The organism is Planctomycetaceae bacterium (genome assembly GCA_039680605.1).
In the GTDB taxonomy this organism is placed as follows: Bacteria; Planctomycetota; Phycisphaerae; order SM23-33; family SM23-33; genus JAJFUU01.
In genome coordinates, this window is the sequence record JBDKTA010000048.1 from 56,176 (window position 1) to 113,846 (window position 57,671).

51 protein-coding genes and 1 pseudogene (2 of these 52 only partly in view) are annotated in these 57,671 nt (G+C 65.3%); 39 read left to right on the plus strand and 13 right to left on the minus strand.

Annotated elements, in window-relative coordinates; translation table 11 throughout:
• The 29 genes and pseudogenes from atpE to ABFD92_14735 form a co-directional block, all read left to right on the plus strand.
• On the plus strand, positions 1-196 hold the 3' portion of the coding sequence (gene atpE / locus ABFD92_14595) for an ATP synthase F0 subunit C (GenBank protein ID MEN6505766.1). The gene continues 11 nt to the left of window position 1, outside the view; only the last 196 of its 207 coding nucleotides appear in the window; its start codon lies off the left edge, out of view; it ends in the stop codon at positions 194-196.
• A 14-nt stretch (positions 197-210) separates the two neighbouring features.
• Positions 211-852 (plus strand): F0F1 ATP synthase subunit B, encoded by a 642-nt coding sequence (atpF, locus tag ABFD92_14600; GenBank protein ID MEN6505767.1) that lies wholly within the window; start codon positions 211-213, stop codon positions 850-852.
• Positions 852-1,442, plus strand: a complete 591-nt coding sequence (gene atpH, locus ABFD92_14605) for an ATP synthase F1 subunit delta (GenBank protein ID MEN6505768.1) — start codon at positions 852-854, stop codon at positions 1,440-1,442. Before atpF ends, atpH begins: the two co-directional genes overlap by 1 nt.
• A gap of 9 nt (positions 1,443-1,451) precedes the next feature.
• A pseudogene (atpA, locus tag ABFD92_14610) lies at positions 1,452-3,098 on the plus strand (F0F1 ATP synthase subunit alpha).
• A 56-nt stretch (positions 3,099-3,154) separates the two neighbouring features.
• Entirely contained in the window at positions 3,155-4,042 is an 888-nt protein-coding gene (gene atpG / locus ABFD92_14615) for an ATP synthase F1 subunit gamma (GenBank protein MEN6505769.1), read from the plus strand.
• 2 nt (positions 4,043-4,044) lie between these two features.
• Positions 4,045-5,475, plus strand: coding sequence for a F0F1 ATP synthase subunit beta (gene atpD, locus ABFD92_14620; GenBank protein ID MEN6505770.1), 1,431 nt, complete (start codon positions 4,045-4,047; stop codon positions 5,473-5,475).
• A gap of 63 nt (positions 5,476-5,538) precedes the next feature.
• Positions 5,539-6,048: a nitroreductase family protein gene (locus tag ABFD92_14625; protein ID MEN6505771.1), complete on the plus strand. Its 510-nt coding sequence runs from the start codon at positions 5,539-5,541 to the stop codon at positions 6,046-6,048.
• Positions 6,032-6,484, plus strand: a complete 453-nt coding sequence (locus tag ABFD92_14630; GenBank protein MEN6505772.1) for a F0F1 ATP synthase subunit epsilon — start codon at positions 6,032-6,034, stop codon at positions 6,482-6,484. Before ABFD92_14625 ends, ABFD92_14630 begins: the two co-directional genes overlap by 17 nt.
• 5 nt (positions 6,485-6,489) lie before the next feature.
• Positions 6,490-7,413: a hydroxymethylbilane synthase gene (gene hemC / locus ABFD92_14635; protein MEN6505773.1), complete on the plus strand. Its 924-nt coding sequence runs from the start codon at positions 6,490-6,492 to the stop codon at positions 7,411-7,413.
• A 547-nt stretch (positions 7,414-7,960) separates the two neighbouring features.
• Positions 7,961-8,392, plus strand: a complete 432-nt coding sequence (locus ABFD92_14640) for a prepilin-type N-terminal cleavage/methylation domain-containing protein (protein ID MEN6505774.1) — start codon at positions 7,961-7,963, stop codon at positions 8,390-8,392.
• 120 nt (positions 8,393-8,512) lie between these two features.
• Positions 8,513-8,986 (plus strand): hypothetical protein, encoded by a 474-nt coding sequence (locus tag ABFD92_14645; GenBank protein ID MEN6505775.1) that lies wholly within the window; start codon positions 8,513-8,515, stop codon positions 8,984-8,986.
• Between the two features lies 1 nt (position 8,987).
• On the plus strand, positions 8,988-9,668 hold the full coding sequence (locus tag ABFD92_14650; protein ID MEN6505776.1) for a prepilin-type N-terminal cleavage/methylation domain-containing protein: 681 nt from the start codon (positions 8,988-8,990) through the stop codon (positions 9,666-9,668).
• Positions 9,665-10,768 carry a LamG-like jellyroll fold domain-containing protein gene (locus ABFD92_14655; GenBank protein MEN6505777.1) on the plus strand — a complete coding sequence of 368 codons (1,104 nt, stop codon included), beginning with the start codon at positions 9,665-9,667 and terminating at the stop codon, positions 10,766-10,768. The genes ABFD92_14650 and ABFD92_14655 overlap by 4 nt, the downstream gene beginning before the upstream one ends.
• 21 nt (positions 10,769-10,789) lie before the next feature.
• Positions 10,790-11,080 carry a hypothetical protein gene (locus ABFD92_14660; GenBank protein MEN6505778.1) on the plus strand — a complete coding sequence of 97 codons (291 nt, stop codon included), beginning with the start codon at positions 10,790-10,792 and terminating at the stop codon, positions 11,078-11,080.
• Positions 11,081-11,157: 77 nt separating this feature from the next.
• Positions 11,158-11,673, plus strand: a complete 516-nt coding sequence (locus ABFD92_14665) for a GspH/FimT family protein (protein MEN6505779.1) — start codon at positions 11,158-11,160, stop codon at positions 11,671-11,673.
• Between the two features lie 79 nt (positions 11,674-11,752).
• Positions 11,753-12,889, plus strand: coding sequence for a pilus assembly protein PilM (gene pilM, locus ABFD92_14670; protein ID MEN6505780.1), 1,137 nt, complete (start codon positions 11,753-11,755; stop codon positions 12,887-12,889).
• Entirely contained in the window at positions 12,864-13,529 is a 666-nt protein-coding gene (locus ABFD92_14675) for a PilN domain-containing protein (GenBank protein ID MEN6505781.1), read from the plus strand. The genes pilM and ABFD92_14675 overlap by 26 nt, the downstream gene beginning before the upstream one ends.
• A gap of 21 nt (positions 13,530-13,550) precedes the next feature.
• A complete protein-coding gene (pilO, locus tag ABFD92_14680; protein MEN6505782.1) occupies positions 13,551-14,132 on the plus strand; it encodes a type 4a pilus biogenesis protein PilO in 582 nt (193 codons plus the stop codon).
• The gene (locus tag ABFD92_14685; protein MEN6505783.1) at positions 14,129-14,779 is read left to right on the plus strand and encodes a hypothetical protein; all 651 of its coding nucleotides are present in this window, start codon (positions 14,129-14,131) and stop codon (positions 14,777-14,779) included. The genes pilO and ABFD92_14685 overlap by 4 nt, the downstream gene beginning before the upstream one ends.
• Positions 14,780-14,854: 75 nt before the next feature.
• The gene (locus tag ABFD92_14690) at positions 14,855-16,897 is read left to right on the plus strand and encodes a secretin and TonB N-terminal domain-containing protein (GenBank protein ID MEN6505784.1); all 2,043 of its coding nucleotides are present in this window, start codon (positions 14,855-14,857) and stop codon (positions 16,895-16,897) included.
• Positions 16,898-16,972: 75 nt separating this feature from the next.
• Positions 16,973-18,211: a tetratricopeptide repeat protein gene (locus ABFD92_14695; GenBank protein ID MEN6505785.1), complete on the plus strand. Its 1,239-nt coding sequence runs from the start codon at positions 16,973-16,975 to the stop codon at positions 18,209-18,211.
• Between the two features lie 86 nt (positions 18,212-18,297).
• Positions 18,298-19,740: an ATP-binding protein gene (locus tag ABFD92_14700; GenBank protein MEN6505786.1), complete on the plus strand. Its 1,443-nt coding sequence runs from the start codon at positions 18,298-18,300 to the stop codon at positions 19,738-19,740.
• 20 nt (positions 19,741-19,760) lie between these two features.
• Positions 19,761-20,150: a response regulator gene (locus ABFD92_14705; GenBank protein MEN6505787.1), complete on the plus strand. Its 390-nt coding sequence runs from the start codon at positions 19,761-19,763 to the stop codon at positions 20,148-20,150.
• Complete coding sequence (locus tag ABFD92_14710; protein MEN6505788.1) at positions 20,150-21,820, plus strand: HD domain-containing phosphohydrolase; 1,671 nt, start codon at positions 20,150-20,152, stop codon at positions 21,818-21,820. The genes ABFD92_14705 and ABFD92_14710 overlap by 1 nt, the downstream gene beginning before the upstream one ends.
• Complete coding sequence (locus ABFD92_14715) at positions 21,810-22,151, plus strand: STAS domain-containing protein (protein MEN6505789.1); 342 nt, start codon at positions 21,810-21,812, stop codon at positions 22,149-22,151. The genes ABFD92_14710 and ABFD92_14715 overlap by 11 nt, the downstream gene beginning before the upstream one ends.
• A 14-nt stretch (positions 22,152-22,165) precedes the next feature.
• A complete protein-coding gene (locus ABFD92_14720; protein MEN6505790.1) occupies positions 22,166-23,884 on the plus strand; it encodes a GspE/PulE family protein in 1,719 nt (572 codons plus the stop codon).
• 353 nt (positions 23,885-24,237) lie between these two features.
• Positions 24,238-25,431: a type II secretion system F family protein gene (locus tag ABFD92_14725; protein ID MEN6505791.1), complete on the plus strand. Its 1,194-nt coding sequence runs from the start codon at positions 24,238-24,240 to the stop codon at positions 25,429-25,431.
• A 135-nt stretch (positions 25,432-25,566) separates the two neighbouring features.
• Positions 25,567-26,550 carry a DnaJ C-terminal domain-containing protein gene (locus tag ABFD92_14730; protein ID MEN6505792.1) on the plus strand — a complete coding sequence of 328 codons (984 nt, stop codon included), beginning with the start codon at positions 25,567-25,569 and terminating at the stop codon, positions 26,548-26,550.
• Positions 26,541-26,897, plus strand: coding sequence for a hypothetical protein (locus ABFD92_14735; GenBank protein ID MEN6505793.1), 357 nt, complete (start codon positions 26,541-26,543; stop codon positions 26,895-26,897). The genes ABFD92_14730 and ABFD92_14735 overlap by 10 nt, the downstream gene beginning before the upstream one ends.
• Before the next feature lie 136 nt (positions 26,898-27,033).
• Here the strand turns inward: ABFD92_14735 and ABFD92_14740 are convergent, their stop codons facing one another.
• From ABFD92_14740 to ABFD92_14750, 3 genes are read right to left on the minus strand one after another with little or no spacing between them, the layout of a single operon-like run.
• On the minus strand, positions 27,034-27,828 hold the full coding sequence (locus ABFD92_14740; protein ID MEN6505794.1) for a hypothetical protein: 795 nt from the start codon (positions 27,826-27,828) through the stop codon (positions 27,034-27,036).
• The gene (locus ABFD92_14745; protein ID MEN6505795.1) at positions 27,825-29,948 is read right to left on the minus strand and encodes an amylo-alpha-1,6-glucosidase; all 2,124 of its coding nucleotides are present in this window, start codon (positions 29,946-29,948) and stop codon (positions 27,825-27,827) included. The genes ABFD92_14740 and ABFD92_14745 overlap by 4 nt, the downstream gene beginning before the upstream one ends.
• The gene (locus ABFD92_14750) at positions 29,945-31,924 is read right to left on the minus strand and encodes a gamma-glutamylcyclotransferase family protein (protein MEN6505796.1); all 1,980 of its coding nucleotides are present in this window, start codon (positions 31,922-31,924) and stop codon (positions 29,945-29,947) included. Before ABFD92_14750 ends, ABFD92_14745 begins: the two co-directional genes overlap by 4 nt.
• A 103-nt stretch (positions 31,925-32,027) precedes the next feature.
• Here ABFD92_14750 and ABFD92_14755 point away from each other — a divergent pair, with 103 nt between their 5' ends.
• From ABFD92_14755 to ABFD92_14770, 4 genes are all read left to right on the plus strand, one after another.
• On the plus strand, positions 32,028-33,029 hold the full coding sequence (locus tag ABFD92_14755) for a radical SAM protein (GenBank protein ID MEN6505797.1): 1,002 nt from the start codon (positions 32,028-32,030) through the stop codon (positions 33,027-33,029).
• A gap of 174 nt (positions 33,030-33,203) precedes the next feature.
• Positions 33,204-34,391 (plus strand): serine/threonine-protein kinase, encoded by a 1,188-nt coding sequence (locus ABFD92_14760; protein ID MEN6505798.1) that lies wholly within the window; start codon positions 33,204-33,206, stop codon positions 34,389-34,391.
• A gap of 66 nt (positions 34,392-34,457) precedes the next feature.
• Positions 34,458-34,817, plus strand: coding sequence for an STAS domain-containing protein (locus ABFD92_14765; GenBank protein MEN6505799.1), 360 nt, complete (start codon positions 34,458-34,460; stop codon positions 34,815-34,817).
• Between the two features lie 58 nt (positions 34,818-34,875).
• On the plus strand, positions 34,876-35,301 hold the full coding sequence (locus tag ABFD92_14770; protein MEN6505800.1) for an ATP-binding protein: 426 nt from the start codon (positions 34,876-34,878) through the stop codon (positions 35,299-35,301).
• Positions 35,302-35,366: 65 nt separating this feature from the next.
• On the opposite strand, the gene rpmB is transcribed toward ABFD92_14770, so the two are convergent.
• Positions 35,367-35,621 (minus strand): 50S ribosomal protein L28, encoded by a 255-nt coding sequence (gene rpmB / locus ABFD92_14775; protein ID MEN6505801.1) that lies wholly within the window; start codon positions 35,619-35,621, stop codon positions 35,367-35,369.
• 151 nt (positions 35,622-35,772) lie between these two features.
• Positions 35,773-37,821: an elongation factor G gene (gene fusA / locus ABFD92_14780; protein MEN6505802.1), complete on the minus strand. Its 2,049-nt coding sequence runs from the start codon at positions 37,819-37,821 to the stop codon at positions 35,773-35,775.
• Between the two features lie 380 nt (positions 37,822-38,201).
• On the opposite strand from fusA, the gene ABFD92_14785 reads away from it, so the two are divergent.
• From ABFD92_14785 to ABFD92_14800, 4 genes are all read left to right on the plus strand, one after another.
• The gene (locus ABFD92_14785) at positions 38,202-38,846 is read left to right on the plus strand and encodes a DUF502 domain-containing protein (GenBank protein ID MEN6505803.1); all 645 of its coding nucleotides are present in this window, start codon (positions 38,202-38,204) and stop codon (positions 38,844-38,846) included.
• On the plus strand, positions 38,843-39,820 hold the full coding sequence (gene galE / locus ABFD92_14790; GenBank protein MEN6505804.1) for a UDP-glucose 4-epimerase GalE: 978 nt from the start codon (positions 38,843-38,845) through the stop codon (positions 39,818-39,820). Before ABFD92_14785 ends, galE begins: the two co-directional genes overlap by 4 nt.
• Before the next feature lie 203 nt (positions 39,821-40,023).
• Positions 40,024-43,560: a transcription-repair coupling factor gene (gene mfd / locus ABFD92_14795; GenBank protein MEN6505805.1), complete on the plus strand. Its 3,537-nt coding sequence runs from the start codon at positions 40,024-40,026 to the stop codon at positions 43,558-43,560.
• 157 nt (positions 43,561-43,717) lie between these two features.
• A complete protein-coding gene (locus tag ABFD92_14800; protein MEN6505806.1) occupies positions 43,718-45,166 on the plus strand; it encodes a peptidyl-prolyl cis-trans isomerase in 1,449 nt (482 codons plus the stop codon).
• A gap of 22 nt (positions 45,167-45,188) precedes the next feature.
• Here the strand turns inward: ABFD92_14800 and ABFD92_14805 are convergent, their stop codons facing one another.
• The 8 genes from ABFD92_14805 to ABFD92_14840 all read right to left on the minus strand — a co-directional run bounded on the left by ABFD92_14805 (position 45,189) and on the right by ABFD92_14840 (position 54,987).
• On the minus strand, positions 45,189-46,241 hold the full coding sequence (locus ABFD92_14805; protein ID MEN6505807.1) for a Gfo/Idh/MocA family oxidoreductase: 1,053 nt from the start codon (positions 46,239-46,241) through the stop codon (positions 45,189-45,191).
• The gene (locus tag ABFD92_14810) at positions 46,238-47,122 is read right to left on the minus strand and encodes a hypothetical protein (GenBank protein MEN6505808.1); all 885 of its coding nucleotides are present in this window, start codon (positions 47,120-47,122) and stop codon (positions 46,238-46,240) included. The genes ABFD92_14805 and ABFD92_14810 overlap by 4 nt, the downstream gene beginning before the upstream one ends.
• Positions 47,115-47,885 carry a hypothetical protein gene (locus tag ABFD92_14815; protein MEN6505809.1) on the minus strand — a complete coding sequence of 257 codons (771 nt, stop codon included), beginning with the start codon at positions 47,883-47,885 and terminating at the stop codon, positions 47,115-47,117. The genes ABFD92_14810 and ABFD92_14815 overlap by 8 nt, the downstream gene beginning before the upstream one ends.
• Positions 47,886-48,029: 144 nt before the next feature.
• Positions 48,030-49,343, minus strand: a complete 1,314-nt coding sequence (gene lpxC, locus ABFD92_14820; protein ID MEN6505810.1) for a UDP-3-O-acyl-N-acetylglucosamine deacetylase — start codon at positions 49,341-49,343, stop codon at positions 48,030-48,032.
• Positions 49,321-50,364 (minus strand): UDP-3-O-(3-hydroxymyristoyl)glucosamine N-acyltransferase, encoded by a 1,044-nt coding sequence (gene lpxD / locus ABFD92_14825; GenBank protein ID MEN6505811.1) that lies wholly within the window; start codon positions 50,362-50,364, stop codon positions 49,321-49,323. Before lpxD ends, lpxC begins: the two co-directional genes overlap by 23 nt.
• 10 nt (positions 50,365-50,374) lie before the next feature.
• The gene (locus ABFD92_14830; protein MEN6505812.1) at positions 50,375-50,983 is read right to left on the minus strand and encodes an OmpH family outer membrane protein; all 609 of its coding nucleotides are present in this window, start codon (positions 50,981-50,983) and stop codon (positions 50,375-50,377) included.
• Positions 50,984-51,022: 39 nt separating this feature from the next.
• Positions 51,023-53,317: an outer membrane protein assembly factor BamA gene (bamA, locus tag ABFD92_14835; protein MEN6505813.1), complete on the minus strand. Its 2,295-nt coding sequence runs from the start codon at positions 53,315-53,317 to the stop codon at positions 51,023-51,025.
• A gap of 335 nt (positions 53,318-53,652) precedes the next feature.
• A complete protein-coding gene (locus ABFD92_14840) occupies positions 53,653-54,987 on the minus strand; it encodes a replication-associated recombination protein A (protein ID MEN6505814.1) in 1,335 nt (444 codons plus the stop codon).
• 304 nt (positions 54,988-55,291) lie between these two features.
• Here ABFD92_14840 and ABFD92_14845 point away from each other — a divergent pair, with 304 nt between their 5' ends.
• Both ABFD92_14845 and ABFD92_14850 read left to right on the plus strand, forming a co-directional pair.
• A complete protein-coding gene (locus ABFD92_14845) occupies positions 55,292-56,167 on the plus strand; it encodes a LamG-like jellyroll fold domain-containing protein (protein MEN6505815.1) in 876 nt (291 codons plus the stop codon).
• A 226-nt stretch (positions 56,168-56,393) separates the two neighbouring features.
• A protein-coding gene (locus ABFD92_14850) for a LamG-like jellyroll fold domain-containing protein (GenBank protein ID MEN6505816.1) crosses the window boundary here: on the plus strand, positions 56,394-57,671 show its 5' portion. The gene runs 759 nt beyond the window's last position; 1,278 of the gene's 2,037 nt are visible here — the first part of the coding sequence; it begins with the start codon at positions 56,394-56,396; its stop codon lies off the right edge, out of view.

Consider the following 57,671-nt stretch of genomic DNA (forward strand, 5'->3'; position numbering starts at 1 on the left):
CCTGGGTGCTGCGCTGGCTGCCGTCGGCGCGGGGTTGGGCATTGGAAAGATTGGGGCCTCCTGCATGGATGCCATCGCCCGCCAGCCCGAGGCGGGCAGTTCGCTGTTCGCTCCGATGGTGGTGGCGGCGGCGATGGTCGAGGGCCTGGGGCTCTTTGCCATCGTGGTGTGCCTGATCGCACTGGTGACCAAGTAAACCGGCGCGGCGACATGGCTTCGACGTGCAGGATGATGACGTTTGTCGCGGCCCTGCTGTGGGCGGGTGCATGCTGCGCCGACGGGCCGCCTTTGCCGACGGCGCAGGCGCCCGGAGCGGGCGCCGGCGGCGCGCCGGCGGAACGTGGCCCCACGCAGTTCACCCCCGGCGACCTGGGGCAATCGATCGCTTCGCTGCTGATCTTCGCCGGGCTGATGGCGATTCTGGGCAAATATGCCTGGAAGCCCATCGTCAAGCAACTTCAGACGCGCGAGGAACTCATCGCCCAGCGCGTGCGCCGGGCCGAGGAAGCCAAGACCAACGCCGAGGCGTTCCTGGAAACCAGCCGCGCCGGCGTCGAAAAGGCCCGTAGCGAGGCCCATGCCCTGGTGGCCCAGGCCCGCAAGGAATCCGAAGACCTGCGCGACTGCATCCTCCACCAGGCGCGCGACGAAGCCGACACCGTCGCTGAAAATGCCCGCCGCGACGTCGAGACCGCCCGCCGAGACGCCATGGCCCAACTGCAGGTGACCACCGCGGAATTGGCCGGCGAAATTGCCGCCGAGGCCCTCAAACGGCAGATCGATCCTCAGCAGCAGCAGCGGCTGGTTGAGGAATCGCTCAAGATCATTCGCACTGCCGCCGGAGAACAGTGATGTCCGCCGCCTCGCGTGATATGTCCGCCGACGCCCAGACCCGGACCCGCCGCTGCGCCGATGCGCTGCTGGATATTCTCGGCGCCGACGGCCCCGCCGACCGCCTGCTCCAGGAACTCCAGTCGCTCGATGCCCTCCAGGAGGAAGTGGCGGCCATGGAGGAACTCCTGATCGGCCAGAACCTCACCGAGCAGCGGCGCCAGGAGTTGATCGCCGCGATGTTCGCCAGCCGCAAGCAGCGGTTCGAGTCGCCTCGAGGCAGTCTGACGATGCTGCGGAGCCTCGGTCAGGAACTTGCCCAGGCGGTCGAGTGGCGGCGTCACAAGCTTCCGGTGACGCTGATCACGGCCGTGCCACTGACCGACGAGCAGGTCGAGGACGTCTCCACTCAGCTTCAAACCGCCTTGGGCGCGGAGCTCAGGCTTACCGCGTCCGTCGACGCCTCGATCGTCGGCGGGGCGGTGGTAAAAGTGGGCCAGAGCGTCTACGACGCGTCGGTGGCAGGGCGCCTGCGCCGCGTGCGGGACGAATTGAAGGCCCGGCTTTCGAACCGGCGAGGGGGCGAGCAAACCAAAGAGGGTGGGCAGTGAGAGGCCGACATGAAGTTTGACATCAGTGAAATCGCCGGGATGATTCGCCAGGAGATCGCCGCCTCGCGCGACGCGCTGGACGTCTCGCGCATCGGGCGGGTAGTCGAAGTGGGCGACGGGATCGCCCGCATCGTCGGTCTGCCCGACGCCATGGCCGGCGAGATGCTCGAGTTCGAGAACGGCCGCATGGGGCAGGTCTTCAACCTCGAAGACCGCATCGTCGGCGGCGTGGTGTACGGCTCCAGCGAAGATATCCGCTCGGGCATGTCGGTGCGAACGACGGGGCGCCTGCTCCAACTGCCCGCCGGACCGGAAATGCTCGGGCGCGTCATCAGCCCGTTGGGCGAGCCCATCGACGGGAAAGGACCCATCAAGACCAGCCAGACCCGCCCGCTGGAAGTCATCGCCCCCGGCATCGCCGAGCGCCAGAGCGTCACCGAGCCGCTGTCGACGGGGATCAAGGCCGTCGACGCGATGATCCCCATCGGGCGCGGTCAGCGCGAGCTGATCATCGGCGACCGCAAGACCGGCAAGACGGCCATCGCCGTCGACACGATCATCAACCAGAAAGACACCGGCGTCATCTGCGTCTACGTGGCGGTGGGGCAGAAGGAATCGACCGTCGCCGGCGTGGTGGAAGTGCTCCGCCGGGCCGGGGCGATGGAGCATACCGTCGTCGTCATCGCCTCCAGCAGCGAGGCGGCGCCGCTGCAATATATCGCTCCCTACGCCGGGTGCGCCATCGCCGAGTATTTCATGTACGCCCACGGCGCCGCCACGCTGGTCGTCTACGACGACCTGTCCAAGCAGGCCGCCGCCTACCGCCAGATCTCCCTGCTCCTGCGACGCCCGCCCGGACGCGAGGCCTACCCCGGAGATGTGTTCTATCTCCACAGCCGCCTGCTCGAACGAGCCTGCAAACTCGCCGAGCATTATGTGATTGTTCCCAAAGACGCCGACGAGCAGGCCCTGGCCGAGGCGGGCAAGGCCGCGCCCGATCAATACGTCGGCGTGCTGGGAATGACCAAGGCCAAGGAAGACCTCGCCGCCGCGGGGCACAACGAGACGCACGATATCCGCATGATTCCCGGCACGGGCGGGTCGATGACGGCCTTGCCTATCTGCGAAACCCAGGAAGGCGAAGTTTCCGCCTACATCCCGACGAACCTGATCTCGATCACTGACGGGCAGATCTACCTCGAACCGGCGCTGTTCTTCTCGGGCATCCGCCCGGCGATCAACGTGGGCATCTCGGTTAGCCGCGTGGGGTTCAAAGCCGCCTGGCCGGCGATGAAGCGCGTGGCCGCCAGCCTGCGCCTGGACCTGGCGGCGTATCGCGAGCTGGCGACGTTCGCCCAGCTCGGGATGGACCTGGATGCGGCCAGTCAGTCCAGCCTCGACCGCGGGCAGCGCCTGATCCGCCTGCTGACGCAGCCGCAATATCAGCCGATGCCGCCGACGGACCAGGTGATCTCGATCTTCGCCGGGACGCGCGGGCACCTGGACAGCCTGACGCCCGAGGAAGTGCCCGATTTCGAGCGCGGGCTGCTGCAGTACATCCCCGCCCAGGACAGCGACCTCTACGAGCAGATCCGGTGCGAGCACACGCTGGACAAGACCGCCGAGAAGCGACTGGCCCGCCTGATCGAGGAATATAAACAGACGCAGTACCGCAGCGCCGGTCCCGATGGCGGGAAGGAAGCATAACCGCCGTGGCCAAGTCCCGCGAAATCCTGAAGCGGCGCCGCGCGGTAGGGAACATCCGCACCGTGACGCGGGCGATGGAGATGGTCGCCTCGTCGCGCTATTCCAAAGCCCACGCGCGGGCGCTGGCGTCGCAGCCGCACACCGCCGCCCTGGTGCAACTGGTCAGCGACGTCGCCGACAGCGGCGGTTTCGAGGGCGAGCAGCACCCGCTGCTGACCCATAACAAGGGCGTCTCGCTGCGGGCGCTGCTGGTGATCGCTTCCAGCCGGGGGCTGTGCGGCCCGTACAACAACCTGGTGCTGCGCGAAGCCATGCGGTGCTATCGCCGCATGCAGGAGCAAGGGCAGGTCGAACTGCACGTGGTGGGGCGGCGGGGCGTCAACCATTTCCGGGCCGTCGGCATCACGATCGATCGCGTGCATCCGGACCTGGGCGACTTTCCCGAATACGCCCAGGTCGGGCGGCTGGCCGAGCAGTTCATGAACCAGTATCGCCAGGGCCGCATCGCGGGGTTGGAAGTGGCCTTCATGCAATATCACTCTGCCGCGCGGCAGCGCGCGATGTGTATCCAGCTTCTGCCCATGACGGAGCATCCCCAGGGCGCTGCCTCGCCCAAGAAGCACGACGCCTACGAGTTCACGCCCTCGCGCGAGGAAGTCGTGCGACACCTGCTGCCGGCGACGCTGCGCATGCAGATGTACCAGTGCTTTCTCGACGCGGCCGTCAGCGAGCAGATCTCCCGCATGCGGGCGATGCGCAACGCCGTCGAGAACGCCGACGAGATGCTTCACCAACTGACCGTGCGATACAACCGCGCCCGCCAGCAGCAGATCACGACCGAACTGGCCGAGATCATCGGCGGACGCATGGGGCTGGAGAATGCCGAGGTTTGACGATGGGCAACAACGGACGAATCGTTCAGATAATCGGGTCCACTTTTGACGCCCTGTTCGAGCAGGACCAGGTGCCCGCGATCTACAACGCGCTGGTCGTCGAACACGGCGACGGCGCCACGCCGGTCCACCTGACCGGCGAAGTGCAGCAGCATCTCGGCGGCGGACGCGTGCGGTGCGTGGCCCTGGGCAGCACCGACGGGCTCGTGCGGGGCATGCCCGTCCGCGACACCGGAAAGCCCGTCGAAGTGCCCGTCGGCAAGCCCGTGCTGGGGCGCGTGTTCAACCTGCTGGGCGAACCGATCGACGGCAAGGGCCCGGTCAAGGCCGACCAGTACCGCTCGATCCACGCCCCGCCGCCGGATTTCGAGTCGCTGACGCCCAAGAGCGAGCTGTTCGAGACGGGCATCAAGGTCATCGATCTGCTGGCCCCGTTCGTGCGCGGCGGCAAGACGGGCCTCTTCGGCGGGGCCGGGCTGGGCAAGACCGTCATCATCCAGGAGCTCATCACGCGCATCGCTACGCGCCACGGCGGCTACAGCGTCTTCGCCGGCGTCGGCGAGCGAACGCGCGAAGGCAACGACATGTGGGTCGAGATGCAGGAAACGGCCCTGGGCAACACCGGTCAGAAACTCATCGACCGCACGGCCATGGTCTTCGGTCAGATGAACGAACCGCCCGGGGCTCGCCTCCGCGTGGCGCTGTCGGCGCTGACGATCGCCGAATACTTCCGCGACAGCGGCGCCGAGACGCTGTTGTTCATCGACAACGTGTTCCGATTCAGCCAGGCCGGAAGCGAAGTCTCGGCCCTGCTGGGACGCATGCCCTCTGCCGTGGGGTATCAGCCCACGCTGGCCACCGAAATGGGCGAACTGCAGGAGCGTATCACCTCGACCAAGCGCGGGGCTATCACGTCAGTGCAGGCGGTGTACGTGCCCGCCGACGACATGACCGACCCGGCGGCCGCCACGGCCGTCACGCACCTGGACGCCTTCATCGTGCTGGAGCGGTCGATCGTCGAGAAGGGCATCTATCCCGCGGTGGACCCGCTGGCGAGCTCCTCGCGCATCCTCGACGCGAACATCGTCGGCGAGGAGCACTACCGCACAGCCCGGCGGGTGCAGGAGATCCTCCAGCGCTATCGCGATCTGCAGGACCTCATCGCCATCCTGGGCGTAGACGAACTGAGCGAGGAAGACAAGAGCACCGTCGCCCGAGCCCGACGCATCGAGCGGTTCCTCTCCCAGCCGTTCCTGGTCAGCGAAGTCTTCACCGGAAAGCCCGGAAACGTCACGCCGCTGGCCGACACCGTCCGATCCTTCAAGGAAATCTGCGACGGAAAGTGGGACCACCTGCCCGAACAGGCTTTCATGTACGTCGGCGCCGTCGAAGAAGCCGCCGAGCAGGCGGAGAAACTGAAGAAACAAGAGTAATCAGTAATCAGTAATCGGTAATCAGTAATCAGTAATCGGTAATCACGACGAGGCATCCGGATTATGGACTTCTACGACGTCATCCAGCGGCGCTGCAGCGTGCGGAAGTACCAGAACCGCCCGGTCGAGGACGACAAGCTCACGCGCATCCTCAATGCCGGGCGACTGGCGCCCTCGGGACGCAACCGCCAGGAATGGAAATTCGTCGTCGTGCGTGAGGAGGACACGCGGGCGGCGCTGGCCGCGGCCAGCGAACAGCCCTGGTTGGCGCGGGCGCCGGTCATCATCGCCGTGGCGGGGCTCAACCCCGACCGCGTCATGTCCTGCGGCATCGCGGCAGACCCCGTCGACTGCGCCATCGCCATCGATCACATGGTGCTGGCCGCCACGGCAGAGGGGCTCGGCGCGTGCTGGGTCGGGCATTTTTCGCAGGAAGCCTGCTGCCAGATCCTGGACGTGCCTGCCACCGCCAAGATCATCGAGATGCTGGCGATGGGCTATTCTGACCAGGCCTGTGCGCCCAAGACCCGCAAAGGACTCGACGAGGTAGTCTCCTATGAGCGATTCACATGAGATGAAAATCGAGCACCCCGAGCGGCTCAAACCGTTCCACTGCGAACTGCTCGTGCCCGACGCCAAGATCTGCGACGTGCAGGCGGTCTACGCGGTCTTCCCGCTCATCGACGGGCTCATGGGCGTCCTGCACGGTCACGCCCCGATGATCGGACGCATCGGCGGCGGGGCCATGACCCTGACCGGACCTAACGGGCGGCTGTGCCAGTTCTACGTCGCCGGCGGATTCGTCCAGATCACCCGCGAGAAGGTGACACTGTTGGCCGAAGAGTGCATCCCCGCCGACAAACTCGACCGCGAGGTCGTCTGGCAGGAACTCGAGGCCGTGCGCAAACGTCCCGTCACCACGGACGAAGAAGAGCAGGAACGCCTCCAGGCGATGGCCGCCGTGCGCGTCAAATTCCGCCTCGCCCAGCGAACCGCCAAGGGCAAGTAGCATCTATGGGCGAACAACCACAACACCTCCGCATCGCCACGCGCGGCAGCGAATTGGCGTTGGCCCAGGCCGCCGCCGTGGGCGAGGCCCTGCGGCAGTGCCATCCGGAACTCTCCACCGAACTGGTTGTGATGACCACCCGCGGCGACCGGGAAAAGGGACCCTTGGCCGACGTCGGCGGCAAGGGGCTGTTCACGGCCGAACTCGAAGCGGCTTTGCGCGGCGGCAGAGCACATCTGGCGGTTCACTCGGCCAAGGATCTGCCCGCGGCGATGGATGAGGATCTGGTCATCGTCGCGGTTCCGCCGCGCGAGGACGCCCGCGACGCCCTGGTCAGCCCCGGCGGTTGTGCCGCGGCTGAGCTTCCCGCCGGGGCGCGGGTGGGCACCAGCAGCCTTCGCCGCAGTGCGCAGGTGCTGGCGATGCGCCCCGACCTGACGATCGTGCCCCTGCGCGGCAACGTGCCCACGCGCGTGCGGAAGGTGCTCGACCTGCGCCAACTCGATGCCGCCGTGCTGGCCATGGCCGGGCTCATCCGCCTGGGCGCCCATAATGCCCACCGCGCCAACATCCATCCACTGACGCTCCAGGAATGTACCCCGGCGGCGGGGCAGGGGGCCCTGGCCTTGCAGTGCCTGGCCGCCTCGGAGGCGGCAGAGATTGTTCGCGCCATCGACGACGCCCCCAGCCGCGCCGCCCTGGAGGCCGAACGCGCCGTCCTGCGGGCACTTGGCGCCCAGTGCAATAGCTGCCTGGGCGTTCATGTTGCCCCCGGGCAGGGGCGATGGATGGCGATGGGAATGGCCGCCCGGGCCGACGGCAGCGGGATGATCCGTCTTCGCGAAGAAGCCCCGAGCGCCGCCGCCGCCGGCGATGCGCTGCTCAAGGCCCTGCTATCAAACGGCGCCCAGGAATTGCTCGCCTCGTAACCCTCCACAGGTGCCGGGTGCCATGGCGGCTATCCATCCATCCACCCATCCATCCATCCATCCATCTCTGCATCGGGCGGAATTTTCGTCCTGAGGATTTGCCCCGCCGCCAAAGCAATCGTACGTTCCCGGCAGTGATTCGTTGCGCCCCATGTGAAGGTGATTGCGCCACGTTAAAACTGAAAAAGTTTCCCCGCCCTTAATCAAGCCGCTCCCCTGCCGAACCGATGACCTGTGTGGGTCAGTTTTGCATAAGGAAGCGGTTGTTGTTGGCGGATGGGAAAGACGGCCTGACGGAGGAACACGCGACGCTGGACTATGCCCTGAAAGGAGGTGGTCGGGTAAGGGCAGCAGGCAAAGCGCCGCTCCAGCAGTGTCCCCCTGTGGTCGTCATGCCAGACAAGAACAACAGCCATCGGTATGGCTGTCTATACCGGGCCGGTGGGTCCGGACAATGACAACCCGAGCAAAACGTATTGACAGAGCCGAGGCTATGTAGAGCCCGGCACCACCCTTAGAAAACACTGGATTATCGGAGGTCATTGTAATGAACCGCAAGCAATCGGCATTCACCCTGGTTGAAATCCTGATCGTGGTCGTGATCCTGGGCATTTTGGCCGCGATCGTCATCCCGCAGTTTACCGACGCCGGCAACGACGCCCGCGCATCGGCCCTCAAGAGCGACCTGCAGACCGTTCGCAGCCAGCTCGCCCTGTACAAGGTGCAGCACCTGGACTCGTATCCCGCCGCTGCAACCTTCGTCACGCAGATGACGACCAAGACCGACTCCTCCGGCGCCGCCGGCGGCACGCTGGGCGCCTATCTGCAGACCTTCCCCGCCAATCCCTACAACAACCTCAGCACGGTTGAAGTCGAGAGCGGCACGGCGGGACTGGGCAACGGCAGTCACGGCTGGCACTTTGACACCGCCACCGGAATGTTCGCTGCCGACGACAGCGCCGAGCACGGCGCCTGGTAAGTCCTGACAGGCAGTAACGCACACGTGAGGCCGGCCGGGACCGCCGTCAGGGCGCGTTCCGGCCGGCTTTCATGAGGGTCCTGAACTATGCGGCGGCGCGGACGACATCGAGCGAGGGGCATGACGCTGCTGGAGGCGCTGCTGGCCAGCACGATTCTGGCCGCCTGCGCCTTTGCCGTCACCACGCCCTTCGCCGCCAGCGCTCAGAACGACCAGACGCAGCAGCGCTGGACCCTGGCGACCTGCCTGGCGCAGGAAATGATGGAAGAAATTCTCAGCAAACCTTTCAAGGACCCTCAGGGCTCCGTCGCCTGCGGACCCGACAGCGGCGAAGGGTCCCGGATGCAGTTCGACAATGTCGACGACTACCAGGGTTTCACCGAAACCGCCGGACACATCGCCGACGCCGCCGGGGCGGTCTGCGCCAGCGACGCCGCGGCCGGTCTGAGCCGGCGTGTGACCGTGGAATACGTCTACCTACCCGGCCAGCAGACGCAGCATCCGGCGTCGTTCGCGCGGGTGATCGTCGAGGTGCGCCACCTGGACGTGCCCGTCATTACCCTGACGCGGCTGGTTTACGACATGGGCCAATAGCATGAACGCACTCGATTACCCTCAGCGATGTCCGGCGGCGCGGCGGGGCTTTACCCTGGCCGAGCTGATCCTGGCGTTGGCCACCACGGCGATGGTCGCCACCGCCGTGGCGGCCATGAGCGTGGCCCTGTCGAACGCCGGTCAGAGCAGCCGCGACCAGCAGCTCTGCATGCAAGAGGCGCGCGTCGCCATGCGACAGCTCGAAGACGTCACCCGCAAGGCCAAGCTGATCACCGCCTGCGACAGCCGCCGCGTGGCGCTGTGGATGTCCGACGCCAACAACGACGGGCAGATCAACATGACCGAGATGGGCGTGATCGAGTGGAACAGCGCCTCGGGCGAGGTGCGCCTGTACCGCATCGTCTACCCGGCGAGCTGGGGGCAGTGGCTGCAAACGTACATGGACTACACGGTCGATCTGTTCTATTTCGTGGGCATCAATAACGCCACGGCCAACGTCACCTCGTCCTATTACGCCCAGTCGACCCTGCTGGCGTCGAACGTGTCGTCGTTCAAGGTCAGCCCCTCCCCCGCACCGCCGGCGAGCAATCTCTTGAGCATCGAGATGACCTTGGGCAGCGGCGCCGAGACCACCACGCTGCGAACGGCCGTTCAGATCCGCGGCGACAAGACGGCCTCGGTATATTCCTACGGTGGATTGTATTACCTGGCGGCGCCATGAAGAACTTCAGCACATATCGGCGGCGGCGCGGCGGCTTCGCACTGGTGATGGTGCTGATGCTGGTGGCCGTGGCGGCTACCATGGGCATGGCCTGCCTCAGCGCCAGTGGGATCGAGATGGCCGGCACGGAGAACCTCCGCCGCGCGGCCCGGTCGCGTTACCTGGCCGAATCGGGCGTTTTCCATGCCCTGGCCCTGCTGCAGCGTGACCCCGACGCCCCCGCGGCTATCGGCGGACACGCCTCGACGTCCTATTCCGCCGACAGCACCGGCGACACTTACGCGTACACGGTTTCCGGCGGAAGCAGCGGGCGATACACGCTCACTGCGTCGGCCAACAGCGGCGGCGTCTGCCAAGCCGTCGGTATGACCATCAAGCTCAGCAGTTCGTATCTGACCGACCTGATCGCCAAGGGACCCCTGACGTACTGGCGGCTGGGCGAGGGCAGCGGCGCGACGGCCGGCGAGGTCGTCCGTGGCGCCAATGGAACGTACTTCAATACAGGTTACGGCGAGACCGGCGCCTTGGCCGGCGACAGCAACCGCTGCGCCCGCTTTAACGGGGTCAGCAGCTATGTGAAGATGCCCAACTCGTCGCTGTATCAGGTCGCCAACGGCACGTTCGTGCTCTGGTTCAAGCCGACCACCCTGCCCCAGACCGCCGCATTGTTCTCCAAGAATAACAACAAGGAACAGGCGTACGACGACCAGTTCGAAATCCGCCTCGACAACCAGGGGCGCGTTGGCGCCGAGTTTACCCGCTATCGAATCGCCCACGGTCTCAGCGGCGGCACGGTGCAGCTCAACCAGTGGCACTGCGTTGCCGTCACGTTCGGGTCGGGGGGCATGAAGCTGTACGTCGACGGGGTGCTGGTGGCGAGCAACAGCTACACCGGCGGTCTGCAGGGCAATGCCGACCCGATCATCCTGGGCGCCTCGGCGTCGAGCAGTCCCGTCTGGCAGGGTTGGCCGCTGCGAGACTATTTCCGTGGGCAGATCGACGAAGTGGCCATGTTCACCACGGTCAAATCGGCGCAGCAGATTCAGCAAATATACGATGCCCAGGCCGCCGACGTGACGATTATCAGTTGGGACCGATAACACCATGAATGGAGTACGACCATGACTGGCAACCGCAGAGACGTTCGAATCCGAGTGGACCGCTACACGCAAGTGTGCCTGACCGTCATCGCCGTGCTGTTGACGGTGCTGATCGTGGGTCTCTGGGCGGACTTCACGCCTTCCGCCCGCTCGGCCCGGGCCGCCGACGATGCCACTGCCGCCGAGGCGACCAAGCAACTGCTCGAAGCGCAGAACAAGACCACCGCGGCTATCGAAAGGCTGCCCGACGTGCTCAGGAGCGGCGAGGTCAAGGTGCAGGTCATGAAACGTCCCGCACGACCGGAGGAATGATGCAGCATCCGGAGGGAACAATCTATCGTGGCATGGGCGTCTCGCCCAGGCTCTTGGGTGGCATGGGCGTCTCGCCCATGCTTGTGAATGATCCGGAACTGCACGGGCGGGACGCCCGTGCCACTCGAGCCTTCACCATGGTCGAGATCCTGGTCGTGGTTATCATTCTGGCCATTGCGGCGGCCATCGTCGTGCCCATGGCGATTAACACGGGGGATCTGCAGGCCGCCAGCGGCGCCCAGATGCTCACGGCCGACCTTCAGTACGCCCAGAATATGGCCATCACCACCCAGCAGCCCGTGACGGTGACGTTCAATGCTACCGCCAACAGCTATACGCTCTCTAACGCAAGTGGCACGTTGATTCATCCGATTAAAAAGACGGCCTACGTCGTCGACTTCGACACGACAGACGGGCTGTCGAACCTGAGGCTGATTTCGGCCTCGTTTGCGTCCGCGCCGACGGTGACGTTCGATGAACTCGGTGCGCCGAACAATGCCGGAGTCGTGACGTTGCGGGCGGGGGCTTCGATCCTGCGGGTCAATGTGGCCGCCGCGACCGGGCGCATCACCGTGACGGCAGCGGGGTCGTAGTACTGCAGGTGGCACAGGCTTTCCAGCCTGTGTTGGGCACAGCCTGGAAAGGCTGTGCCACCTGGAATGGAGGAAGGGAATGTTTGGAGCCCTGATCAAACGACATTGGCCCATCGGCCTGGACATCGGCGCCGACAGCATCAACATGATCCAGTTCCGCCGCGCAGGCACGACCACGGCCGTCAACGCCTGCGGGCGATACCGCTTCGCCGAGGGGGAAACGCAGAGCCCCGCCCTGCGTCGCAAGGCCATCGTCAAGGCCGTCCGCGAGATGTTGCGGCGCGGTTTCCAGGGGCGGTCGGTCATCACTTCGCTGTCGTGCAGCGACCTGGCGATCAAGAACATCCGCGTCCCCCATGGCGAAGATATCCATGACGCGGTCGTTCGCGAGGCGCAGCAGCGGTTCAACTTCGATATCGGTCCCGACCAGTTGCGGTATCTCGTGGCCGGCGACGTTCGCAACGGCAACGAAGAGCATACCGAAGTGCTGATGCTGGCGGTGCGCGAAGAGACGGTCCGCGAGCTGCTGGAGACTCTCGCCGAGGCGGGGTTGAGCCCGCTGCACATCGAGCCCGAGCCGGTGCCGATGTTCCGCGTTTTCGAGCAGCGCCTGCGCCGCCGGGTCGACGAGGAAAATGTCAGCGTCATCGTCGACATCGGCTGCAGCGGCACGCGCGTCGTCGTCGCTCGCGGACGCGACATTATCTTCATCAAGGTCATCGACATCGGCGGGCGAAAGCTCAACGAGGCCGTTGCCAGGCAACTGAACCTGACGACCGCCGAAGCGGCCGACATGCGCATGCGCAGCGGTCGCCCGCACCGCCGGGGCGATGACGCCGCCGGCGAGGGCGAGTCGCTGAACTGGACGCTCTACGACGCCGTTCGCAGCGAGGGCGAGGCCATCGCCCGCGAGGTCGCCCTGTGCCTGAGGTACTGCTCGGTGACGTTCCGGGGCCTGCGTCCCGAGCGGGTGATGCTGACCGGCGGCGAGGCGCACGATGCGTCGCTGGTGCGCCTGCTGGGCGAGCAACTCAACGTCGAGTGCCAGGTCGCCAGCCCGCTGCAGGGCGTCGATCTGTCCGGGGTGGATCTCGGCGGCGAGCGGCGCGGAACCCTGCCCGAGTGGGCCATCTGCGCCGGATTGGCCATGAGGGGAATCGACCTTCGCGATGACAGCCAGGAGACCGGTCATGATCGACGTCGACTTTCTGCCTGAATGTGTCGTCCAACGCCGAATCCGGCGCAACCGCCTGATCTGCCAGGCGAACCTGCTGGCCATCGCCCTGGCCGGATTTGTCGCGCTGGGGTTCCAGTTCGAGCACTTCATCCAGAAGGCCGCCGCCGAGCAGTCTCTCCAGCGCGACCGCGTCGCCAACGTCCGACAGCAGCTCGTGCTGCGAACGGCGCTGGAAAAGCAGGAAGGGGAACTGCTGATCAAGCAGCGGATCAATCAACTGCTGGGCAGCCGCATCAACGCCAGCGACGTCATGAGCGACCTGGACCGCATCCTGCCCCCGTCGGTCACGCTGACGAGCCTGAGCCTGGAGCCGGCCGAAATCAGCATGCCCGCCACGCCGGCGCGGGTCGCCGGACCGACCCCCGTCAGCGGCGCTGCCCCCGTCGAGAAGACTGTCAAGCGACTGCGCGTGGTCATCACCGGCGTCGCCTCGACCGACGTGGCGCTGGCCAACTTCATCGGTCAGCTCTCCGCCTGCCAGACGTTCGAGGATGTCTCCATGGGCTACGCTCGAACGGTGATTCTGCTCAAACCCCTCTCGTCGGAAAAAGACAAGGCTCCGAAGATGGAGAAGCGCGCCGCCCGGGCCTTCCAGGTGAGCTGCTACATCGTCCGCTAGCGAGGACCAATGATGCCACAGATGTTGCGTGAAAACTGGATCGTGCTGGCGCTGCTGGTGGGAGTCTCCGCCGGCGCCTGCCTGCTGGTGTACGTGCCTCAGAAGAAACGGCTCGATGCCATCAAGGGCGAGATTTCAGCCGGCAAGACCGAGATCGCCGACCAGGCGGCCAAGACCGCCTCCGTGCCCGAGCTGCTGTGGCGCGTGGACACGATGCAGAAGCAGCTCAGCAAGTTCGATCGCCGTCTTCCCCAGCGGCGGGAGCTGGACGGGTTCCTGCGGGAGATCAACTCGCGCCTTAGCGACGCGGGGCTGCGCGACGCCCTCATCGAACCGGGCAACCCTCTCAAGGAAGGACTCTTCAACACCCTGCCCATCATCATGCGATTCCGAGGCTCGTACCTGTCGCTGGCCAACTTCCTGGAAGGCATCCACCACATGGACCGCATGGCCTGCGTCCACAGCCTGCGGATCGCCCAGGATCGCGCCAACGACGTCGCGCACGGCGCCCGTGGCGAGGCCGAGAAGATCGTCGGCGACACAACGAAGCTGGACATCGAAGTGCAGTTGAACATCTACTTCACGAGCGACGCCCAAATATGAACCCCAAACGACAATCCGCCACTGCGCAGCCGCAGGGACTCGTAGCGGAACTGCTGCGGGACAAGAAGAAGACCGCCATCCTTGCCGTCCTGGTCGTCGTCGGGGCGGTCATGGGCCTCAGACTCATCGGCAAGGACGGCCCCGCCGTGGCGCAGGCCCAGGCGGTGGCGGTTCCGGCGGCGGACGCCGACGGCGCCGCGGTGATCCCCAAGGCCCAGGACATCCTCAAGACCATCGAGCAGCGTAAGACCAATCGCGACCGCGTGCGCGTCTTCAAGCGGGACCTGTTCGGCATGAACGAAGACCTCTTCACGCTCTTGGAATCGCCGGTGGCCCAACCGGCGCCGGCGAAGCGCCCGGTCGGACCCGCGTTCGATCCGGACCTGGAGTTGAAGCGTCGCACCCAACGGGTCGAGCAGGAGGCAAAATTACTCTGTTTGCAGATCACGATTGTGTCCGATAACCCTACTGCGATCATTAATGGCGATCCCTTTGGAATCGGTGATTCGGTCTGCGCCGTCGTCAAAGACAGCGACGCAAGCGAAACCAAAGCCGAGTTCAAGATCGTCCGTATTGGTGCGAAAGTTTGCACCGTGGTGCGCGACGGCGTGTCGGTCGAGTTGCGGATGAAAGACGATAAACCCTGATTTCTCCGCCGCCGACGCCCGCTCGTGCGGGAGAACGGCGCAGCGCGACCGGACTTCCATGGAAGGAGATTCGATATGGCGCTCTCATGGACGAGAACCGTCCGGCGTTTCGGGCGCATCCTGCTCGTCGCCGTCGCAACAACCCTGGCCGTCATGGTTCCCATCGTGTATGCCCAGGATGACGAGGCGGAACCCGTCTGGCCCGCCCCCGGGGCCACCAAGGGCAAGCCCCGCATCTATCCCGCCACCCCTTCGGTCATTCCCGCTGCCGCCGCGGCGACCCAACCGGCCCAGACCGGTCCGGCCACGCGAGAGGCTCGCGTGCAGCCCCCGGGCACCTTCAGCGCGTTCTATCGCGGCAGCGACTTGCGAAGCGTCCTGCAATTGCTCAGCACGCAGGGGCGGCGGAACATCATCGCCACCCCCGAGGTGCAAGGCACCGTCACCGCCGACCTCTACGACGTCACCTTCAAGCAGGCCCTGGACGCCATCCTGGGCGCCAACGGCTTCGTCTACGAAGAAAAAGACAACTTCATCTACGTCTATACCCCAAAGCAACTGGCCGATATCCGCAAGGCCCAGCAGAAGATCCGCACGCAGATATTCAACCTAGCGTACATGACGGCCGCCGACGCCCGCGTGCTGCTGACGCCGGTGATCTCGAAGGACGGGATCATCGCCGTGACGCCCCCGGCGCAGGTCGGCATCGCCGCCAGCGCCACCGACGCCGGCGGCAACAGCTATGCCACCCGCGACATCCTGGTGGTGCGCGATTATGAAGAGAACCTCCAGCGCATCGCCGACCTGCTCACCGAACTTGACGTCAAGCCCGCGCAGGTGCTGATCGAGGCGACAATCCTGGCCGCCACGCTTGAAGAGACCAACGCCCTGGGCGTCAACATCAGCGTGCTGCGCGGGATCGACTTTCAGGACCTCGGCGCCTCGGTCGCCACGGTGGGCCCCGCCGGCAATGCCGGCAGCAGCCCCATCACCTCCGCCGCCCTGGCAGGCGACGCCGGGGGAACGCTCCGCACCGGATTCGCCGACGTCACCGGCGGGCTCTCAATCGGAATCCTGGGCGACCGCATCGCCGCCTTTATCAGCGCCCTGGAGACCGTCACCGACACCACCGTGCTGGCCAACCCCAAGTTGCTGGTCATCAACAAGCAGCGGGGCGAGGTGCTCATCGGACAGCGACAGGGCTACCGCCAGACCACGCAAACCGACACCACCATCAGCGAGACCATCGAGTTCCTCGAAACCGGCACGCGGATGATCGTGCGGCCTTACGTCGCCCGCAACAACTACATCCGGATGGAGATCCACCCGGAAGAGTCGGCCGGCAGCGTCGACGCGGCGACGGGACTGCCTTTCAGCACCACCACGGAAGTGACGTCGAACGTCATGGTGCGCGACGGGCACACGATCGTCATCGGCGGTCTCTTCCGCGAAGAAACGCAGAACGCCCGCAACCAGGTGCCCCTGGTGGGCAACATCCCCGTGCTGGGGACGCTGTTCCGCCGCACGGCCGACACCGTCCGGCGCCGCGAAATCATCGTGCTGCTGACGCCGCACATCATTCAGCAGGAGCCCGACGAGCAGGTCGGCCAAGCGATGAAGAATGACGTCGAGCGGTTCCGCGTCGGCGCCCGCAACGGGTTGCAGTGGTTCGGGCGCGAGCGTCTGGCGGAGTGCCACATGCGCTGCGCTAAGCAGTCGCTCACCGAAGGCAACTACGGCAAGGCATTGTGGAGTCTGGATCTGGCCCTGTCGCTTCGCCCGCGGATGCTCGAGGCGATCCGCCTTCGGGAGGAGGTCACCGGTCGGGCGTACTGGGCGGGTCACGCCAGGCATTCCAGTGCAAAATATGCCGTTGAGCAGATGATCATGCAGGAATTGGGGCGGCCTTACGAGGGCATCGTTCTTCCGGACAAACCCCTGCGAAATGAGCTTATTCCGCCGGATGTGCGGCAGAAGATCGGCGCCGGTCCGCAGTACGTGGCGCCGCTTCCCGGTCCGCGGGGGCAAGTGATCAGCCCGCCGCCGCCGACGCCGCAATTGAAGAAGAGCCTCCCAACTGCCGATGTCAAGGATGCACAACCGTCGCGCCGCAAGTGACGTCCAGCCGTTGCCGGACAAGCGGCGCGGTCCCGCGCCGCGGAAACCCCGGCTGCGGGAAAGTGAAGGTATTTCATGAGTCCATCACGTTCAGCACGCATCGCACCCATGCTGGCAGGGGTGGCGTTGGCCGCGGCCGCCGCGTTCACGGCAGGCTGTCCGTCCAATCACACCGCCGGTCAGGACGAGGCCAGGCAAAAGGCCAAAGCGCGATGGAACACCGTTCGCGCCGACGTGCTGTGCGGCGTGGCAGCGGACAATCTCCGCGCCGGGCGTCTTGACGCCGCGCAGGCCAAGGCGGCCGAGGCCCTGGCCATGGAACCCAATTCCATGGCGGGTCTGCTGGTGATGGGGCGAATCGCCCTGGAGCGAGGCCAGTACGCCCAGGCCCTCAAGACCCTCGATCAGGCCCGCGCCATCGATCCCAAGAACGCCGCGGCGGCGTACTATCTTGCCGTCGCGCTGGAAAAGAGCAATCGACTCGATGAGGCGCTTCAGGCATACCGCCAGGCGTACTTTCTCAATGACGCCAGCCTCGACGCCGTCAAAGGCGCCGCTGAGGTCATGGTCGCGATGGGCCAGCCTCGTCAGGCCAAAGCCTACCTCGGCGGGTTCATGCCCCGCGCCGAAGGCGACGCCGGAATGTATGAACTGGCCGGACGCCTCGCGCAGTTGTGCGGCGACCCTGCCGAGGCGGCAGGACACTTCGTCAAGGCCCATGACATCGACAGCGCCAACATGCTCTATCTGGAAAAGCTGATCGAGGTCCAGTTCCTGGCCGGACAGTACGACAAGGTCCTGGCCTCGATACGCGACCTCAAGCCCTCCGAGCATTACAGCCCGCCGGCGACCATCTACGTCATGCAGGGCGACAGTTGCCTGGCGCTGAGGCGGCCGAACGAGGCCTTGGCGGCATACAAGACCGCAACGACCGGCGCTGCCTCGCTATGGGCGGCGTGGTCGGGCGTTTCGCGGGCCGAGCTGGCGCTGTCGCGCCCGGCGGAGGCGGTGGCGGCGGCGCGGAAAGCTTACGAGTTGGATAAGGACAACCCCGACAGCACGTTGCTCGTCGGGTACAGCCTGGTTCGAGCCGGGCGCACGGTCGAAGCGATTGCGTGCCTCAAGCAGGCCATCGCCCAGCGAGGCAATGATGCCACGCTGCTGTGCGTTTTGGGGCGTGCCTACGCTGCCGGCGGCGACGAGTTGGAAGCGACGCGATGCTACACCGCGGCGCTGCGCAGCGAACCCGGCAACCGGCTGGCCAGCGAACTGCTGAGCAGCACGGCACGGAAGGACAAAGTGGAGACGCGTTAGCGGTTCGGCGCTGTGCCCGGGCATGGGCGAGACGGCCATGCCCAAAGGCCCGAGGGCGCCGGAGGGATCATCATACGGAGGCGGCGGTGACGACGGTCAAAAGGCTCAGCCTTGCTACCATGGTTATCATTTGCGTCGGGGCCAGTGCGGCCTACTACGCGACCATGATGGCGCTGCAGGGGCACGGGGTCCTCAGTACCGCGCTGAACTACCTCGTCGTGGGACTGGTGACCGCCCTGACGGTGCTGTTGCTGCTGCTGTTCTGGCGCAGCCTGCACAACGCCATCCGCACCATCGCCGGTCAGTTGGAGACCATGGCCGCCACCGGGCAGAGCGGTCTGGTGATGGTCCAGGGCAATCACGAGCTGTCGCAACTGGCGCGTCCGCTGAATGCCTTTCTGACCAGCACGCGCGAGAAGATCGACGAACTCCAGAACGCCAACCGCGAACTGCAGATCCAGGCCCGCATCGCCTCGGCCGAGAAGCAGCACACCGAGGCCATCATCTTTTCCATCAGCGACGCGGTGCTGGTGACCAATCGTTTCGATGAGCTGCTGCTGGCCAACGAGGCGGCTGAGAAGCTGCTGGGCTTCAAGCTCTCCGGGGCGCTGCGGCAGAATATCGACCGCATCATCACCGACGGCACGCTGGTGCGCCTGGTGCGCGAGACGCGCGGGCACGGGCGAACGCCCACGCGGCGGGTCGTCGAGCACGCCATCGACCTCAAGGGCGACGTGCGGGTCTTCCGCGTCACGTTGAGCTGCATCGCCGGGGCCAACGAGGAGGTCTCGGGCGTCGTGGCCGTCCTCCACGACGTGACGCGCGAGAAGGAAATCGCCCAGATGAAGACCGACTTTGTCTCCAACGTCTCGCACGAACTCAAGACGCCCCTGGCGTCGATCAAGGCGTATATCGAGATGCTGCAAGACGGCGAGGCCCAGGACGATGCCACGTGCAAGGAGTTCTACGGGATCATCGCCGCCGAAACCGACCGCCTGCACCGGCTGATCGAGAACATCCTCAATATCTCGCGGATCGAGTCGGGCGTGGTGAAGGTGGTCAAGGAGCCCACGAGCCTGACTGCCGTCGTCAAGCAGGTGATCGACGTGGCGGCTCCGCAGGCCAAGGCCAAGCAGATCCAGCTAGTGGCCCGCCTGGCGCCGGTGTTTCAGCAGGTCGAGGCGGACCACGACATGATTTTCCAGGCCGTCATGAACCTGATCTCGAACGCCATCAAGTACACGCCGGAGAACGGCACGGTGACGGTGACGGCCAGCGTCGACGAGCGGCGGGGCGTGGCGGTTTGCGACGTGGCGGATACCGGGGTGGGGATTCCCGCCGACGACCTGCCTCACGTGTTCGAGAAGTTTTACCGCGTCGAGGCCAACAAGAAGATGGCCAAGGGCACCGGCCTGGGGCTGACGCTGGTCAAGCACATTGTCGAGACCGTGCATGACGGAAAGCTCTCGGTCAGCAGCGAGAAGGGCAAGGGCAGCACGTTCAGCCTGGAATTGCCGGTGATGGCGTAAGGACGGGGCGGAGGATGATCATGAATAAACGCGTGGTAGTAGCCGACGACGAAGCGCACATCCTGCACGTGGTCTCCTTGAAGCTCCGCAACGCCGGATACGAGGTGGTGACGGCCCAGGACGGCGAGGAAGCCCTGGAGCTTTGCCTGGCGGACCCGCCGGACCTGCTGATCACGGACTTCCAGATGCCCGTGATGACCGGAGTAGACCTGTGCCGCCAGCTTCGCGCCCACGAGAGCACGCGGGCCATTCCCGCCATGATGCTCACTGCGCGCGGGTTCGACCTCGAACCGGGCGAAATGATCGACGTGGGTATCGCCGCCGTCCTGGCCAAGCCCTTCTCGCCCCGCGAAGTGCTGGCCAAAGTCGAAGACCTGCTCGCCCAGACATCCGGAACCGACGAGAACTAATGACCGCCAGCCTCAAAAACAGTTCACGCTGCCTCGCGACGCTGGGTCCGGCCCTGCGCCGGATCGAGTCTCGCATGGCTGAACTGGGCCTCAACGTGCTCGTGCGCGAGGCTGACGGCTCGTCGACCGAAAACTGGACCCCGCTGAACCTGTTCTGCCAGATTGTCTGCGGCAGCGCCCATTCGCCCTGTGCCGCGGCGCTGGAGGCCGTGGCGGCCGGGGTGCTCGAGTCCGGCCAGAGCGCCTGCGGAAGTTCCGCCATCGGATGCAGCCTGATGGCCGTGCCCGTGCGCCTGCGCCGCAAGACCGCCGGCGTCATCGCCGCCTGTTGTCCAACGCGGGAGATGCTCGACGAAGAGGCCATGGCCCGCGTCTGCGACCGTCTGCACATCGACCGGCAGGTCGCTCAGCGACTCGCCTCCGAGGCCTGCCGCCACGGCAGCGACCAGGCCGCCGATTTCATGCGCGTGCTCGAATGGCTCCTGCAGGATTGCCAGGCCCTGGACGTGGCCGACGACGAGTTGACCACCCTGAGCACCAACCTGGCCAACACGTACGAGGAACTCTCGCTGGTCTACAACATCAGCGGCACCGTTCGCGTCACCGCCGGCGCCGACGAGTTTCTCCAGAAGGTCTGCTCCGAGATGTGCGAGGTCATGAAGATCGAGACCGCCGCGGCCGTCATTTCGGCGGCGCCGGGGAAGGGCGCCGTGCAGGAGGCGGTCGTGGTGCATGGTTCGTGGGCACGCCAGGGGGACCTGGTCGGGCAGTTGCTCTCACAGTCAGTGTCGCCGAGTTTCCGCTCGAGTCAGCGCCCCATCATCGCCAACGCCTGGGACGCCGCCCGCGACGTCGCCGGGCTGAGCGTGCATAACCTCGTCGCCGTTCCGCTGGTGGTCGACCAGAACGTGGTGGGCGTGCTGGCGGCGGTCAACAAACTCAGCGGCGACTTCGACAGCATCGACATGAAGCTCATCAGCGCCGTGGGCAGCCAGGCGTCGGTCTTTCTGGACAACAACCGCCTGTACGCCGACGTGCAGGACCTGCTGATGGGCGTCTTGCACGCGCTGACGGCCTCCATCGACGCCAAAGATCCGTACACCTGCGGTCACTCGCTGCGCGTGGCAAAGTTGTCGCGCCAGTTGGCGCTGGCGTGCGGATACAGCCGCGACAAGGCCGAGCGGTTGTACCTGTGCGGGCTGTTGCACGACATTGGGAAAATCGGCGTCCCGGAGCGCATTTTGTGCAAGACGGCCCGTCTGACGGACGAAGAATACGACGTGATCAAGCGACACCCGGGCATCGGCGCCAAAATTCTGACGGGCATTCGCCAGCTCGAGGACGTGACGGTGGGCATCGTGACCCACCACGAGCGCCTCGACGGGCGAGGGTACCCCAATGCCCTTCAGGGCGACGAGATCCCCAAGGACGGACGCATTGTCGGACTGGCCGACGCCTTTGACGCCCTCACGAGCGACCGCGTCTATCGCAAGGCGCTTTCGCCCGAGCAGGTGATCGCCGAAATCCGCCGCTGCAGCGGGACGCAGTTCGATCCCGATGTGGTCGAAAAGCTCCTGGCCTGGGATATCGGGGCGCTGTTGGCCGATATGCCCCACGCCAACGCCGGAGCCGACCTGCAAGCCCCAGCCGAGAACCGTCATGAAAATTAACGCCGAAAGCTATGGTCACGCCGTCATGCTCAACCTCAACGGCGACTTGACCGCCGACGCCCTGGAAGCATTTAAGCAGGCCGTCGACCACCAACTCGAGCCCAAGGAAGTCGTCGATCTGGTGCTCAACTGCGAGTCAGTTCCGTTCATCGACAGCGCCGCGCTGGAGTGCCTGCTCGACATCCAGGAAAAGCTCGCCCAGCGGTTCGGGCAGGTCAAGCTGGTCAAGTGCGACGAAAACGTGCGGAAGATCCTCGAGATCACTGCTCTGGAATCGACGTTTGAACACTACGACCGCGTGGCCGACGCGGTCAAGGCCCTCAGCGTGTGAGGTCGGGAGATATTGTGATCACCACCGCCAAAGAGGCCGGGAAAAAAATGCAACTGGGCGAACTGCTCATCGAGCAGGGCGCCTTGACGCACGAGCAACTCGCCCACGGGCTGCAGGTGCAGAAGGAAAACGGCAACCGCCTGCTGCTGGGCGAAGTGCTGATGAAGCAGGGGCTCTGCTCTGAAGAGCAGATCATGGCCGCCCTGGCGCGCGTGTACGGCGTTCCGTTCGCGCGGATCTCGCCCAAGATCGCCGACCCGTCCGTCATCGACGTCCTGCCGCGGGAGTTCCTCGACAGCCACACCGTCCTGCCGCTTTTCCGCGTCAAGAACCGCCTCTCCCTGGCGGTGACGGAGCCGGCCAACGTCTTTCTCACCGAGGAAGTTGCCCGCATCACCGGTTGCGAGGTGCTGCCGATCTGCGCCACGGCCAAGGACATCAAGGCCACCCTCGAGACGCACCTTCCGGCGGCCAACGTGTTCGTCATCGACGATATCCTGGACGAGTCCGACGCGGGCGATCTCTCGCTGGTCGAGGAGAAGGTCGACGACATTGGCGACCTGGAGGCGGCCGCCGAAGGCTCGCCGATCATCAAGCTGGTGAACTACCTGATCTACAGCGCCGTGCGCGAAGGGGCCAGCGATATCCACATCGAGCCCGACGACAACGCTCTGCGCGTGCGTTTCCGCGTGGACGGCTCGCTGTACGAAAAGCTTCACCCGCCGTACAAAATGCTTCCGGCGATCTCAAGCCGCATCAAGATCATGGCTGGGTTGGACATCTCCGAGCGCCGCCTGCCGCAGGATGGCGGCATCCACGTCATGATGGACGGCCGCCCGGTCGACCTGCGCGTCAGCACGCTGCCGGGCCGTCACGGCGAGAAGACCGTCATCCGCGTGATCGACAACCGCTCGGTGCTGGTGAACCTGGAGAAGCTCGGTTTCGACTATGAGATGCTCAAGCTGTGGCGTGCGGCGATCCAGGCGCCCAACGGCATCGTGCTGGTGACCGGGCCCACCGGCAGCGGCAAAAGCACCACGCTGTACAGCGTTCTCAAGGAGATCAACAGCGACGAGGTCAACATCTGCACGGTGGAAGACCCCGTCGAGTTCAACCTGCCGCGCGTCAACCAGTTCCAGGTGAACGAGCGCATCGGCTTCACGTTTGCCGGCGCGCTGCGCAGCCTGCTGCGACAGGACCCCGACATTATTATGCTCGGCGAGATCCGCGACGAGGAAACCGCCCGCACGGCGGTCCAGGCCGCCCTGACCGGGCACCTGGTGCTCAGCACGCTGCACACCAACGACGCCCCGGGCGCGGTGACGCGTCTGCTGAACATCGGGATCGAACCGTACCTGATATCGGCGTCGCTGGTAGCCGTGCTGGGCCAGCGCCTCGTCCGCAAGATCTGCACGAACTGCAAAGAGGCGTACGAGCCGCCGCCGAACATCCGCCGCGCAGTCGAGCGGGCGGTGGGGGAGGTCGAGACCTACTACCACGGCGTCGGGTGCCCCAAGTGCCGCAACAGCGGCCACAGCGGGCGCATCGGCATCTACGAACTGATGTGTCCCAACGAGCAACTGCAGGAACTCATCAGCACCGGACCCAGCCTCAACGCCCTGCGAACGGGTGCGGCCCAGTGCGGCATGATCTCGCTGCGCCAGGACGGGATGAACAAGGTCAAGGCCGGCATCACGACGGTCGAGGAAATCTTCCGCGTGACGGCAGTCTGATCAGGGTGGCATGGCGGCACGCGAAGCGGGTCGCCATGGGCGGGCAGGGAAACCAAGCGGATTAGAAACGAAGACTGAGACGGGGACGGGGGGAGAGCGGGATTACGCGGATTTAAGGGATTAAGAGGATTAGAAACAAAGGCGACACGTGGATGGGTGGCATGGCGGCACGCGAAGCGGATCGCCATGGGGCCTGGGGCGGAAACTAGCCGCTGAGGTCGCTGAGGACGCTGAGGAGGAGGAATGAAGGAAAGATGGAATGGTGGATAAGGACATGTTCGTCCTCGTCCTCGTCCTCGTCCTCGTCGTCAGTTGTTGTTCTTGTTGTTCCGTAGGGGTTGGAGGATTCCCGAATGACAACATTCGCTTATGAGGCTCGAGACGCATCAGGGCGCGGGCACCAGGGCAGCGTCAACGCCGCCAGCGCCGACGAGGCGACCACGCGTCTGCGGCGCGACGGAAAGAGCGTCGTCAGCATTGCACCGGCGGCCGCCGCCGTGCGCGGCGGGCGCGTCAAACGCGACGACGTGATCTACTTCGCTTCGCAGTTGGCCGTCATGGTCGACAGCGGCGTCTCGCTGGATGAGGCGCTGGGCTGCATCGCCCGCCAACATGAGAACCCCGCCTTCGCGGCGGTCCTGCAGGACGTCTGGGAAAAGGTGCAGAGCGGCGCGGAGTTCTCCAAGGCTTTGGCGGACTACCCCAAGATCTTCGACAACCTCTTCGTGACCCTCATGCGGGCATCGGAGGCCTCGGGCACGATGGGGCAGATGCTCGAGCGAGCGGCCGACTACATGCAGCAGGAGCGTGAGACGCGCAAACGCATCAAAGGCGCAATGATGTACCCGGCGTGCATGCTGAGTTTTTGCGTGCTGGTGGTCATCGGGCTGCTGGTGTTCATCCTGCCGCGATTTGAAAAGATCTACTCCGGCAAAGGCGCGTTACTGCCCCTTCCGACGCGGGCGCTGCTGGCGATGAGCGCCTTCATATTGTCGTATTGGCCGTTCCTGATCGTCAGCGCCGGCGTGGCGGCCGGCTTGATCTGGTGGTTTGTGCGAACGCCCGGCGGAACGATCTTCATGGACAAGCTGCGCATCTCCGTGCCGCTGCTGGGTCGCATGTACCGCAAGGCGTACCTCGCCCGCTCGCTGCGGACGATGGCCACCATGGTCGGCACGGGCGTGGGCGTTCTGGAGGGGCTCGACATTGCCGCGGCAATCGCCGGCAACAGCCAGTACGCCAAGGTCTGGAAAGACGTCGCCGCGGCGGTCCAGGACGGTCTGCCACTCTCGCAACCGCTGCAGGACTCTGAACTCGTGCCCGGCACGATCGCCCAGATGGTCGACGCCGGCGAGCGCAGCGGCCGCCTGGGCATGGTCATGGACCGCGTGGCGGGGTTCTGCGAAGAAGAACTCAAGGTGGCCGTCAAGAGCATGACGGCCATGATCGAGCCGATCATGATCATCGTGATGGGCCTGATCGTCGGTGGCGTGGCAATGGCGCTGCTGCTGCCGATCTTCAAGCTGTCCAAGGTAGTGGGGCACTGACCGCCGCCATAACCGCGGCAGGGGCGCGCCGGCCACAATGCGGGCGCGCCCCCTTTTTTATGGCCAAACGGCGGGGCATGCACTGACCGCAAGCGGATTCTTCCTCGATAGTCCGTAGGGGGGTAGAATACGCATATGCCCAAGCGAGACTATTACGATGTTCTGGGCGTCGCCAAGGACGCCACGAAAGACCAGATCAGGACGGCCTACCGCAAGCTGGCGCGGAAGGTCCATCCGGACGTGAACAAGAGCCCCGACGCGCCGGAGAAGTTCCGCGAGGCCACCGAAGCGTATGAAGTGCTTTCGGACGAGGACAAGCGGCGGATGTACGACCGGTTCGGCCACGCAGGCCCGGGCATGGGCGGCGGACAGCGGCAAGGGCAGGCGCCGCCGCGCGGCGCGCCCGGGCAGGGCTTCGGCGGCGGGTTCGACTTTGAAGAAATCTTCGGGCGCCCCGGCGGCAGCACATATGCGGGCATGGGGCTGGACGAGATCCTCGACGCCCTGCGCGGCGGCGGGCGGCGCGAAGGCGGCGGCGCGGGCCGGCGCGGGGCGGCATGGCAAGGCGCCGACCTGCAATACGATTTGACGCTGGAGTTTCTCCAGGCAATCCGCGGCGTGACGACGAGCATCCGCCTGCAGCGCCAGGACGGCGGGGGCAAGAGCCACACCGAAACCATCGAGGTGAAGATCCCGCCCGGGGTGCGCGACGGGCAGCAGATCCGCCTGCGCGGGCAGGGGCAGAGCGGACCGGGCGGCTCGGGCGACCTGTACATCGTTGCCCATGTCCGCGAACACCCGTACTTCCGCCGCGAAGGCAACGACATCTACGTCGAGGTGCCCATCAGCATCACCGAGGCCGCCCTGGGCGCCGCCATCGACGCGCCGACCATCGACGGCATGACGCGCGTGCGCGTACCGGCCGGATCGAGCAGCGGGCGGCGCCTGCGGTTGCGGGGCAAGGGCGTTGCGGCGTCGGCCGGCGGCGAGGCGGGCGACCAGCACGTGCTGCTCAAGATCGTCGCCCCGGCCAACCTGACCGATCGCCAGCGCGAGCTGCTGGAGGAGTACGCCGGCCTTGCCGCGGACAATCCGCGAAAGGACGTCCCATGGGCATGACGCAATCCGGGCTGCTGCGGGCGATCAACTTCGCCATCGTGACGGTGGTGCTGGTGAGCCTTTGCTGCGGATTGGTGGGCATCATCATGCTCTCGGCCAACCCGGCGAAACCGCTGGCGGGCACGGCCGAGCAGATCGCCCTGCAGCAGGAATACCGCTACAAGATGGCGTGGATCGCCACGGCGCTGCTGGGAATGACGGTGCTGCTGTTGGCATGGATGGTGATCCGCCACATGGCGCCGCGATGGAATCGTCCTCACAAGCCGCCCGGCAGCGACTACGTCGACGCCTGGAGCCTCGCCGGCCGCCGCGCCAAACCGATCGACCCCGACGAAGAGTTGTCATGATGTTTTATTAGCGGCGGGGCCCGCCACGGCGGATCTTCGACTTGCCCCGCGCGTTGCGCTTGCGAATGCTCCCCATGGCGACGCGCCAAAAGCAAAAACGCGTGTCGCCATGCCACCCATCTGCGCCATGTGTCTTTTACTTACGAAAGATGCGCACGTCCTGCGGGCGCAGCGTCGTCGTGGTGCCTTCGCCTGACTGGATGACCGTCGTGTCGGCGGCCATCTGTGCCTTGCTGTAATACACGGGCAGGAGCTCGGCGCTGTCGTGCCAGGTCGTCGTGCGAAGGGTCGTCCGAATCAGCAGCGGCTGCCCGTTGGGCGAGACGCGATCGATCATGGTGGGGCGGCTGGAGAGAAAGGCCCACGCCCCGGTCGCCGCGGCCACTGAGAGCACCGCCACCGCCGTAAGGCGCAGCAGGGGGCGGGTGAAGAACAGGCACGCGCCTGCGGCCACCAGAAAGATCGTTCCGGCCCAGAACGTCAGTCGCAGCAATTCCGGGGGCCACGACGGGATCGCATCCCACCACGGGGCGTAAAGCTCCGAGTCCAGCAACAGGTCGTTGCGGACCTGGTCGAGCTTCCACTGGATATCGGTTTTGCCGCTGGCTATGGCGGCGGCACTGGCGGAGGCATCCACCAGGAGCGTCACATCGTAGGTCTGAACTAGCGCGGCAGCGGGGAGAAGAACCGCGGTGGCGGTTTCCTGATGCGGGGCGACGGAGAGCGGATAGATGAACGCCGGGCCGCCCTGTTGCCAGCGGAGCCTTACAGCGCGGGCGAGGGAATCGGTCTGGTTCTTGATCGTCAGCGTGGCGGGGCGGCGAAGGTTTTGCGGTTGTGGATCGGCCGGCGCCAGCCGCGCGGTCAGGCCTTGGGCCGCCGCGGCGGAGGTAACGCACAAAATCATCGCGATGGCGGCGTGCCGGGTCATGCGTGTGGCCGCGGCTGCGCCGGGGCGCGCGACTGCAGCAGATGGCGAACGCGCAGCACTTCAGCGACGCTCCAGGCTTGGGCGATGCAGGCGCGCGGTTCGTGGGGCGCGTCGCCGTCGAAGATCTCGCTGATGTAGCCCATGCCCGCTTCGCTGAGATGGTCTTCGATGGCCAGTAGCCAGTGCTTGGCCTGCGCCCTCGCCAGTGGGCTGTTGTGATTGACCTTGAGGTACGCCTCGATGAACGGGCCGATCAGGAACGTCCAGACCGTGCCCTGGTGATAGGCGTGGTCGCGCTGCCATTGCGGTCCGGTACACTGCCCGCGGTAGTTTGGATCGTCCGGCGCGAGCGTTCGAAGACCATAGGGCGTCAGCAACTTCTGGGTGACGACGTTGACGACGGCCGCCTGCTGCTCCGGCGACAGCGGGCTGTGCGGCAGCGAAACGGCGAAGACCTGGTTGGGGCGGATCGACGCGTCTTTGTATTCGGGATAGACGCAGTCGTAGCAGCAGCCGGCCTGCTCGTTCCAGAACGTGTTGACGAACGCCGCGGCGATCTGCTGGGCCTGGGCGGCGTACTGCCCGCCCTCGGAGGTGCCCTGGGCCAGGATGCGATGGATGCAGTACCACATCGCGTTGATCTCGACGGCCTTGCCGTGGCGGCTGGTGACGACGTGTCCGCCCATGGCCGCGTCCATCCAGGTCAACTGCGTGCCGGGCGAACCGCCCAGAAGCAGACCGTCGTCGGCCGTGGCGATCCCGAATCGCGTTCCGGTGCGGTACGCGGCGACGATCGTCTGGGCGGCGGGCAGGAGCGTGCTGTGCCAGAAGTCTTCGTCGCCGCTGGCGCGGCGGTACTGGTCCGCGGCGATGATGAACCACAGCGACGCATCCATGCTGTTGTAGTGCGCGTCGCAGGTGCGATCGTCGAAACAGTTGGGGATCATGCCCTGCGACAGGGCGGCCGCGAACGTGCGGAAAACCTCGCGTGCTATATCGAAGCGGCGCGTGGTCAGCAGCAACCCGCCCAGCGAGATAAACGCGTCGCGCCCCCAGTCGGCGAACCAGTGGTACCCGGCCATGATCGTGCTTGAGGGCGTGCCGTCGGGCAGGTCTCGGCGCACGATGAAGGCTTCGGCGGCAGCCGCCAGGCGGCGCGTCGCTTCATCGGCGGTGTCGCCCACGCCGGCGACAAAACTCTGGATACGCTCGCGCCGCTGCTGTCGCAGCAGTTCAAAATCGGGTGCCACGCACAACTCCGTTGTACGTGTCCCTGACTGCGGGGATTCGGGCAGCGCGGGCGGGACGCCCGCGGCACGCGCGGACGAGACGTCCGCGACACGGTCGGGGGGCATGGGCGAGACGCCCGTGCTACTGAGCGTGGCGGTCAATTGACACGACTGGCCGTCGGCGAGGTCGCAGGCGAACAGGCCCGGCGTGTAGAGGTCTTCGTTGGCGTCCTGTCCGCGTTGGGCTTCGACGCGATAATGGAAACTGTACCACCAGTCGGGGGCCGGCTGGAATGTTGCACCGGGCACGCTCAGGCGCAGCACGTGCCCACCGGCCGCATCAGCGACGCTCACCACGCCTCCCTCACTGCCGCTGGTAAGGCTTGGGGCTCCTTCCATGCGGCGCAGATGGTGAAAGTCGCGCATGGCCGTCAGCGGGCGGATGTGCAGCCGCGCGGCGCCGCCTCGGAGGGTGTATCGGATGGCGGTCGTATTGGACCCGCGGGCCAGAAGGATTTCCTTGGTGAGTTCAACCGTGCCCAGGCGGAAGACGAACGTTGCCGCCAGATCGTTGCGAAACTCGGCCAGCAGCGGCAATCCGCGGGCCGACATCGTGCCGACGAACTCGTGGTTGCCCAGTTCGTGTCCGGCCCCATCAATGAAGAGTTCTTCCGTCACGTTCGACAGCGCCACGACGCGCCCGACCGGCGGGGCGGTCGCCGCCACCAGCAGACCGTGGTACCGCCGCGTGTTGCATCCCACGGCCGTGCCCGAAGCGTACGAGCCCGTGCCGCTGGTCATCAGCCATTCCAGCGAGAGCAGGCGGTCGAGGTCGGCGCCCTGGCAGGGCACGATCTGAGGCGACGGTAGCGGTCGTGTGGACTCGTTCATGGATTATGTACCGGCACGGCCGCGCGGTGTACGGCCGAATTGAACTGCCTGAGCGACTCCCGCAGCCGCGTGCAGGCCCAGGCGATGTAGGCGGTCGTGTGGGCGGGTTTTCCGCGGCGCTCGGTCATGAGGCCGTCGTGGACTGCCTCGATGAACACGTTCACCTCATCGGCCGACAGGGCGGTGGGGCGCTGAGCCCAGGCCGTCAGTTCGTCATGAACGCGTCGATGGCGGCGGCTGGTCTGGTACTGCTCTGCCGTCAGGAAGGTTCCTGGGCAGTAGGTAATCTGGATGCCCTTGAGGGCCATGGCGATGGTTTCGTAGTTGAACCGCGGGGCCAGCCGCATGAACTTGAACTGCTGGACGTACCGTCCGCCGGCGTCGGGCGTGGCGACGCCGTCGTGGCGGCCGGTGCCGCCGGGGCTGCTGCGGCGGCGCGAGATATCGGAAAACAGCATGTGCGGCGTGGTGCTCTTGTCGGCGCCGGTGGGCAGGTTGCTTCCGACGATCTCGCCGTCGGCCAGGCGGCTGATGCGAAGGCGTCCGTCGGAATCCGCGGCCAGGTCGCCCACGAGGGCGAAGAGGCACTTGAAGACGTCCAGCGGCAGCAGGCGGTCGCGCACCGGGCGGTGCTGGCGGCGCAGTTGCAGCGAGATGTGCAGGCTGTGCGGTTTGACGGCGAAGAACATCATCGTTTCCTGGATCAACTGGTTGAGCAGCCACGGGTCGTGCGTCAGCGGTTGCGAGAGGTTCTCGGTGATCGAGACGTTGCCCAGAGCGGCTTCGAAGAACCCGCGCCGCTGTCGCCCCGGGGCTTTCTCGCGATGGTCGTCGACATGCCCGCCGAGCTTCCAGGTCAGCGCGTCCAGGGCAAAGTCGCCAAAGTAGAAGAACCCGTCGTACTGCGCGTCGCGGGCGTTGTGAGACTGCGGGTCGGAGATCACCGCGTTGCCAATGTTGGAGAACTCCAGCTCCGCGCCCAGGGGAATGTGCCCGCCGCCCATGTGCTCGCGGATGAAGGCGATGTGCGGCTTGATGTCGTCGGGATTGAAGATCACATCCGCGGCCGTCACCGCCCATCGCACGTAGTCGACCAGATGGCTGGCGGCGAAGTTGGTCTCGGCCATGCAGTCATGCACCAGCAGATACACGAAGCTCGCGCTTTCGTTGAGGACGCGCAGGGCCGCCAGCGAGCTGACGGTGCGCCCGTAGTATTCCGGGCCGGAGCGCATCTGTTCGAGTTCGTAGCGGAACTCGCGCTGGATGCGTTCTTCGAACTCGTTGAAGATGACCTGTCGCAGGATCATGCCCAGGTAGTGCCCGGCGATGGCGGCGGCGTTTTCCTGGCGGGCGGCCACGGAGAAGTCGGGCAGCGGGCGGTCCTGCAGGGAATGGCGGATCGCATAGTCGCTGATGCCGCCGGCGTCGAAGTGTTGGCGCACGAGGTCGCGGATGGTGGTGCCGTGCAGTTCCGCCACCGCGCGGCGGACCGTCGCCTTGCTGGTCTTGAGCTGGCGAAGTTCGGTTTCGGCCAGCGCCGCGTCGATCTTTTCCCCCAGCAGCACTTCCTGCTTGAGCGGGTCGGCGAAGCTGTATCCGAACGCCAGCTCAATCTTCTTGGTGTCGGCGATGAAGACCATGGCTTTTTCCGTTCCGGCGGCGGTCTGGACGGGCATGGTCCGGCGGCGGTAGTTGCGGCCTTCGTAGCGTCGAAGGGGTTTGAGGTCGCTGACGGGCAGCGGGCCGACGATGTAGCCCTGGATGCGCCCGTGCGGCGAGGGCACGGCGTAGAGATACGTGTGATCGGGGCTGACCTTCTTGTAACCCGTCAGCACCGCCTCGCGCGCGAGCACGCGGTCGTCGGCGTGAACTGTGTGCGGGTCGGTGGTCAGATGCTTGCCCAGCACCGCGCGAAAGACCCACGGGTTGGTGAGCGTGCCGTAAATGAACAGGTTGAATGAAGTCGCCTTGGCCATACACGTTTCATGCGGCGTGGCTTCCCGACCATGCTCCCTGGCATTGCCGCGCCTGTCATTGTATCCGCTCACGTGCGCTGCGGCAAAGCGTTACAATGGCGCCATGCCCCGCGTCGATCGAAGCCGACCCATGCCCGTCAAGTACTGGTCCTCGGCAGGACTGGTCTTGACGTACAACTGCACCGCCGCCTGTGCGTCGTGTTACCTCGGGTGCTCGCCGCGGGGCGATGAATCCATCGACGTCGAGACGGCGCTGGAACACTGGCGGCAGTTGGCCGCCGCGTCGCCGCACCGATGCCGGATCCACCTCACCGGCGGCGAACCGTTCACCGATTGGCCCGGGCTGATCGACCTGTGCCGCCGCGCCCAGCGCGAGGCACTGCGCCCGCTGGAGAAGGTAGAGACCAACGCGTCGTGGGCGCAGGATGAAGCGGTGGTGGCCCAGCGGGTGCGGGAACTGGACGAGGCGGGCATGGAAACGCTGGCGATCTCGGCCGACCCGTACCACCAGCAGTTCGTGCCCATCGAGCGCTGCCGCCTGGCTGCGCGTGTGGCCGCGGCGCTGCTGGGGCCTGCCCGCGTGCAGGTGCGGTGGCGCGACTGGCTCGATGACGGATTCGACACCGCGCCGATGAGCGGCGCGGACCGGGTGAAACTTTTCGCCCGCTATGCCGCCGGCGGGCGCGATCGCCTCAGCGGCCGTGCCGCCGCCTCGCTCGCCGCCCATCTGCCGCTCAGGGATTTCTCGGAATTTGCCGATAAACCCTGCAGTGAAATGTTGCTGCGAGGCCGCGGCGTACACGTGGACCCCCGCGGGCGAATCATGCCCGGAACGTGCGCGGGACTCGTGCTTGGAGTCATCGGCCCCCACGCCACCGTCAGCGATATCTGGCATGCCTTGGCGCAGGAGTTGCCCGACAGGGCGGTTCTGTCGCGGTTGTGCCGCGGCGGTCCGGAAGAACTGGCGCGGTACGCGATGGACCTGGGATTTATCCCGCGGCAAGGGTACTGCAGCAAGTGCCATCTGTGCTGGGACGTGCGAGCGTTCCTGCACGCCCGAGGCGCGGGGGAGTTGGAGCCCGCATGGATGTACGACGTGATATAATGCAACACAGGAATTACAGTTGCGACTTGACGCAAGGCACGGTAGCACGTATATGAGCCTTTTCCTTTTGAGTCTCCGGCGCGGTTTCCGCCAGGATGGCGCGACCCGCCTGAGCATGTCCGGGAAAGTGTGATTATGACGCAGCACGGCGATAAAGGCCGGTCCGATGGTTCCATGGACACCGAACTGAGCCGGTTGGTGGTCGAGCGGAATCTGGCGACGACGGAGGAACTGCAGCATTGCCTCAGCCGCCAGACGTCTGACAAAAATATGACGTTGGCCGACGTGCTGATCAACGAGGGCGTCGTCACGCGCCGCCAGATTGACCGCCTCAAGCAGAGCATCGAAGACCGGCGCCGCCAGCAGATCCCCGGCTACCAGTTGCTCGATAAACTCGGCGCCGGGGCGATGGCGACCGTCTTCCGGGCCAAGCAGCTCAGCCTCGACCGCATGGTGGCCGTCAAGGTGCTGCCCCGCAAGCTCTCCGAGAACGCCGAATACGTCGAGCGGTTCTATCGCGAGGGCAAAGCCGCCGCCCGCCTCAACCACCCCAACATCGTCCAGGCCTTCGACGTCGGCGAGAACGCCGGATATCACTACTTCGTCATGGAGTACGTCGAGGGGCACACCCTGTGGGACGAGCTGGCCTCGGGCAAGGTCTTCTCCGAAGCCGAAGCGCTCAAGGTCATCATCCAGATCGCCCGCGCGCTGGAGCACGCGCACAAGCAGGGGCTCATTCACCGCGACGTCAAGCCCAAGAATATCATGGTCACCCCAGACGGTACGTGCAAGCTGGCCGACATGGGACTGGCCCGCCAGGCCGCCGATGAGAAAATCGCCGTCGAGGAAGCCGGAAGGGCCTTTGGCACGCCGTATTACATCAGCCCCGAGCAGATCCGCGGCGAGGCCAATATCGACTTCCGCGCCGACATCTACTCCCTCGGCGCCACCCTCTACCACCTGCTGACCGGGCAGGTCCCCTTTGAAGCCCCCACGCCCCTGGCCGTCATGCAGAAGCACCTGAAGGAAGACCTGATTCCTCCCGACCACATCAATGCGGGCCTCTCTGCCGGCATCGGCGAGGTCGTCGAGGTCATGATGGCCAAGGACCGCAAACGACGCTATGCCTCAACAACCGACTTGCTGCTGGACCTGGAAGCCATCGCCGCGGGCGAAGCCCCGCTCCAGGCCCGCAAGCAGATCGACGCCGACCTGCTGACCGCCCTGGACCAGCGGGAGGACGCCGCGGCCGAAAAGACCGTCGAGGTCGCCGCGCCCAACAATCTGCTGGTGTACCTGATAATCGCTTTGGCGGCTCTGGCGGTGAGCCTGATCGTCAACATCATCCTGGCCGTGACCTGAGCTTGCGGCAAGGTTGACACGATGGTCTGGGATACGTAGGATTCGACGCAACCCAAGGAGTTGGACATGCGGGAAGTGAGCCCCCGGCTGAGCGTAACGAAGGACGGCGACGTCACGGTCGTCGTGTTGACCGATCGCAAGATTCTCGACGAGGTCAACATCATGCAGATCGGCGAGCAGTTGAACGCCCTGGCCGTTGCGGCGACCACGCCGCGCATGGTGCTGGACTTCGTCAATGTCGCCCACATGTCCAGCAGCGCCCTGGGCGTGTTGATCACCCTCAACAAACGCGTCCGAGAACGCAAGGGTGAACTGCGACTGTGCAACATTCAGCCGGCGATCTACGAGATCTTCGTCATCACGCGGCTGAACGAGATCTTCCAGATCAGCGCCTCGCGGCAGGAGGCGGTCGACTCGCTGAAATAATAGGTGAACGCGGCCTTTCCCAGGCTGCGTGAGATCAGGGGCACACAGGCCGGAACCTGTGACCACGAGGGCAAGTGGGATATTGAAAGACCACTGGACCATACCGTCGGACGTTAAGGCCGCCAGAGATATCGGGCGCAGCATCATGGATGCCGTCGCCCGCCTCGGGTACAGCGAGCGGCTGAGCTTCGCCATTCGCCTGGCCTTGGAGGAGGGGCTCGTCAACGCCATCCACCACGGAAACCGCCACGATCCGGACAAGCACGTCGAGGTGGAGTTCGTCGGAAACCGCAAGCAGATTCAGATCACCATTACCGATCAGGGGCAGGGGTTCGACCCCGCCGGCGTGCCCGACCCCACCGCCGATGAGAATCTCGAAAAACCCACCGGGCGCGGAATCATGCTCATGCACGCCTACATGGACGAAGTGCATTATGCCAGCCGCGGCAGGCAAGTCGTCATGAAGAAGCTCAATCGAGACTGAAGAGGTCCGCGGCGCCGGCGGGGATGCCAGCGCCGGGACCTTCGCGTTTGTTGTGGCGGCGCTTCTTACGCTTCGGGCGTGTAGTCGCGGACGGGGGGCTTGACGATCAGGCCCATGCGGATGGCCTTGGCGGCCACATTGATGCGCGTCACCTTGCCGTCGACGACTGCACGGACGCGCTGGATGTTGGCCTTGAAGGTGCGCTTGGTCTTTCCAGTGACCTTGCGGCCGACGCCGCCGAGATATTTCGCTTTACCGCGTCGGGTGTAGGTTCGCCCGGTGCGGGTTTTCTTTCCAGTCATGGGGCATTGGCGAGGCATCGTATATTCCTATCGTCTGTAATTCGTTCAGCAGAATCGCCCAGTTTAGCGGCCGGCCGTAAAAACGCAAGGCCAAAAAACGGATGGATGAATGATTGGATGGTTGCAGGGATGGCAGTACATCCGTTCATCCACTCATCCATCCTCGATGTTATTTTTCTTTGTCTTCTTCCTTTGCGGCCTTTGCGGCGGCGGCGATCTGGGCCTGAACGTTTCCGGGGACCGGTTCGTAGTGGCTCAGTTCCATGGTGTAGCTGCCCTGCCCGCCGGTGACGGAGCGGAGCTGGCTGTTGTACTGGAGCACTTCGGCCAGCGGCGCCTGGGCCTTGACGACGCACATGTTGCCCGGCAGCATATCCTGCCCGAGGATGCGTCCGCGGCGGCCCGACAGGTCGCTGGCGATGTCGCCCATGTAGTTGGCGGGGATCGAAATTTCCATGTTCACAAACGGCTCGAGCAGGGCGGGCTTGGCCTTTTCGATCGCATCGATGAAGGCGTACTTGCCGGCCGTGCGGAACGCGATTTCCTTGGAGTCCACTGGATGGTACTTGCCGTCGTAGACGGACACGCGCACGTCGCGCAGCGGGAATCCGGCGATGGGGCCGGCCTCGAGCACGTCGCGCACGCCTTTTTCGATGGCGGGCAGGTACTGGCGCGGGATCGACTCGCCGAAAAGGTCGTTGACGAACTCGAAGCCTGTCCCGCGCTCCATCGGCTCGATGCGCAAGTACACCTCGCCGAACTGGCCCGACCCGCCGGTCTGCTTCTTGTGGCGGTGGTGGCCTTCGGCTTTGCCGGTGACGGTTTCGAGATAGGGGATCTTGGGCGGCTTGGTGTCTACGGCCAGGTCGAACCGCTGCTTCATCTTGCTCAGCATGATGCGCAGGTGCAGGTCGCCGATGCCGGAGATGACCATTTCGTTGGTCTGGTTATCGCGGTGGTAGACGAAGGTGTGGTCTTCCTCGGCCAGCTTGTGCAGCGAGCCGGAGATCTTCTGCTCGTCGCCGCGGCTCTTGGGCGTCACGGCCAGCGAGTACATCGGCGTGGGCGAGGGCATGAGGCCGCGATACATCGGCGCGGGGTCGGCGTGCAGCACGTCGCCGGTGCCGATGTCTTCGACCTTGGCCAGGGCGATCAGGTCGCCGGCCACGGCCTTGGGGACGTCGACGGTGGCCTTGCCCTGCAGCTTGTACAGGTGGGAGACCTTGGCAGTCTTCTTGTCGTCGCGGAGGTGGTAGAGCGATTCGGGCGTCATGGTGCCCTGGAGCACGCGGATCCACGCCAGCTTGCCCACGAACGGGTCGGTGGTGATCTTGAAGGTGTGGGCGATCAGCGGCTTGGACGCATCGGCGGCGAAGGGCACTTCCGGCGCGTCGGCCTCTGGACCGCTGCGGACGGGCAGACCCTTGACGTCGGCGGGCGAGGGGAAGAAATTGGCCACAGCGTCCATGAACGCCGCCACGCCGATTTCATCCTTGGCGGCCGTGAAGAGGATCGGCATGACCGCGTGCTGGACCATCGCCGTCACCAGGGCGGTGGCGAGCTTCTCGGGGGGGATCTGCTCGCCGCCGAGGTAGGCTTCCATAAGCTGCTCGTCGACTTCGATGATGTCTTCCATCAACTTTGTGCGGAAGTCGGCCACGTCGCCCAGGTCGGAGGCGCCCTTGTCATTCACAAAGCAGTCGATAATCTGCTTGCCGCCGCCGGCGGGGAGGTTCATGGGCTTGCACTGGCCGCCGAAGGTCTCGGTGATGGCTTCCATCAGCCGCGGAAGGTCGACGTTTTCGGCGTCGATCTTGTTGATGACCATGGCGATGGGCATGCCGGCTTCTTTGGCCAGCTTGAACATGCGGCGGGTGTTGACTTCAATGCCGGCCGACGCCGAGATCACGATGACGGCGATGTCGCTGCCGCTGGCGGCGCTGATGGCCCCGCCGATAAAGTCCGGGTAGCCCGGGGCGTCGACGATGTTGAGCGTTTTGCCGGCATGATCGAGATACGCCACGGCCGGGTCTACCGAGTGCTTGCGCTCTTTCTCGATGTCGGTGAAGTCGAGGTGCGTCGTGCCGTCGTCGACCGTGCCGAGGCGGCCGGTGACCTTGGCGGCATGGAGCATGGCTTCGGCCAGAGTGGTCTTGCCGGCCCCGCCGTGTCCCAGCAACGCGACATTACGAATATCTTGTGGCTTTGAAACGGGCATTAGTGCTCTCCACAGCAGTGTTAGGGAACAGTCCAATATAACGGATGCGCTGCGGCGAGCAAGCCCGGAATTGCGGATTTTGGATTTCGCGTACGCCCCGGGGTCCTGGCTATAGCCGCTGAGGTCGCTGAGGACGCTGAGGAAGAAGAACATAAAGCCCAAACCAACAGCAATGAAGAAGAAACCGACGACGAGGACGAGGACGAGGACGAGGACGAAAGATTTGCCTCGCAGTGCGGGGGTTCTTCTTCTCATTTCCTCAGCGACCTCAGCGGCTATCAACGACCTCAAATCCGAAATCGCTTGTTTCAGCCTGTGGCTTGCCGCAATACAATGCTCGCAATCCGAGTAAAGACTTGGGTATGGACAGGGAGTGAGCAATGCAGAGGCAACTGAGAATCCTGTTGGCCGGGGTGGTGGTGGTGGCGCCGCTGGCGGCGACGGCGTGGGTGGTCTGGTCGTTGGGGGCCTGGCTGGAAGGCATGGGCCGAACGCTGCTGCCGAAGATCTTTCCGGGCATCATCCTGCTGCCGGGCGTGGGGGCCGGCGTGGTCATCGTGCTGGTGTACCTCGTCGGGCTGCTGACGCACTTCTACATGTTCAACGCCCTGCTGTCGCGCCTGGACCAGTTGCTGACGCGCGTTCCGGGCATCAAGACCATCTACGAGTCGGTGCGCGACCTGCTCAAGCTTTTCGGGCGAGGCTCTGAACGCATGGGGCGCGTGGTCCGCTGGCGCGTGCCGGGGACGGAGATGACCGCCCTGGGCGTGCTGACCAACGAGAAACCCGCCGGCGCCGGCCCCGACGGGGGCAACAAGGTCGCCGTGTACCTGCCCTTCAGCTACATGTTCGGCGGCATGACGGTCTTTGTGCCCCAGGACCACCTCGAAGCCGTCGACATGCCCGTGGAAGAGGCCCTCAAACTCTGCGCCACCGCACAGGTCTCCAGCACCCAGGCGAAGGTTGAAGAACCCACCGCTATTGAAAAGAAGATCGAGCACGCAAAGAGGACCGGCGAGATATGAATGTTCTGCTGACAGGCGGAGCCGGATACATCGGCTCACATGTATTGCGGGCCCTCAAAACTGCCGGCCATGCCTGCGTCATCGTCGACAATCTTGTCAACGGAAACGCCGCTGCCGTGGCGGGCGAGACGCTGATCGAGGCCGATATCGCCGATGGAGCGGCCCTGCGCCGCGCGATGCGCGAGCACCGCGTCGAGGCGGTCATCCACCTTGCGGCGTTCATCGAGGCGGGCGAATCGGTGGGCAATCCGGGCAAGTATTTTCAGAACAACACGCTCATCGGGCTGACGCTGCTGGAGGCGATGCGCGACTGCGACGTCAATCGCCTGGTGTTCAGCTCGACGGCCGCTGTGTACGGGACGCCCGACCGCGTGCCGATCGTCGAGAGCGACCCGCTGCGCCCGATCAATCCGTACGGGGCCAGCAAGCTCTGCGTCGAGTTGATGCTGCAGGGCTACGCGGCTGCGTATGGGATGGGCTTCGTGGCGCTGCGGTATTTCAATGTGGCCGGGGCCGACCCCGCCGGCGACATTGGCGAGGCCCACCGCAGCGAAACACACCTGATCCCGCTGGTGCTGCAGACGGCCCTGGGGCGGCGCGAGCAGATCGGCATCTTCGGCGACGACTACGACACGCCCGACGGCACGTGCATCCGCGACTATATCCACGTCTGCGACCTTGCGGCCGCGCACGTGCTGGCCGCCGGCGCCATCGAGGGCGGCGCAGTGAAAGTCTACAACCTGGGTAACGGCGAAGGCTTCTCTGTCAAGCAGGTGATCGACACCTGCCGGCGCGTGACGGGCAAACCCATCGCCGCTCTCGTCAGCCCGCGCCGCCCCGGCGACCCGTCGCGCCTGGTGGCCTCAAGCGCCGCGGCGATGGCGGAACTTGGCTGGAAGCCGCAATACCCCGCCCTGGAGACGATCGTGCAGGACGCCTGGCGGTGGCACAGCCGCCATCCGGCAGGTTACTGACGTATATAAGATGATGGTATGTACAACCAGGGACTCTGAGAGACACGCAGGCGGGATTACGCGTTCCGCCGGCTTGTAACGCTGCGCCTATGGAGTGCGGCAGCCGTAGCTGCCGCTTTAGAAGCTTTTCTGTGGCTGGACAACTCCAAAAGCGGCAGCTAGGGCTGCCGCACTCCATAGGACCGCCGCTTGCGCTTTGCTCGATGCTGAATCGCGTACTGGACAACCCGACTCTCCGAAATGCCGCCCGAGCCCTTACTCCCGGCGCGGCGGTGCATCTCTCGGGCGTGTGGGGTTCAGCCGCCGCTCTCGTGGCCGCGGCCGTCGGACGAATCACCGGCCGGTGCGTGCTGTTCATTACTCCGCACATGGACGCCGCCGACGGCGTGGCTGACGACCTGGAGGTATTTCTCCGGCCGGGTGGGACTGAAACAGCGGGGACAGTCCAAAACGCCTCGCCGCGCCCGGGCGGGAAAGGCGGGACAGTCACAGACAACGTGACAGTCCCTATTTTCCCACCGTGGGATGTCGAGTTGGGTCCGTCGCAGCGCGTCGCCGCCGTCAGTGCCGAAGTGACCGGCGAGCGCCTGCGGCTGTGCAATCTGCTTAGCCAAGCTTCGGAGCTGCGCGACGAACCGGTCCAGTACATCGTCGCGCCGGTGATGGCGCTGCTGCAGCCGGTGCCGACGCCGGCCGCCCTTGCCGCCAGCCGGTTGGAGCTTCGCAAGGGCACGACGCTCGACCCCGAGGCGCTGGCGGCGTGGCTCGTCGAGGCCGGTTACGATCGCGTCGATCAGGTCGACCAGCAGGCCGAGTTCGCCCGGCGCGGCGGTATTGTGGACATCTTCCCGCCGGGCTCGCCATACGCCATTCGCGTGGAGTTCTTCGGCGATGAAGTCGAGTCGGTCCGGCGTTTCGACCTGGACAGCCTGCGCAGCAGCGACCAGATCGCCGGCTACGACTTGGCGGGAATAAGTTGGGACGCTCACCACTTTTCGGGCTCCAGCAACAATGATAATGGCGCTCGGGCGACACATGCGGAGGAGCAAAAAAGTGGTAAGCGTCCCAACTTATTGACGACGCACCTGTTGGACTATCTGCCGGGCGATGCCATCATCTGCATGCTCGATCCGTCTGAAGTGCTTGACGTGGCGGCCGAGATCTACGACCGTGTGCGGAGTGACGAGGCGGCCGCCCACGCTCCCGACGCGCTGCATCATCCTGACGTGCTGACGGCGGCCATGGGGCGGCTGTGCCGGCTGGACATGCACCCCTTCCGCCCGCGCGGCGGAATAAGTTGGGACGCTCACGACTTTTCATCCATCCAACAGGATGAGCCATCGGGGCAGAATGAACCTTGCGTTGACAAGAGTTCTTCGGTGTTGGGGAAAAGTGGTAAGCGTCCCAACTTATTCGAACTGGGCGCCCGCTCGCTGCAGCGATTGTCGACCAACGTGCCCGAGGCGATGGCGGAACTGGGCCAGATCGCCAAGGCCGCCGACCTGTTCGTCTATTGCGAGAATGCGGCTGAGCAGAAGCACTTCGCTCAGATGCTCGCGGCGGAGCATCCGGACCTTGCAGCAAAAGTTCACACGGGCATCGGCCACGTGCAAACGGGGTTCCACTGGCCCGCGCAAAGGCTCGCGGTGGTCGGCCATCACGAGATCTTCCACCGCTACGCGGTGCGGCGGCGCATCGCCGCGGTGCGAACCGGCCGGCCGATCGATTCGCTGCTGGACCTGCAGACCGGCGACCACGTCGTACACGTGGCGCACGGGATCGCGAAGTTCCAGGGCCTTCAAAAGCTCCAGCGCGATGGGCGCGCCGAGGAGTACCTGCGACTGGAGTTCGCGGACAAGGCCGTGCTGCACGTGCCGGCCGCCCAGATCAACCTGGTGCAGAAGTACATCGGCTCGCGAGGCAAGAAGCCCACGCTCTCCAAGCTCGGCGGGGCGTCGTGGAGCCGCCAGAAGGCCCGCGTCGGCGAGGCGGTGGCGGACCTGGCCGCCGAGATGCTGCGCATCCAGGCGATGCGCGCCGCCAGCCCCGGCGTGTCATACCCAGCCGCCACCGAGATGCAGGAGCAGTTCGCCGGCGAGTTCATCTACACCGAGACCGAAGACCAGCTCACCAGCATGGACGACATCCATCGCGACATGGCCGCCCCCCGTCCGATGGACCGCCTGCTCTGCGGCGATGTGGGATTCGGCAAGACCGAACTGGCGATGCGCGCCGCATTCAAGGCTGTCGAGGCCGGCAAGCAGGTCGCGGTGCTCGTGCCGACGACTGTGCTGGCCGATCAGCACTACAACACCTTCCGCGAGCGCTTGGCGGACTATCCCATCAGCGTGGATGTGATCAGCCGCTTCCGCACCGGCTCTGAGCAGAACGACATCGTCAAGCGGCTGGCGCTGCGGCAGATCGACATCCTCATCGGCACGCACCGCCTGCTGTCCAAAGATATCCGCTTTGCGGACCTGGGGCTGGTGGTCATCGACGAGGAGCAGCGGTTCGGCGTCGAGCACAAGGATCAGCTCAAGAGCGTGCGGACCACGCTGGACGTGCTGACGATGACAGCCACCCCCATCCCGCGAACGCTGCACATGGCGCTGCTGGGCCTGCGCGACATCAGCTCGCTGTCGACCGCTCCGATGGACCGCCGGGCGATCCACACGGAGGTCTGCCAGTACGACGAGAACCTCATCCGCTTCGCCATCACGCGCGAGCTCAACCGCCACGGGCAGGTGTTCTTCGTGCATAATCGGGTGCAGGACATCGGTCCGCTGGCGCATCGCATCGGCCAGCTCGTGCCCGACGCCCGCATCTGCATCGCCCACGGGCAGATGAGCGGCGCCGAGCTCGAAGAGGCCATGCTCAAGTTCGTCCGCCAGGAGATCGACGTGCTGGTTTGCACGACGATCATCGAGTCGGGCCTGGACATTCCCAGCGCCAACACGATCATCATCCACAACGCCGACCGCTTCGGCCTCTCCGAGCTCCACCAGCTCCGCGGGCGCGTCGGGCGATACAAACACCGCGCGTACTGCTACCTGCTGCTGCCCGAGCACCGCTCGCTCTCGCCCGTGGCCGCCAAGCGGCTCAAGGCCATCGAAGACTTCTCGGACCTGGGCGCCGGCTTCCAGATTGCCATGCGCGATCTGGAGATTCGCGGCGCGGGCAACATCCTGGGCCCCCAGCAGAGCGGGCACATCGCCGCCGTGGGGTACGAGCTGTACTGCCAACTGCTCGAACAGGCCGTGCGGCAGATGCGGGGTGAGTCCCCGCCGCAGCCGCCGACGGTACACGTTGAGCTGGGCGTCGAGGCGCTGATCCCGCGGTCGTACATCGCCGCCGACCGCCAGCGAATGGAGGTCTATCGCCGCATGGCCCGCTGCGCAGAGGTGGCCGAGCTCGAACAGTTGACGCGGGACCTCGGCGACGCGTATGGCCGACCGCCCGCGGCGGTCGAGGCACTGCTGGCGGCCGTTGAGATTCGCCTGCACGCCCAGCGGCTCAAGATCGAGAGCATCATCCGCCGCGACAAGGATATCGTTTTCACCATCCGGGACATGAAGGTCTTTCAGCCGGCGATGAAGGGGGCGCAAGGTTCCGTCCGCGTCGTCGACGACCATACCGTCTACTGGCGTCCGCCGCCGGCGTACCTGGAAGAACGCTCGCTCCTGCGGGCCCTGGTACGGCGGTTGGGGGGAAAGAAACAGATCCTAGATCCTCGGTCCTAGATCCTGGGGTTTCTGATCCATTCCCACGGTACTTCCCGTTAGCGGGGGAGCTTGCTCCGCGTGTTCTCCAGATACCGCAAAGATCAAGCGAATCCTCCCTCCTCTTAGGATCTAGGACCTAGGATCGAGGACCTGTTTTGGGTATCATATATTGCTCGTGAGAACCGCCAGAAACATCCTGCTATTGGCCTTGGCCGCCGTCAGCGGCTGCGAGATGCCCTCGTCGTGGCCGAACTGGGGCGGGGCGCGGCAGGACGAGACGCCCGTCACGCCGCCGCATCACCAGGCGGTGCTTAGACCCTCCGACGGCATGGTCATGCCCGGCGACACGAGTCCGGCGGGAACGGCCGCCACCCGCCCGGCGGGGCAGGGGGCCAGGCCCTTCGATCAACCGCTTCCGGCCGAACCGGTTCTCCGCACGGACGCCGACCGACCGGCGTTTGCCAACGTGCCCGACGACGACGCGCCGGCCATCGGTAAAGCGGACAGCCGCCCCAAGAGCCTCGAGCTGGAATCGATCGACATCGGCGAGACGCTGGTGGTTCCTCAGACGCAGCCGGCGACGACGACGGGCGCCTCGGCCAGCCAGCCCGGGCGGGTCATCAGCAATGAAGTGGTGGCCGCCTCGATGGTCCAGGTCAACGACAAGTTCGTGACGATCGATGACGTCATGCGGGGCATTGGTCCGCACATGAAGCGCCTGCCGTCGGGTCTGGGCGAAGCGGAGTTTCGAGGGCGGGCGGTCAAGTTCATTGAAGACGAGATTCGCCACCAGGTCACGCAGCAGCTCGTGCTGGGCGAGGCCAAGAACCGCCTCACTGACGAGCAGAAAGCCCACATCGACGCCGAAATGGACGACACGCTGCGCGACATGATCGCCACGCTCGGGCAGGGCAGCAAGAAGAAGCTTGAGGAGGAAGTCCTCGCCCAGGGCGCCGAGTTGAAAGACGTGCTGGCCGAGCAGCGGCGCCAGCTGACCATCCGCCTTTACCTGCGCAGCCGCTTCACCGCGGCGATCAACATCACGCAGAAGATGCTGTGGAGTCACTACCAGTCGCACAAAAACGAATTCCGCACGCCCCGGAAAGTGCAGATGCAGACCATCTGCATTCCCTGGACGACAGGCCTGGACCCGCGAGCCACCGCCGCCGCGGTGCAGGCGGCCAAGGAGCGGGCCCGGCGCGACATCGCCGCGGCCGCCCACGAGATCGCCATCGGCGGCGATTTTGCCGACGCGGCCAAGCGATATTCCAAGGACACGCGCGCGGCCTCGGGGGGGACGTGGGACCTCATGACCGAGGGCAACTTCAAAGAGCGCAAGGTCGAAGAGGCGGCGTTCAAGCTCGCCGTTAACCATATCGCCGGGCCCATCGAGACCGACGAAGCGTTCTATCTCGTCAAGTGCCGCCGGATCGAGCCGGCCAGGACGATGGAGTTCGTCGACGCCCAGGAGCAGATCGACAACAAGCTGCGCGAGCAGCAGTTTGAGGCGGCTACCGAAGAGTACTTCCGCTCGCTGCTCAAAGACGCCACGATCGTTCAGAAGGCCGAGTTCATGCAGATGGCCCTGGACTACGCGGCCCGCGCGTACTTCAGCAAGAAGTAGAAGCCGGCTTCAAACCTTCGGGCTAGTCCTTCCGGATGATATCCAGTCCCTGGCGCTGGGAATTGGGACCGTCCCACTTGTAACTCTTGATCGACTCGACGATGCGTTTGGCCACGCGGATGGCGGCGAGTCCTTCTTCGGCCGAGACCTGCGGGGGGGCCTGTCCGGCGACGGTGCGGCAGAACGATTTGGCCTGGCTGGCCAGCGGTTCGGTCGAGTCGTCGACGACGAGCTCTTCGACCGTCAGCAGCTTGGTGTAGTCGACCTGCTGGGCCAGTTCGGCGACGTCTTCGACGTCGAGGTCGCGGGCCATCTGGATCAGGTCAAGGTTCTTGGACTTCTCGATGACGATGCCGACCTTCTTGGCGTAGTCGACCGAGAGGTAGGCTTCTTCGGAGAAGATGCGCATCTTGCGTTCGGTCTTGATGGCCAGCCGGCTGGCGGTGATGTTGGCGACGCATCCGTTGGCGAAGATCAGCCGCGCGTTGCAGATGTCTTCATGGGCGCCGATGACGTTGACGCCGACCGCATGCACCGTGTCGACCTCGTCGGTGCCGGCCACCATCAGCACCAGGTCGATGTCATGGATCATCATGTCCAGCACGACGCCCACGTCTGCCGAGCGGAACGTGAAGGGGCTGATGCGGTGGGCCTCGATGAACTTGGGCTTGATGGTGTGCTTCCGCATGGCCACGACAGCCGGGTTGAACCGCTCGGTGTGCCCGACCTGCATCTTGGCGCCGCTCTTTTTGGCCAGGGCGATCATCTCCTCGCCCTCGGCGGGGTCCAGCGCCAGGGGCTTCTCGATGAGCACCGACTTGCCCGCCTCCAGGAACGGACGCGCCGCCGCCAGGTGGGCGGAGGTTGGCACGGCGATAATCGCCGCGTCGGCGATCTTGACCGCTTCGGCCGCGTCGGTCAGGGCCGGGCAGTTGCGCTGTTTGCCCAGGGCGTTGGCGGCCGCGGCGTTGGAGTCGACCACGCAGGCCAGGACGGCTTCCGGGGTTTCGCTGATGACTCGGGCGTGCAGCTTGCCCATGCGTCCACACCCGACAACGGCAATACGAACACTCACGATTGCGTTCTCCTGATAACGGCCTGCAACTCAGGCGGCAGGTACTGCAGCGCCTCGGGCGGGGCCGTGCCGCGATACGACTCGCGGCAGCGCCCGTAAAGGCCCTGCAGGCTCCGAAGGCAGAAGCGGCACAACTCGGCGGCCGCTCCTTCGACCCCAATATTAACGAGTTGCTCGATCTTTGTCTGTAGCGCAGCTTCGTCTTCGAACAGATCTCGCAGCGCCTCGCGCAGTTCGGACTCTTCCCAATGGCCGAGCTTGGCGGCGCGGATGCCTTCGTCGTGGGCGCCGACGACGGCGGGGGAGCCTTGCCAGTCGTAATTGTCCGCCGCGAAGACGGCAAAAGGCGGCACGTCGCGCCGCACCGGGGTGCAGCGCCTCACGCGGGCGTGCGACCCGACGGTGACATAATGATGCACGCCGCAGCGCTGCTCGACGACTGCGCCGCTGCAGATGTGGATGTGCCCGGCCAGCAGCACGTCGGCGCCCAGAACCGTCCGGTCGTCGACATAGCAGTCATGGGCGACGTGGCAGCCGTCATGCAGCACATTGTCGCTGCCGATGCGCGTCAGGTACCCGCCGAACTCCGTGCCCGTATGCACCGTGACGAACCGCCCCAGGCGGTTGCGATGGCCGACGATCAACCGCGTGGGCCCGCCGGCGTACTTGAGGTCCTGCGGCGGTCCGCCCAGCACGCAGCCCTCGGCGATGTCATTGTCGCTGCCGATGGTGGTGCAGCCGCTGACGGTGGTGCGAGACCCTAGCCGCGTCCGCGGACCCACCACGGCGTTAGGCCCGACCACGCAGAATGGGCCGATCACGGCGCCGGCGGCGATCTGCGCCGACGGGGCGATCTCGCGCATGACGGCCAGGTTATCCATGGTTGCCTGCGGGAGGCTCGGCGCCCGCCAGCGCCTCGGCCAGTCGCCGAACGTGGGGGTTCAGGTCTGCCGCGGCGAGCATCCGCTCGAGCACGGCCGCCTCGGGCGCCGTGCCGTCGGCGGCGTAAAGTTCGCGAACGGCCGCCTTGAGGGCGCGGATGTCTTCGGCCTCGAAGCCGCAGCGTTCGAGATTGTTGGTGTTGATGCCCCGCACGCGCAGGGGCATGCCCTGCAGCATGACGAACGGCGGCGCGTCGCGGACCACCTGCACGAAGGCGGCCACGAACGCATACGCGCCGACCCGCACGCCCTCGCCGATGAGGGCGAACCCGCTGGTGCGAACGTACGACTCGACGTGGCAGCGCTCGCCGAACTGCGTGGCGTTGGCGAAGATGCCGTGGTCGTCGATTGTCGCCCCCGCGCCGACGCGGCAGCCGACCATCAGCAGATTGTCCTGCCCGATCCGCGTGGCACGCTCAAACCCGCCGCAGACCACGGCGTGCTCGCGAAGCACCGTATCGTCGCCGATGTAGCACAGTCCGCCTGCGCGGGCGCCGTCCTCGGTGGCCCCGATCACGCATTGAGGCCCCACGCGGCAACGCTGAGCCAGGATCGACATGCCCGAAATAGCCGTATTGTTCTCAATGACGCATCCCGGACCGATAATCACCTGCCGGCCGATGGTGCAAAACGGCCCGATGTGCGCGTCGTCGGCGATCTGAGCGCCGTCCTCGACAATGGTTTTGGGAGAGATATTGGGCATAGACGCACTACAGTAGACACCAATCCGCCCCCGGGAACAAGAGAGGGATTATAGCTCCGGGGGGCGAGTCTCCGGGGGACTGCAAGTCGCCGAGGTGATCTTTCCTGCTTACGCGCGGAGCAAGCGCTAACAGAAATCGCAAGATCACACCGGTTGGGCGTCGATGAGCATGAACTTGATTTCGGCTTCGCAGGCCAGTTCGCCGGCGACAGTGATCTTGCAGCGGCAGTGGCCGGTTCGGGGGCGCACGTGGAGGCTTTCGGCTTCGATGAGAAGCTGGTCGCCCGGGCGCACGGCGCGGCGCATCTTGACGGCGTCGAGGCTCAGCAGCACGGCCATCTTTCCGGCGCTTTCGACCTGGCGGCAGAGCAGGATGCCCGAAAGCTGGGCCATCGCCTCCAGCAACAGCACGCCGGGCATGATGGGCTGGTTGGGGTAGTGCCCCTGGAAGAACGGTTCATTGATGGTGACGTTCTTGATCGCGACGGCGCGGCGGTTTCCGTCGAGTTCAAGCACCCGGTCGATCATCAGAAACGGGTAGCGGTGGGGCAGCAGCTTCATCACGGCCCGGATGTCCATCGCGGGCTGCCCGACCAGCTTGGCGGCGGTGGCCTGGTGGACGATCTCCTCGCGCAGCTTGCGGACGAGGGCATGGTTGAGGCTGTGCCCGCTGCGGCTGGCGACCAGGCGTCCCCGCAAAGGCCTTCCCAGCAGGGCCATGTCGCCGATGAGGTCGGCGACCTTATGGCGGACCAGTTCGTCGCTGAAGCGCAGCGTGTTGTCGATAGGTCCGTCGGGCCCGACGACCACCACGTCGCGCGGCGAGAGGTGCTTACCGACGCCGGCGGCGAGCATCTGGTCGGCCTCGGCGCGCAGCAGAAAGGTGCGTGCGGGGGCGAGTTGGGCGGCGAAATCGTCCTGGTCGACGCGGAAACCGTACACCTGTCGCCCGATGGCCGGGCAGATCGGCCCGTAGTCCATATCGAAGAGGATGTCCAGGCAGTCCGGCGAGCCGGGCAGGGCGGTCAGGCTGGCGGAGCCCTGCGTCACGGTCAGCGGCTGCGAGACCACGAACGCATCGAGCGGCGCCTGCTGCTCGACCAGCCCCGCGCCCGCCAAGGCGGCGGTGTAGGGGGCCGCCGAGGAATCCGGCGCGGGGGTCTCGTCCGCCGAGGCCTCGATGATCAGATTGTCGATCCCCAGCCCGGCGGCGGCGGCCAGCACGTGCTCGACCGTCTGCACCTGCGCATCGCCTGCCGACAGCGAGGTCCGCCGCGGCTGAGCCAGCAGGTTCTCGATGACCGCGGGAATCTGAACCGCGCCATGGTCCCCGCGGCGCACGAAGATGACGCCCGTGTTCTCAGGGGCCGGCAGGAAAGTCAGCGTGGAGGCGACCCCGCTGAACAGCGCGGCCCCTTCCACCACGGCGGGATGATCAATCGTTCTTTGGCGCCTCACGGGTGTCCAGCCTCGTCTCGATCTGCCCGACGCGCTTGACCAGGTCGGGCAACTTTTTCATCGCCAGCACCTGGCGAAAATTCTCTTTGATCTGCTGGGCGGGTATGCCCGAGACGATCTCGCCGTCCGCGATGTCGGAGGCGATGGCGGCAAAGGCGGCGCACTGCACGCCGTTGCCGACGCGCACGTGGTCCTTGACGCCGACGTTCCCGGCCAGCACCACGTACTGTCCCAGCTCGGCGCTGCCGGCGACGCCGCAGTGCCCGCAGAGGATGCACCCGGCCCCGACGCGCACGTTGTGGGCGATGAGCACCTGGCTGTCGATGCGAGCGCCGCGGGCGATCACCGTGCTGCCGAACTTCGCCCGGTCGACGTTGCACAGCGGACCGATATGCACGTCGTCCTCGATCACGACGTTACCAGCGTGCGGGATGGGCACGTGACGGCCGTCTTTGAGATAGTATCCAAAGCCCGCCCGCCCGATGACGCTGTTGGCCCCGATGCGAACGTCGCGCCCGATGACGCACTCGTGCATCACCACGACGCCGTGTTCCAGCAGGGCGCCTTGGCCCACTTGAGCGTCGCGTTCGACGCAGACGTGGGCGCAGAGCACCGCGCCGCCGGCGATCACCGCCCGCGCGCCGACGACTACGAAAGGCCCGATGGCCGCCTCGGGCGAGACCACCGCGTCGGGCGCTATCACGGCACTTTCGTCTACGCCGACCGGGGGAAGGTCTGCCGGCGTGGCCAACGAGCCCAGCAGCACGGCCATGGCCTCTTCGACGTTGGGCACCACCACCAGCGGCATGGCAAGGCCGTCCATGGGTTTGGTGACCAGTGCGGCGGCGGCCTTGCTGTTGACCAGCGAGGCGGCGTGCTTGTCGTTGATGGCGAAGGTGAGGTCGCCGTCCCCGGCGGCGGCGATGGAAGCGATGGAGCGGATGGTTCGGCTGCCATCGCCGGCGAGGGTTCCGCCGACGAGCTCGGCCAGGGCGGCGACGGTCATTTCCAGTGTAGCCATATCGGGCTCGTCAGGGCTGGGCGCTGCGGGCGTAGGACTCGTTGAGGTACTTCACGACGCTATCGGTCAGGTCGATGGCGGCGCTGTTGTACAGGACCTTTCGCTCTCGCATGATCTGGAGGATCTGGGCGGTGGTCTGGGTCTTGGGCGGGTCGCCTTCGCGGTGCAGGACCAGGTCGATGCCGCGCGCCTTGGCCACGGCGGCGACGGCCTTGTTGACGTCCTCATACATCGACCGCGTCAGCGAGGCGTGCGTTCGGGTGACGAGGTTGTCCTGGAACTGCAGCCACGCCTGAAGCTCGACGGACTCCTTCTGGTAAACGCCGAAGGCTTTTTCCGCCTCGGGGCTGTCGGCCGCGAAGGACTCGTACTCGGTCTTGAGGGTGTCGATCTTGGCGGTGCGGGCCTTCCGCTGCGCCTCGACCGCCTGGCGTCGCTCCTCCATCTTGGTGGATTCTTTCCTGGCCCGCTCGTAGTGGGCGAAGACGGTGCTGACGTCGCACACCGCCACGCGCGTCAGGGGCGTTGCGGCGCCCTGCTGGGCGTTGAGGCTGCCCAGGAGGAAGCCGACCGCCGCCAGGGCCGCCACGATCATCAGCATCAGAGGGAATCGTTTCATCAAGCACCTCACTGTCGCAGGGTGGGCGGGGCGCTGCGATCAGAACGTCGCGCCCACGCTAAAGCTGAGAATCTGAGTGTCATCGTCGTCACCCTTGAGGATGGGGAAGGCCACGTCCAGGCTCAGGGGCACCGGCCCGAGCATCGGGACGACCCATCGCAGCCCGGTGCCGATCGACGCGCGGTAGTCCGAGAACCCGAAATCCGAGGTGACGGTTCCGGTGTCGAGGAACACCACGCCTCGCAGGTTTTTGCCGACGATCGGGAAGGAATATTCCGTGCCGGCGAAGAACATGAAGTCGCCGCCGATGGGGTCGTCGCCGTTGCTGCCGCGCGGGCTGATCCCGCGGTACTTGAACCCGCGGATCGACCCGATGCCGCCGCCGTAGTACCGCTCGAAGAACGGCGCGTCGCCAAGGATCTGCCCGGCCGAAACGCGGCTGGCCAGAATGTGCTTGCGGTCCAGCGCGTCGGTGGCCAGCGTGTGATAGTAGTGATACTCGCCTTCGAGCTTTCCGAACGTGCTGGTTCCGAAGACCTGTTCGTAGCTCACTTCCAGGCGGTCGCCCTTGGAGGGCAGCCAGCGGCTGTCTGTCCGGTCGCGAATCAGCGTCGGCTTGATGCCCACCAGCGAATGCCAGCCCTCCTCGTCGCGAATTTCCCGCGAGACGTCGGTGCTGACGTCGGAGATGTCGACGGCCTCGATGCGAGCCGCCACCTGTCCGAACCAGTGTCCGATGAACTTGTGCCCCAGCGTCATGAGCCCGCCGACGCGCGTCTCGTCCCAATCCTCGCGTTGGCGCGTCCAGGCGAACATGCGGGCGCCCAGCGAGTAGGGCTGGTCGAAGAGGTACGGCTCGAACCAGTCGACGTAGAACCGCATCATCTCCGTGCCCGGCTCGGCCACGATGCTCAACGTTTGGCCGGCGCCGCGGAACCCCTTGGCCGGGGCGAAGAGGTCGAAGTTTCGCTGCGTGAAGGAAATGTTGCCCAGCAGCCCGGCGTTGGTGCTGACGCCCACGCCCACCAGGAACTGCGCCGTGCGCCCTTCCTTGACGACGATGTTGGTGTCTTTGACGCCCTTGACGTTGGTGGCGACGGGCTCGATCTCAACCTTCTCGAACAGCCGCGTCTCTTCCAGGCGGTTCTTCGATTCCTTGACGGCTGTGCTGTTGAAAATCTGCTCGGGGAAGAATCGCAGCTCGCGGCGGATGATGCGTCCCTGGGTGATGTTGTTGCCGCGGATGTTGATCTGCCCGATGCGGTACTGGTCTTTCTCGACGATGGTGAAGACGACGTTGAGGACGGCGGGCTTGGCGGCGCCCTCGTCGATGCCCATCGCCCAGGCCGGGACCGGCGCCGTCGGGGCCAGGAACTGGCGGCTGGCCCGCACCTGGGCCTCGATGTAGCCCACCTCGCCGTAGGTGTCCTGGACGTTCTGGACGGACTGCTTGAGCCTCTCGGCGGTGAAGAACGAGCCCTGGCTGAGGGAGATCCGCCCGGCCAACTGCTCGTTGGAGATGACGGTGTTGCCCTTGAAGATCACCTCGTTGACGCGGTAGCGCGGGCCTTCCTTCATGATGAACCGGACGGCGACCTGGGTCTTGTCGAACGAGAACTCGAGCTCGCGTCCGGCTTCGGCGTCCAGGAATCCCTCGTCGCGGTAGAAATTTCTAAGAGCCGTTACGTCCTGGGCGAGCTGGTCGGTGTCCAGAAAGCCCGGGAAGATCGGCCAAAAGCGCTTGCGCGTCGAGATCTTCTGACCGAGGATCAGCCCCGAGTAATGCTCGTTGCCGACGAACTCGACCTTGTTGATCGTGACGCGCGGACCTTCGACGATCTTGTAAACGGCCCGTTTTTCCTTCTCCAATGCCGCGTGATCCACCGTTACGCTGGCGAAGTAGTAGCCGCTGGAGCGATACTTGTTCAGCATCGCTTCCTGACCGGCCTGTACCGAGGCGACGTTGAGCGGAGCCGAGGCCCCGAACGGAAGCACGCCGGTGAGCTGCTCTTCGGTAAACTCCTTGTTGCCGACGATCTGCACGCGCGAGACCAGCGGACGCTCCTGGACGATATACGTCACGATCACGCCGCGGTCGGTTTGCGTCTTGGTAGCCACGACCGAAGTGAACTGCCCCGTCTCCAGCAGCGCTTGCTTGTCGCTGCGGACCAGGTCGTCGCTGTACGGTTGCCCCAGACCGGTCTTGACGTGTGCCAGCACCGCCTCGGCCGTCATGCGCCGGTTGCCCTCGACGCGCACGTCGATGACCTTGTCGCGACCGTTCTGGGCCTGGGCATGGCTGCAGAACCCCAGCATGACCGCTATGGCAAGCATGCAGGCCCGCGATATCCGATTGCATCGGTTGATTGCGTACACCGTGTTACCCCGATCCGGGGGCGTCCCTGCCGGCCTTCCATTCGTTCGCGTGAGCAACAATGCCTCAAACCGGCGATACTCCATATCACAGCCGGCTCAAGTCAGGAACAATACAAGCCCGCCCAGGCAATGTCAACGTGGTAGCGGAGGAATTATCCGACGGTCCGGAAATCTTTAGGAAATCTGGAGAAAATATTCTCTTTTTCCGTGCCAGGACACCCGTCCATTAGCGGTCGAGCTTGCTCGACGCGGTTGCTCGCATCCTCAGAAACCGCGCGGAGCAAGCTCCGCCGCTAACCTTTTTCCCGCAGCTTCTTCGCCCATTCCAGGTACGCGGCGATGTGCTTCTCGTACCCGCGGTCGGTGGGCTGGTAGTACGTTCGGTCGACGCCGAGGTAATCCTGGTCGGGGCTGATCCCGCCGGCGAAGTCGTGGCTGTACTGGTACCCCTCGGCGTTGCCCAGTTGCTCGCGCATCCCCGGGTGCGGGGCGTTGCGCAGGTGACGCGGCACCGGAAGCGTCCGCCCGGTGCGGACGTCGTCCGTCGCCGCCGAGATCGCCTTGTACGAGGCGTTGCTCTTGGGGGCCGTGGCCATGTAGATCGCCGCCTGCGCCAGCGTGAGCTGGCACTCGGGCATGCCGATGCGCTCGACAATGGCGTACGCGCTGGCCGCGACGGTGATCGCCCGCGGGTCGGCGTTGCCGATGTCTTCGCTGGCCAGGATGCTGATCCGTCGGGCGATGAACCGCGGGTCTTCGCCGGCCGTCAGCATCCGGGCCAGCCAGTACACCGCCGCGTCGGGGTCGCTGCCGCGCATCGACTTGATGAACGCGCTGATGGCGTCGTAGTGCATGTCGCCGGTGCGGTCGTACTGGATTGCCTTTTGCTGGATCGACTCCTGGGCGACGGCCATGTCGAAGGCGACGGGCTTATCGCTGCCGGTGTGCGTGACCTGGCTCATCACCCCGACCTCCAACGCCGTCAGCGCCCGGCGGGCGTCGCCGTCGGAGATCTTCGCCAGGTGCGCCAGGGCCTCGTCGGTGGCCTGGACGTTGATGGCGCCCAGGCCGCGATCGTCGTCGGCCAGCGCCCGCCGCAGCAGGGCGGCGATCTGCTCTTCGCCCAGCGGTTTGAACTCGAAGACCGTCGAGCGGGATAGCAGCGGCGAGTTGATGGTGAAGAACGGGTTTTCCGTCGTGGCGCCGATGAGGATGATGACGCCGTTCTCGACGTCGTTGAGCAGCACGTCCTGCTGCGCCCGGTTGAACCGGTGCAGTTCGTCGATGAACAGCACCGTCCGGCGACCGCCCGACCCCAGCCGCACGCGGGCCTGCTCGATCACCTCGCGCACGTCCTTGACCGACGCCGACGCCCCGTTGAGCTCGTGAAACGCCGCCGAGCAGTGGTCGGCGATCACCCGCGCCAGCGTCGTCTTGCCCGAGCCGGGCGGGCCGAAGAACACCAAGCTGCTCAACCGGTCGGCCGCCAGCATCCGCCGAAGCATCTTGCCCTCGCCCAGGAAGTCTTCCTGCCCGAGGATCTCGTCAAGAGTCCGCGGCCGCATGCGCACCGCCAATGGCGCGTTAGCCGCAATGGCCGCCTCTTCGGTTTGCCTGAGCAGATCCATACTCACAATTCTACCGCAAAGCAGCGGACGCGGACAGTATCCGTCGGGCGCTTGTTTGAGGAGTGTTCAAAAATGACATACGAGTGTCCAAAGCAATGAGTGCGCAGAATTGGAATAGTGGTATACTCAGGGTGCAAATGAGAGGAACGGAGAGCGATTCGTGCGAGAAACGTGTGGCCCCAATTGGCGGGCGGCGAGGACGCGTTTTGGAAGGGCCGGTCCGGGCTGATCCGGTGCGGGAGGTTATTGGCCTGAAAAGTCAGTCATGGCAAGCACAGTTTTCTTCATTTGGAAAGGATGGCATATGTTGCAGTGGAAAGGGATAACAGCGGCAATGGTGCTGGTGGGTGTGTCTTCGCTGGCTCAGGCGGATCTGAGCACCGGGGCGGTTGCGTATTATTCGTTCAACGCCGATACGCAGGATGCTACGGGCGATAATCCCGGCGGAACGCTGATCAACAGTGCAGTCATCTCCAACACCGTCTACAAGATCGGTAACGGAGCGGCAGATGTGGGCGCTCTCAACGGTGGCGGTTACACTGATCGCGTGGACATCGCCCAGCCGAACGCCTTCAATTTCGGCTCCGGGGCGTTCTCGACGGCCTTCTGGTTCCGGGTCAACGCACACCAGAGTGGCGCCTCGCCGATTGGGCCAGGGGTTGCTGGCGGCGCAGGGTGGTACATCAACGTCGAAAGCAATGGCAACTGGACTTTGAAATACGACACTAACACCCAAGTGGAACAGACGATCTGGTTGGGCGACATCTGGGCCTGGGGCGCCAGCACGAACACCAATTGGATGTTCTTCGCCATGTCCGTGGATCCCACGGCCGGCTCAGTGACGACGTGGGTGCAGAAGTCCCAGAATGCCTCATTGATCAAGACGGTTCGCAGCACAGTGGCTGTTCCGGGAAACGCTGCGGCTACTACCGGAGCGCCCATCGTCTTTGATGGCAGCGTCAATAATACCAACGCGTTGCGAATGGGCTACAACTTCAATGCGACAATGGACGAAGTGGTCCTGTGGAATCGTGCCTTGACCGACGCGGAGACGGCCGAGTTGTACAACGGCGGGGCCGGGATGGACCTGACCAGCGTCATCGGGATCCCCGAGCCGGCGACGATGAGCCTGCTGGCCATCGGCGCCGTGGCGGCGCTGATTCGGCGGCGCAGGAACTAACCGAGAATTTATTCTCCAGTGCTGTCTCAACGGGCGGTCAGCGATGGCCGCCCGTTGCCATGCGCATCTGCCGTGTCTCGCGTGTCGTTGTTCAAATATGGCACAAGAATGTTCAAAGGAATGATCGTGAAGACTGAAGAGGAGGGTATATTGCAGGAGGAATATCGATGAGTCTCCTTGCGCGTTCAGGCGGCTCGGGCGAGAAATGATGTTTGAGGAATATCGCATGCCGCACCAGCAATGTCGTCTGCTGTGTCTGCAACTCGCCGCCGCTTCGCTGCTGCTCTTGAGCACCGAGGCCGGACCGGCGGCGAGGGTCCTTGCCGACGGTGAGGGCCAGCCGGCGCGAGATGTGGATGAAAGCTCGCGCCTGGGCGCGATGCGGCAGGACCTGGCAGCGTACTATCCATTTGACGAGACGTTCAAAGACGCCGCCGGCATGAACCCCGACGCGCTGCCCCGCGGGTCGGCCAAGATCTCGGCCACCGACACCTTCGCCGGCGGCGGGGCGGCCGAACTGGGCGGCGCTGCGGCTGGCAAGGGCTACCTCGTCATCCCGGCGCCCAACGCCATGAAGTTCGACAAGGCCTTCACCCTGGCCGGCTGGTGCCGGGCCTATGGCGTCAGCAACGGCACGGAAATCATGGGCACGCTGGCGGGCAAGGACGGCCGCGGGTTCGTCTTCACGATGCGCAGCAACGGCAACTGGGGCTTCCACTGCCGCAATGCCGCCGGCCAGCAGGTGCTCGATCAGGTGCATTTCGACTGGGCGTACCGCAAGTACAAGGCCCAGACCTGGTGCTTCTTCGCCTTCGTCGTGGAAGAGACCGCCGCGGGCAGGACCCTTGTGTGTTATGGCAACGCGGCGGGTCAAGGTGAGTTGAAGCGTTCCAGCAGCGCCTTGACCGTCAAGGGCGACCTGGGCGGCGGGGCGTTCTACCTGGCTCGCACGGCGCCGGCGACCTTCGACGAGTTGACCGTGTGGAACAGGGCCTTGTCGGCCGACGAGGTGGCATTCCTTTTCAACAAAGGGCGCGGCTTTGATTGCCACAAGCTGCTCGCTCCGGCGGCGACGCAACCGGCGGCGAGCAGTCAGGCGGCGGCGTCGCGCCCGGCCGAGCCGCCGCAGGTGCAGGCCATCATCGATCAGATCAACGCCACCGACCAACCCGGCGAGGCTATGACGTTGTTCAATCGCGGGCGGGCGATCGGAAAGAACAGTGCCGCGCTGCGCCGGGCGTACATGCTCAAGATGCTGGCGCTGGGCCTGCCGCGACTGGCGCACCTGGCCGCGGCGGAACTGGTCCGCATTGAGCCTTCCAACGGCACGGCCTGGTCGGTCGTGGCGTACTATCGCCTGGCCAAAGAGGGCAAGTATTCGCAGGCGCTGGACCCGGCGGTGCGGGCCGCGGCATTGGCGCCCAGCGACGCCTCGGCCTTGAGCAACCTCGGGGCACTGATGGCCGTTTGCGAGACGATGAAGCTCACCGTGCCGATGACGCCC

Bases quoted from the DNA above. Each gene is read 5' to 3' on its own strand.
- atpF (MEN6505767.1), top strand. From the start codon at position 211: ATGGCTTCGACGTGCAGGATGATGACGTTTGTCGCGGCCCTGCTGTGG.
- atpH (MEN6505768.1), top strand. From the start codon at position 852: ATGTCCGCCGCCTCGCGTGATATGTCCGCCGACGCCCAGACCCGGACC.
- atpD (MEN6505770.1), top strand. From the start codon at position 4,045: ATGGGCAACAACGGACGAATCGTTCAGATAATCGGGTCCACTTTTGAC.
- ABFD92_14625 (MEN6505771.1), top strand. From the start codon at position 5,539: ATGGACTTCTACGACGTCATCCAGCGGCGCTGCAGCGTGCGGAAGTAC.
- ABFD92_14630 (MEN6505772.1), top strand. From the start codon at position 6,032: ATGAGCGATTCACATGAGATGAAAATCGAGCACCCCGAGCGGCTCAAA.
- hemC (MEN6505773.1), top strand. From the start codon at position 6,490: ATGGGCGAACAACCACAACACCTCCGCATCGCCACGCGCGGCAGCGAA.
- ABFD92_14640 (MEN6505774.1), top strand. From the start codon at position 7,961: ATGAACCGCAAGCAATCGGCATTCACCCTGGTTGAAATCCTGATCGTG.
- ABFD92_14645 (MEN6505775.1), top strand. From the start codon at position 8,513: ATGACGCTGCTGGAGGCGCTGCTGGCCAGCACGATTCTGGCCGCCTGC.
- ABFD92_14650 (MEN6505776.1), top strand. From the start codon at position 8,988: ATGAACGCACTCGATTACCCTCAGCGATGTCCGGCGGCGCGGCGGGGC.
- ABFD92_14655 (MEN6505777.1), top strand. From the start codon at position 9,665: ATGAAGAACTTCAGCACATATCGGCGGCGGCGCGGCGGCTTCGCACTG.
- ABFD92_14660 (MEN6505778.1), top strand. From the start codon at position 10,790: ATGACTGGCAACCGCAGAGACGTTCGAATCCGAGTGGACCGCTACACG.
- ABFD92_14665 (MEN6505779.1), top strand. From the start codon at position 11,158: ATGCTTGTGAATGATCCGGAACTGCACGGGCGGGACGCCCGTGCCACT.
- pilM (MEN6505780.1), top strand. From the start codon at position 11,753: ATGTTTGGAGCCCTGATCAAACGACATTGGCCCATCGGCCTGGACATC.
- ABFD92_14675 (MEN6505781.1), top strand. From the start codon at position 12,864: ATGATCGACGTCGACTTTCTGCCTGAATGTGTCGTCCAACGCCGAATC.
- pilO (MEN6505782.1), top strand. From the start codon at position 13,551: ATGTTGCGTGAAAACTGGATCGTGCTGGCGCTGCTGGTGGGAGTCTCC.
- ABFD92_14685 (MEN6505783.1), top strand. From the start codon at position 14,129: ATGAACCCCAAACGACAATCCGCCACTGCGCAGCCGCAGGGACTCGTA.
- ABFD92_14690 (MEN6505784.1), top strand. From the start codon at position 14,855: ATGGCGCTCTCATGGACGAGAACCGTCCGGCGTTTCGGGCGCATCCTG.
- ABFD92_14695 (MEN6505785.1), top strand. From the start codon at position 16,973: ATGAGTCCATCACGTTCAGCACGCATCGCACCCATGCTGGCAGGGGTG.
- ABFD92_14705 (MEN6505787.1), top strand. From the start codon at position 19,761: ATGAATAAACGCGTGGTAGTAGCCGACGACGAAGCGCACATCCTGCAC.
- ABFD92_14710 (MEN6505788.1), top strand. From the start codon at position 20,150: ATGACCGCCAGCCTCAAAAACAGTTCACGCTGCCTCGCGACGCTGGGT.
- ABFD92_14715 (MEN6505789.1), top strand. From the start codon at position 21,810: ATGAAAATTAACGCCGAAAGCTATGGTCACGCCGTCATGCTCAACCTC.
- ABFD92_14725 (MEN6505791.1), top strand. From the start codon at position 24,238: ATGACAACATTCGCTTATGAGGCTCGAGACGCATCAGGGCGCGGGCAC.
- ABFD92_14730 (MEN6505792.1), top strand. From the start codon at position 25,567: ATGCCCAAGCGAGACTATTACGATGTTCTGGGCGTCGCCAAGGACGCC.
- ABFD92_14735 (MEN6505793.1), top strand. From the start codon at position 26,541: ATGGGCATGACGCAATCCGGGCTGCTGCGGGCGATCAACTTCGCCATC.
- ABFD92_14740 (MEN6505794.1), bottom strand. From the start codon at position 27,828: ATGACCCGGCACGCCGCCATCGCGATGATTTTGTGCGTTACCTCCGCC.
- ABFD92_14745 (MEN6505795.1), bottom strand. From the start codon at position 29,948: ATGAACGAGTCCACACGACCGCTACCGTCGCCTCAGATCGTGCCCTGC.
- ABFD92_14750 (MEN6505796.1), bottom strand. From the start codon at position 31,924: ATGGCCAAGGCGACTTCATTCAACCTGTTCATTTACGGCACGCTCACC.
- ABFD92_14755 (MEN6505797.1), top strand. From the start codon at position 32,028: ATGCCCCGCGTCGATCGAAGCCGACCCATGCCCGTCAAGTACTGGTCC.
- ABFD92_14760 (MEN6505798.1), top strand. From the start codon at position 33,204: ATGGACACCGAACTGAGCCGGTTGGTGGTCGAGCGGAATCTGGCGACG.
- ABFD92_14765 (MEN6505799.1), top strand. From the start codon at position 34,458: ATGCGGGAAGTGAGCCCCCGGCTGAGCGTAACGAAGGACGGCGACGTC.
- rpmB (MEN6505801.1), bottom strand. From the start codon at position 35,621: ATGCCTCGCCAATGCCCCATGACTGGAAAGAAAACCCGCACCGGGCGA.
- fusA (MEN6505802.1), bottom strand. From the start codon at position 37,821: ATGCCCGTTTCAAAGCCACAAGATATTCGTAATGTCGCGTTGCTGGGA.
- ABFD92_14785 (MEN6505803.1), top strand. From the start codon at position 38,202: ATGCAGAGGCAACTGAGAATCCTGTTGGCCGGGGTGGTGGTGGTGGCG.
- galE (MEN6505804.1), top strand. From the start codon at position 38,843: ATGAATGTTCTGCTGACAGGCGGAGCCGGATACATCGGCTCACATGTA.
- mfd (MEN6505805.1), top strand. From the start codon at position 40,024: ATGCTGAATCGCGTACTGGACAACCCGACTCTCCGAAATGCCGCCCGA.
- ABFD92_14810 (MEN6505808.1), bottom strand. From the start codon at position 47,122: ATGGATAACCTGGCCGTCATGCGCGAGATCGCCCCGTCGGCGCAGATC.
- ABFD92_14815 (MEN6505809.1), bottom strand. From the start codon at position 47,885: ATGCCCAATATCTCTCCCAAAACCATTGTCGAGGACGGCGCTCAGATC.
- lpxD (MEN6505811.1), bottom strand. From the start codon at position 50,364: ATGGCTACACTGGAAATGACCGTCGCCGCCCTGGCCGAGCTCGTCGGC.
- ABFD92_14830 (MEN6505812.1), bottom strand. From the start codon at position 50,983: ATGAAACGATTCCCTCTGATGCTGATGATCGTGGCGGCCCTGGCGGCG.
- bamA (MEN6505813.1), bottom strand. From the start codon at position 53,317: ATGCTTGCCATAGCGGTCATGCTGGGGTTCTGCAGCCATGCCCAGGCC.
- ABFD92_14840 (MEN6505814.1), bottom strand. From the start codon at position 54,987: ATGGATCTGCTCAGGCAAACCGAAGAGGCGGCCATTGCGGCTAACGCG.
- ABFD92_14845 (MEN6505815.1), top strand. From the start codon at position 55,292: ATGTTGCAGTGGAAAGGGATAACAGCGGCAATGGTGCTGGTGGGTGTG.